The organism is Kribbella sp. NPDC023855, from assembly GCF_040639475.1.
In the GTDB taxonomy this organism is placed as follows: Bacteria; Actinomycetota; Actinomycetes; order Propionibacteriales; family Kribbellaceae; genus Kribbella.
This window is the reverse complement of record NZ_JBFAAA010000009.1, coordinates 279,511-328,970: the sequence shown is the minus strand read 5'-3', so window position 1 is coordinate 328,970 and position 49,460 is coordinate 279,511. Positions and strand designations below refer to the sequence as shown.

The following is a 49,460-nucleotide window of genomic DNA, read 5'->3' as shown; positions in this document are numbered from 1 at the left end:
CCGGCGGCGGGTGGGGGGTTCGTCGTGGGGGGGCGCCCGCCCCGCCCGGGGGGGGCGGGGGGGGGGGGGCGGCGCGGGGCCCCCCCCCCCCGCGACGACATCGTCCAGGAAGCCCTCACCCGCGCCTGGCTGAAACGCGACCAGTACGACGGCAGCCGCGGTACCGCGTCGGCGTGGTTGCTGGCGATCACCGCGGACCAGGCCCGCAAGGCGGTCCGCCGGTTGCGGCCGGTCGCCGAGCTGACCGACCACGACCAGCCGGTACGCCGTGCCGATGTCGAGGCGCGGGTCGATGTCGACCAGGCCCTCGCCGAACTGTCGCCCCGGCAGCGCCTGGCCGTCGACTGCTACTACTTCGCGGACCTGTCGATCGCCGACACCGCCGCGGTGATGGATTGCTCCGAAGGCACCGTCAAGTCCACTCTTTCCGATGCGCGGGCCCGCCTGCGCTCTCTGCTGGAGGTCAGCGAATGAAACCGACCGACAAGGTCGACGACCTGCTGACGAAGGCCGGCGCCCAGTGGCGCGCGAGCCAGCCGTCCGCGCCCGAACCAGACCTCGACCGCATCACCGGCACGCAGCCAAAGCGCCGCTGGCTGGTCCCCACCCTGGCGGCCGCGAGTGTCGCGGCGATCGCCACCGCCGCGCTGATCGTCCTTCCGGGCGGTACCGAGCCGGCCGTCGCCCCACCGCCGAGCGCTCCGAAGGTGATGGAAGGTGAGCCGCGGTCGGTTCAGCCCACGGCCGGGCAACCCGGTGCCGACGGTCTCCTGGTCCGCGACGGCGACAAGGTGGAGATCAACGGCCGGATCGTCGCCGCCCCTGGCAAGGATCCGGTCTTCTGCCCCGAGGTCATCCAGACCCTGCCCGGGTACTTTCCAGGTAAAGAACCGCCGCCAGTGTGTGGGGAGGACCAGTCGGTCAAGCTGATCGGTGTCCAGTTGGACAAGCTCGGCGACCCGACGGTCACCCAAGGGGTCCGCAGTGGCTACGCCTACGTGGTCGGGACCTGGCGCGACCGGACCATCACGGTCGAGGAACAGTCGGCGTACCGGAGGATTCCTGAGGTGGTCGAGGAACCGTACTGCCCGGCACCGCCCGGCGGCTGGCGGTCGCGCCCGAGCAACCTGGACTCGAAGCCGGTGCAGGACTTTCTCGCGGCCAAGGCCGACGTGATCTCCGGTCAGCGCGTCAGCTATCCCAACGGTCACAGCCGGAAGGCGCCGGTGGTCTTCGCGGTCGGCGTCGCCAAAGGTGACCTGGCGGCGTTCCGCAAGAGCCTCGAGACGGTCTACCACGGCAACCTCTGCGTGTTCCAGGGCAAGATCAGCCTCGCCGAGAACAACCGGATCACCGAGCAGCTCTCCACCCTGATGGATGAGCGCAGGGACCTGAGCATCTACTACGGCGGCGGCAGCCGGGGTGACGACGGCCTGGTGCCGATTTCCTTGCTGGTGTTCGACGACAAGGCCAAGGCGGCCCTGACCCCGCTCGGCCTGGAGAAGCTGGACATCACCCCGTCGGTGCGGCCGATCCGCTGACGGAGTTTGCTGAGAGCAACTAAGAACCCGGCGGTGACCTCACCGCTGGGTATCTTTCCAACCGGGCTGAACAGCCCTGGCGAGACCATCGCCGGGCCTGTTGCACCAGGCCGGCGATTCGAGACGCGCCGGGCAGCAGCTCCCATTCTGCCCGGCGCGTCACCTCAGCCCGACCCGAACAGCTCAGCTCAAGAGGTCGACGAGTGCGTCGCCGCGTGGGGTCCGCTTGATGCGGACCTCGCGGCCGGCCCGCTGGCGTAGTACCAGGCCTGCTTCCGCCAGTTGGCTGCAGTGGTACGTCGCAGTACTGGGCCCGGCGGACAGATGATCGGCGAGGCCGCCCATGCTGTTCGGGCGGTCCAGTGCGCGCAGGATCGCGGCCCGGATCGGCCCGATCAGCAGCGTGAGGCTGTCGGTCGTTGCTTGCGGTGGCCGGCCGCCGAGCCGGCCGAGACCCGGTACGGGATAGCCGAGCCACGCCTGGTCGGGCTCGTCGAGGTCGAACACGGACGCCGCCGACCCGGAGACGAGCGGCACCAGCACGATCGGCCGGTCGTCCAACTCAACCCGGTACGGGTGCCGATCCGACAAGTACAGCGTTTCGTCCTGGTACTGGACCCGGTTGCTCAAGCCCGCGAACAGTACGTCGAGTCCGTTCGACACCACGGCGGCGCCGATCCGCTCGGTCTCGCGGTTCCGCAGTGCAGTGGACTGCTGCCAGATCGGCGCGTACGCCCGCCAGGCCGCGGCCAGCAGCGCAACGTACAGGTTCAGCCACTTCCGCGGATGACGCAGTGCGTTTCGCCAGGGCGGGGGAGGATCGCTGGGCGACATCACCTCGACCCCTTGCTGCAGGTCGTCCGGCGACAGGTCCGCGACCCGGGAGAGTTGCTCCGGGACAGGTGCGCCGTCGATGCCCAGCGGTGTGAGGCAGGCCGGCAGCAAGGCGCCGGTCCGGTCGAACATCGGGATCACCGCCCGCGCAGCATCGCCCGGGAGGCCCCTGCGGATGCTCTTGATCCAGTCCGGCGCGATGCCCTGCCGTGGGCCGCCGAGAGCGTCCACCACCAGCGACAGCAGGCTGGCCATGGGGGCCGGGGCCACCGAGACCCGCACCCGGTCCAGTGGGCCCAGCACCAGTTCGGTGTGTTGAGGACTTCGCGTCGGCCGTTCGATCACCTCCGCGGTCATAGGGTGAACCTCGAACAGCTCCGCTCGGGCATGAATTTGTCCCTCCGCTAGCCAGACCTGACTAGACCAGATTAGGTCGGCCGGAGGGCAGCAGGAGGGGGATTTCGTCCTGATGGAAACGGTTGCCAGGGGCGCTCGGACCTCAGTGGTGGTGGAAGAAGTCGACCAGCAGACGAGCTGTCGCGGCCGGCTGATCGATCGCAGGCGAGTGACCGGCGTCAGGGATGACCTGAGCCGGTACGCCGAGCTTCTCCGCCATCGCGTCCTGGACCTCCAACGGCCAGCCGTCGTCGGACTCGCCGTACAGGACCTGGACGCGCACGCCCGACTCCGCCAGCAGCTCGGTCCGGTCGTCGGTGTCGATCAATCGCCGGGTGACGGCGGCCAGCCCGGCCGGGGTGTTGCCGGTGAACCGCTTGCGCAGGAAGGCGGCGATGTCCGCGGCCGGCTTGATGTAGCGCGCTTCCTTGCTGTCGTGCTCCAGCTTGAGGTCGTACACCTGCTCGATGGGCAGGTTCTCCAGCCCGTACGCGAGCATCTGCAGGCCCTGCACCTTCGGCTCGTCGCTGAAGGCGGCCGGCCCCGAGCACAGCAGCGTGATCGTCGAGAACACGCTCGGGTCGGTCAGCACCGCCTCCCGGGCGACCAGCCCGCCGAACGAGTGCCCGACCAGCTGGCTGTAGCCGCCGAGCGCCTTGCTCATCGCCACCACGTCAGCCCCGAGCTCCGCCAGCGTGTACGCCGAGGGGTCGTCCGGCCCCGGCGTCTCGAACTGGCCACGCTGGTCCACCGCCACCGCGATCCATCCGTAGCGGGCCAAGTGGTCTACGAGCGGGGTGAAGTCTTCCTTGCTGCCGGTCCAGCCGGGGACGAGCAGGACCGTGCCCAGCGGCGTACCGATGTCGGGCCTGGCCTGCAAAGTGGCGAAGCTGCCACGGTCGGTCTCCAGGGTCGCGGGGCGAACCCCGTCGGGCAGTCTCAACGTACGCGGCGTACTCACGGGTCCACGGTATCCGGTGCCGCCGGGCTGGGCGTTTCATGGTGCGGCACAATGGCCGGGTGCCTCGCACACTTGCGGTTGCGAACCAGAAGGGCGGCGTGGCCAAGACGACCACGGTTGCCTCGCTCGGCGCTGCGCTGGCCGGGCTCGGGCAGCGGGTCCTGCTGGTGGACCTGGACCCCCAAGCCTGCTTGACGTTCTCGGTCGGTCTCGACCCTGAGGACCTCGACAAGTCGATCTACCAGGTGCTGCTCGGCGGGGTGAAGGCGCGCGACGTGATCGTGCCGTCCGACGAGGGTCCTGACCTGCTGCCGGCCACGATCGAGCTGGCTTCCGCGGAAGTGAAGCTGGCCGGCGAGAGCGATCCCGAGCATGTCGTCCGATCCGCGCTGCGGCCGGTCGTCGCGGCATACGACTGGATCCTGATCGACTGCCCGCCCACTCTCGGACTGCTGACCGTGAACGGGCTCACGGCGGCGACAGACGTCCTGATTCCCTTGCAGTGCGAGACTTTGGCGCATCGCGGCGTCGGCCAGTTGCTGGACACCATCCACGATGTCCAGCGCCTGACCAACCCCGGCCTCGAAGTACTGGGCGTTCTGCCGACCCTGTACGACGGTCGTACGACGCATGCGCGGGCTGTCCTCGACACCATCGCCGAGACCTACGCGCTGACCGTGCTCGCCCCGGCGATCCCGAAGTCCATCCGCTTCGCCGAAGCCCCCGCGATCGGCCAGACCATCCTCACCACCGCACCCCGCTCGGCAGGCGCCAAGGCCTACCGAGACGTGGCAGCCTCCTTGCTCTAAGGGGTCAGTGCCGGTCCGGGTGCTGGGGGAGAGGCGGGTTGCTGTTCGGCGTACCGGCTGTTGCTGTTGCCGTCGCCACGGCAGGTGCCGCTGGGCGGCGGAAGCGGTGGCGGAAGCGCCAGATCGGGTAGCCGATCAGGGCGATGGCGATCAGGAACGGCAGCACCGCGCCGAAGGCTGTCGCGAGTGCGGAGAACGTTGCGGTGAAGGCATCCCAGCCGCCGCGCAGGCCGGAGAGGAAGCCGGGGTCTTCGGCCTTCTCCACCACGGGTTCCTTGCCCTTCTCGGCCAGCGTCAGGGTCAGAGTCGCGAGCTCGGTCTGCAGGGACAGGTTCTTCTGCTTGGCCAGCAGGGCCTCGAGGTCGGCCTCGCGCCGGGTCAGTTCGCTTTCCACCGAGACGATCTCGCCGATCGTGGTCGCCTTCGCGAGCAGCGCGCGCATCCGTTCCAGGCTGGCCCGCTGGGTGGCGATCCGGCTGTCCACATCGACGACCTGCTCGGTCACGTCGCTGGACTCCTGGTGGATCGAGGTCCGCTTGCCGAGCCCGGACAGCCGGTCGATCGCGGTCTCGTACGACGCTGTCGGCACCTTCAGTACGACGTTGGCGCGGGTGATCCGGCCGTCGTCGTCGCTGGTGGTGTCCTCGGAGGCGACCTGGCCGCGCAGGCCGGTGACGATGCCGATCGCCTTCTGCCGCTGGTCGCTGACCTTGTCGTGCTCGATCTCCACGGACAGCGAGCCGGTCTTGATGATGGCCCGGCTGATCGTCGGCTGTGCGGCCGGCGCGCCTTTGCTGTCCGTGCCGGGCTGGCCCTGACCAGGCTGGCCCTGACCGGGCTGGCCTTGGCCGGCCTTGCTCTCGGGAGCGGCCGCGCTGCCCTCATCCGCGGCGGTTCCGCTGGCACTGTCGCTGCCGCCGCTCGCACCGCAGCCGGACAACAGCACGGCCGCGGCCAGGAACACTCCTGCAACCGCGGCCGACGTACGCATCCTCGTCATCGCCACACCCTTCCTCCCACGATGGTCCCCGTCGTGGTTAGGACGGGGTGGGGAGGCCGGGTGTTGCGGCCGGCGGTCACCGTTCAGGCACAGAGCGGCGACGAACTGGTCTCGCCGCTCACGGTGACGCGCCGGTTACTCGTTCACTCAGGCGAGGTGAAGGTGGGCACGACGACACCCGCCGCGCTCTTCTTCACCGCAGCCTTCTTCACGGCCTTCTTGGCGGTCGTCTTCTTCGCAGCCGTCTTCTTCGGCGCCTGCTCGGCCGCCTCGTCCGAGCTCCCGGCGGTCTTCTTCGCGGCAGTCTTCTTGGCGACGGTCTTCTTCGCCTCAGGCTTCTTCTCAGCAGCCTTCTTCTCAGCGGTCTTCTTGACGGCCGCCTTCTTCGCCGCCGCCTTCTTCTTGGCCGCCGGCCGCTCAGCAGCCGACGCCTCAGCGGCCGGCGCCTCAGCAGCAGCCTCGGCGACCGGTACTTCGGCCGCCGCCGCGAGATCCTCAGCCGGCTTCTCAGCCGTCTTCTTGGCCGTCCGCTTCCGCGTCGCCTTCTTGGCCGGCACAGCCTCGGCAACTGCCTCGACCGCAGCAGGAGTCTCAGCCGCGGCTGTTACCTGCTCCGCCGTCGCTTCGCCCGCCGCGGCGTTCGCTTCTGAAGCTGCCTCGGTCACGCGGCGACGAGTACGCGTACGCCGGGCCGGAGCCTGCTCACCCTCAGCCGGTGCACTCACCGACGGCTCGGAGCTGACCTCAGCCTGGACCGTGCTGGTCTCGGTGACCTCAGCCTGCGCCTCGGCAGCCGACTCGCGGCGACGGCGGCTGCGCTGGCGGGGCTTGCGCTCGGCCGGAGCCTCGGTAGAGGCCTCGACATTCGGCGGTACGGCGGTCTTCGCGGTGACGTCGGCCTCGGACTTCTGCTCGGTCGTCTCGCCACCCTCGACCGGCTGGCCGGCGCGCAGCCGGCGCCGGTTGCGGTTCGGCCGCTTCCGCGCCGGACGGTCGCCACCGGCGGCGGCAGCATCGGTCTTCTCGCCGTCGTGGCTGCGAACGCGATCGCGATCGCGATCGCGATCACCGTCGTGGCTGCGGACCCGGTCACGGTCCCGCTCGCCACGCCGCCCGGACGGCTTGTCGTGGCTGCGCTCCTGCCGCTCGACGGCCTCGCGCGGCGGCTTGATCCGGCCCTTGGCCTCGGTGGGGATACCGAGGTCGTGGTAGAGCTCGGGCGACGTCGAGTAGATCTCCTGCGGTTCGTCGTACGGAAGGTCGAGCGCCTTGTTGATCGTCTTCCAGCGGACCAGGTCCGGCCAGTCGACGAAGGTGACGGCGATGCCGCTCGCGCCGGCCCGGCCGGTGCGGCCGATCCGGTGCACGTAGGCCTTCTCGTCCTCCGGGCAGGTGTTGTTGATGACGTGCGTGACGCCTTCGACGTCGATCCCGCGGGCGGCCACGTCGGTACAGATCAGGACGTCGATCTTGTCGCCGCGGAACCGGGTCAGCGCCCGCTCGCGGGCCTGCTGGTTCAGGTCACCGTGGATCGCGGCGGCCCGGAAGCCGCGGTCGATCAGGTCGTCGGTGAGCCGGGACGCCTCGCGCTTGGTCCGGCAAAAAATCATCACCCGGCCGCGGTCGTCGGCCTGCAGGATCCGGGCCACCACCTCGGGCTTGTCCAGATCGTGCGCCCGGTAGACGAACTGCGCCGTGGTCGGCACCATCTGGGAGTCGTCGTGCGACTCCGCCCGGATGTTCAGCGGGTGCCGCATGTGGGTGCGGGCCAGGCCGATCACGGCCGACGGCATGGTCGCCGAGAACAGCATGGTCTGGCGCAGCTCGGGGGTCTTGCGCAGGATCCGCTCGACGTCGGGCAGGAAGCCGAGGTCCAGCATCTCGTCGGCCTCGTCGAGGACGAGCACCTTGATGTGGCTCAGGTCGAGCACGCCCCGGTTGGCCAGGTCGAGCAGCCGGCCCGGCGTACCGACGACGACGTCGACACCGGCCTTCAGCTGGTCGAGCTGCGGGTCGTAGGCGACCCCGCCGTAGATGGTGAGAATCCGGACGGAACGCACGGTGGAGGCCGTCGTGAGGTCCTTGGCCACCTGGATGGTCAGCTCACGGGTCGGGGTGACGACCAGGGCCTGCGGCTTGCCGGGCGCGGCCAGCTCCTCGTAGTCGGCTTCGCCGGGGGAGATGGTGCGCTGCAGCAGCGGGATACCGAACCCGAGGGTCTTACCGGTACCGGTACGGGCCTGACCGATCAGGTCGGTCCCCATCAACGCGACGGGGAGCGTCATCTCCTGGATCGGGAAAGGCTCGGTGATGTTGACGCGGTCGAGCGCGTCGCAGATCTCGGGCAGAACCCCGAGCTCTCGGAAGGTGGTCAGGCTGATCGCCTCTCACATGCTTGGTACGGACAGGTTGCAACAGTGGCCGGGTGGGCGTGGTCTGCCCTACTTTTCACGGCGCGGGACACTGTGCAAGCGGCTCGCACCAGCTGCCCATCTGGGCGCGTCACCGGCGAAACACCGTCCAGTGTAGCGGGAATACCCGTGACGGCCGCTTCGCCGCATTTCCACCTCTGGCGCGTCCAGGCCGATAAGGTGCGCAGCATGACCGAGATGACGGCCTTTGATGATCCCGCCTACCGGGCCGCGGCGGTGGATCTGCTGGGTGTGCTGGCGTACGGCGAACTGACCGCGTTCGAGCGGATCGCCGAGGACGCCAAACTCGCTCCGACCCTGGACGACAAGGCCCAGCTGGCCCAGCTGGCGACCACCGAGTTCGGCCATTTCGTCCAGTTGCGGGACCGGCTGGTCGCGCTCGGGGTGGACCCGATGGAGGCGATGCAGCCGTTCGTCACGCCGCTGGACGCCTTCCACGACCACACCGCGCCGTCGGACTGGCTGGAGGGCCTGGTCAAGGCGTACGTGGGCGACGGCCTGGCGAACGACTTCTACCGCGAGGTCGCGGCGTACGTGGATGCCGAGACGCGGGCGCTGGTGCTGGAGGTGTTCGCCGACTCCGGTCAGGCGGAGTTCGTGGTGGACCGCGTGCGCGCCGCGATCGACGAGGACCCGAAGGTGGGCGGCCGGCTCGCGCTGTGGGGACGCCGCCTGGTGGGCGAGGCGCTCAGCCAGGCCCAGCGGATCGCCGCCGACCGTGACCCGCTCGCCGCCCTGCTGGCCGGCAGCGTCGACCGTCCCGGTCTCGACCTGGCCGCGATCGGCCGGATGTTCACCCGCCTCACCGAGGCCCACACCGCCCGGATGACCGCCCTCGGTCTGCAGGCCTAGCTCGTCCTGAGAGCAGAGCGGCCGCCTGCCCCGGATCGGGGTGGCGGCCGCTGTGAGGGTCTTGGTCAGACTCTTGCTTTGCTGCTGTTGCGCGACGAGATGACGGCCACGACGACCGCGCGGCACAGATGATCTGGATCATCGTCCTCCGCGCCCGGCCCGCCCGGGCGACTCGCCGTGCGTGACCGGATGTTCACCGGGTGCACAGCGGAACGGCCGCCGCCCCAGGGGACGACGGCCGAATCCGGGTTACCGGTTTGCTGAGTGGTGGTTGAGCCGCGGGTCAGATCGTGCGGCTCTTGGAACGGCCGGTCACCATCGCGGCGACCACGACCAGCACGGCAGCGACGACGATGCTGATGATCCAGCGGACCCAGTCGATGCCCTTGGTGGCCTCGACGCCGAGGGCGGCGGCCAGGTAGTACCCGATCAGTACGCCGCCGATGCCGCACAGCACGGTCAGCCAGATCGGGATGTTGTCCCGGTCGCCTGGGGCCACGAACTTGCCGAGCAGCCCGATGATGATGCCGGCGACGATCACTCCGATGATTTCCATGACGCTGGTTCCTCCTAGTGACGACCACGTCCGCACGGCGTGACGTTTGTCCCGTCGTAGTGGAACCGGTTACCGGCGCCGGGCCCGGGTAAACGTGCCCGGGGTCAACCGTTGTCGTGCCGTGCCGCGGCCGTCACCAGGATCAGTTCAGATCGCGCCGAAACCGACCTTGCGGATCGAGACCTCGCCGATCTCCACGTAGGCCAGCTTCTCGGCCGGGACGAGCACCTTGCGACCCTTCTCGTCGGTCAGCTGCAACAGACCGGACTTGCCGCCGAGCGCGTCCGCGACGGCCTGCTCGACCTCTTCGGGGCTCTGCTCGCTCTCGAGCACCAACTCGCGATTGGCGTGCTGTACGCCGATCTTGACCTCCACGAAACCCTCCCGGGCACGTTCCGACCGGCGGCTCTCGCCGGTACCCGATTCGAGCCTATCCGCTACCGACTCCGCGTTCTCACCCGTCCGCCCAGAGCAGAACCTGCGAGCAGGACGGCCCAGAGCAGGCCAAGCCCGCAGAGCAGGGTCGGCCCGTCGAGCCGGGAGCAGCCGTCGGGGCGGAGTACTAGCTCTCGGAGCGGGGGAAGGCGCGGATGCCTCGCCAGGCCAGGCTGGCAACCAGGTCGGCGGCCTGCTCCTGGGCGAGCGTCGGGTTCTCCGAGGCGAGCCAGTACCGCGCGCTCACCTGGGCCATGCCGACCAGGCTGACCGCGAGCACCATCGACTGTTCCTTGTTCAGGCCGGCGTCCGCGCTGATCACCTCGGAACACGCCTCGGCGCAGGCGTGGGTGACCCGGTCGACCCGCTCGCGGACGGCGGGCTCGTTGGTCAGGTCGGACTCGAAGACCAGCCGGAAGGCGCCCTGCGCGTTCGCGACGTAGTCGTAGAAGGCGTGGATCGTCGCACCGACCCGCTCCTTGTTGTCGTCCGTGGAGCGCAGCGCCTCCCGGACCGAGGCCACGATCGCCTCGCAGGAGGTGTCCAGCAACGCCAGGTACAGCTCCAGCTTGCCGGGGAAGTGCTGGTAGAGCACCGGCTTGGAGACGCCGGCGCGGTCGGCGATGTCGTCCATCGCGGCGGCGTGGTAGCCGTTCGCGACGAAGACTTCCTGGGCCGCCTCGAGCAGTTGAGCGCGGCGCGCCAACCGCGGCAGACGGCTGCCGCGCTTGGGCGCGGTCTCCGGTGTCGTCGACACGTCGGGCTCCTTCGGTGGTGCGGCACCCGAGCACGACCCCCGGGTAGTTGAACTGAATCCTACCCAGCGGTGTGTCCGGCCAGTAGCTTCGCCCGCCGGGCGTCCCGTCGGCTGTTGGTCCGGGCCGGAGTCACTGGCGGTAGTCGCCGTCGTCGTCCTCACCGGCGAGCCGGTGCTGGTCGGCCACGTCGGCAGGGTCCGCCTCAGCCGGTACTTCGAAGTCCTCGAGCGGCTCCTCGTCGTCGAGGGGGCCCAGTAGTTGCTCCAGGACGTCGGCCTCGGGCGCGTCGTCACGGCGTTCGGTGTCGAGGATGGGCCGGTCAAGCGGTTCGTACGGATCGCTGGTCATCGAGCTCTCCTCTCCTAGTGCGCTCACGCCCCTGTACCCAGAGTGCTCCTGGTTATGAGGGCAACGGCTGCGGGTCGTCGTACAGGCCTTCGAGGATGTCGCCGTACTCGTCGATCCGGGCCAGGACGTCGGCCGGCAGGAAGGTCAGGTCGGCCGGGTCGGTGGCGGCCGCCACTTCGTCCCAGTCGATCGGAGTGGAGACGCGCGGCTCCTCGGCGCCCCGGAGCGAGTACGGCGCCAGCGTGGTCTTGGCGCTGGCGTTCTGGCTCCAGTCGATGAAGACCTTGCCTGGGCGGAGCGCCTTGGTCATGTTCGCGGTCACGTTCTCCGGTAGCGCTTCGGCGAGTTGCTCGGCGAGCTGCTTGGCGAAGGCGCTGGTGGCGCGCGAGGGGGCGGGGTCGATCGGCACGTAGAGGTGCATGCCCTTGTTGCCGGAGGTCTTGGGCCAGCCTTCGAGACCGAAGTGGTTCAGCAGCTCGCGCAGGGCCAGCGCGACGTCGCAGCACTCGACGATCGTCGTACCGGGGCCCGGGTCGAGGTCGAAGACGATCAGGTCGGCCATCGGGTTCTTGCCGGTGTCCGACAGGCCGATCCGCCACTGCGGGACGTGCAGTTCGAGGGCGGCCAGGTTGGCCAGCCAGACGATCGTCTGGATGTCGTCGGCGATGACGAAGTCGGCCTCGTCCCGCCCGGTGGAACTCCCGGGGGTGGGCAGGGTCACGGTGCGGACCCAGGTCGGCGTACCGCGGGGTGCGTTCTTCTCGAAGAAGTACGCCGCTCCGGTGCCGTCCGGCCAGCGTTTGCGGGTCAGCGGCCGGTCCGTCAGGTGCGGCAGCAGCAGCGGCGCGACCTGGAGATAGAAGTCGATCACCTCGGCCTTGGTGAACCCCGTCTGCGGGTACAGCACCTTGTCGAGGTTGGTGAGCCTCATCGCTTGCCCGTCCACCTCAGTGGTCAATTGCTTCGATGCAGCTGCCATGCGTCCTACCATGCATGATGTGGACAGTTACGGGTCAGTAACCGGCACTTCGGTGTCGCTGGGCGCGCAGGAATGGCCGGCACGCACCGTGCCGGTCGCCGGAGTGGACCTGCTGGTCCGGGACACGCCGGGGGCGGCGAAGGACCTTCCGCCGGCGTTGTTCGTGCACGGCCTCGGCGGCTCGTCGATGAACTGGACCGCCCTCGGTCTGCTCCTGAACGACACCGTCCGCGGACTCGCGCCCGACCTTCCCGGCTTCGGCCGTACGCCGGCTGTGCCGGGGCTCGGCGGCATCCGGCAGCAGGCCGAGTTGCTCGACCACCTGATCGACTCGGAGTTCGACCAGCCCGTCCACTTGTTCGGCAACTCGATGGGCGGTGCGGCCGCGGTGGCTCTGGCGGCCCGGAGTCCGGAGAAGGTCGCCTCCCTCACGCTGATTTCGCCGGCCCTGCCGCATCCGCGGGCTTCGGCCTCGGCGGTCTGGTTCACCGCGGTGTCGACGCCGCGACTGGGGAAGGCCGTGCTGGAGCGGACCGCCCGGTTGCCGTTCGAGCGGCGGCTCAAGGCCTCGCTCGCGATCATCTTCGGTGACCCGAAGGCGCTGCCGCCCGAAGTGCTGGCGGCGTACGAGGAGGAGTTGCGCCGCCGCGACGCGCAGCCCTGGGGATACCAGGCGACGCTCGAGGGAGCGCGCAGCGTGTTGCTGTCCACGTTGGCGCCGCCGCGCCGGTCGCTCTGGGCGGACGCGGCCAAGGTGCGCTGTCCCGTGCTGCTGGTCTACGGCGGCAAGGACCGGCTCGTCGACGCGAAGATCCGCACGAAGGCGCACCGCAGCTTCGCCGACGCCCGGCTGCTCTACCTGCCGAAGTCCGGCCACGTCGCCCAGATGGAACACCCGCAGGAAGTCGAGCGCGCCTTCCGGCAACTGATCGGCAGCCGGCCCGCCGCGCGCTGATCCCGCGAGAATTTTTGTGGCCCTCGACAACCATTGCCCCGGCTCCGGAGTCAGCAGGGTGATCTGTCTGCTGACGAAAGGACCGCTGTGCGGGTATTCGGAAGAGCGGGGCTGGTGATCGCACTGCTCGGTGCGGCACTGCTTGCCCCGGTGGGCCAGGCGCAGGCCGCGCCCCCGGACCAACCGGTTGCCAAAGGCAAGAATTGGGAGATCCACCCGGAGGCCGGCGGCTACCGGATCACGCTGCACCTCGACGCGCCGGCGCCGATGCGCGACGCGCTGCCGCTGATCGCGGTGGACGGCGTACCGGTCGGGGTGGCGAAACAGTCGCCGGACCGGCGTACCGTCTCGGTGGTCACCCCGAACCCGTCGGTGCCGGCGGCGAAGAACGTTCAGCTGGTCTGGTCGGGAGATCTGCGGCGGACCAAGGGCAAGAGTCTGGTCGGTGGAGTCACCACGGACAAGGAGTGGCTGAAGGCGCCGCTGGGCCCGCCGCTGGCGGTCGATCCCGGTGCCATGGGCAACTATGCGGTCGACACGGCGGAGTACAACCTCGGTGACCAAGCGGTGTTCCTGCCCGGTCTCGGTCAGAAGGCCGAGGTCGTCGGTAAGGTCTACTCGCCACGCGGCGCGCCCGGCCGGCGGCCGCTGGTGCTCTTCCTGCATGGCCGCCACTCGGTCTGCTACGGCGATCCGACCGAGGAGCCGACCGCTCCCTGGCCGTGCGCCAAGGGCGAGAAACCGATCCCGAGCTATCGCGGCTACGACGGTCCGGCGAAGGCGCTCGCGAGCAACGGCTACCAGGTCGTCTCGATCAGCGCGAACGCCGTGAACGCCTTCGACGGTGGCGTCTACGACCAGGGCGCGCAGGCCCGCGCCGAGCTGGTCCTCGACCACCTGGCGCTGTGGAAGAAGTGGTCGACGGTCGGCGGCGGCCCGTTCGGCAGCAAGTTCGTCGGCAAGCTGGACCTGCGGAACATCGGCCTGATGGGTCACTCGCGCGGTGGCGAGGGTGTCGCCCGCGCCGCGGTGGTGAACGCCGACCGCGGTGGTCAGTACGGCATCCGTGCGGTCCTCCCGCTGGCACCCACCGACTTCGCCCGAGCCACCGTGCCCGGTGTCGCGATGAGCGTGATCCTGCCGTACTGCGACGGCGACGTGTCCGACCTGCAGGGCCAGAAGTTCTACGACGACACCCGGTACGCCGTCACCCGCGACGCCGCGGCCCGCTCGACCGTGACGATCCTCGGCGCGAACCACAACTTCTTCAACACCGAGTGGACGCCAGGTCAGTCCGTCGCCCCGTCGAACGACGACTGGTGGGCCGAGAACGAGAAGGCCGCGCCGTGCGGAGCGAAGTACGCGGGCCGGTTGACGGCCAAGGAGCAGCAGGCGGTCGGTACGGCGTACGTGGCCGGCTTCTTCCGGTTGCAGCTCGGCCAGGAGACCAAGCTGCTGCCGCTGCTCGACGGGTCCAACGCGCATCCGGCCTCGGCCGGGCGGGCCGTAGTACGGGTCGTGTCGCAGGCTCCGGAGGCGTCGCGGCGAGATGTGAACCGCCTGGACAAGCCACTGCCGGCCGGAGCGGTCACGGGCAGTGCCAAGGCGACAGTGTGTGCTGGGACCGACGAAGCCGCACGTGCCCAGGCGGCTACGTGTGTGAAGACGGCCAGCAACTCCGACTCGCCGCACTGGGTGGAGGCGATGTTCACCCCGCACACGCCGACCACGGCAGTCACCAAGCTCACGTGGACCGGCAAGAGTGGCGTCGTACGGATCGACCTCGGTGCCACGCAGCGGGATGTCCGCCGGTACTCCGTACTGTCGTTCCGGGCGGCTCCGGACCCGTCTGGCGCGCCCAGGACCGACCTGACCGTGCGAGTGGTGGACGGCAAGGGCCGTGCCGCCGCAGTACCGGTGTCGGCTGTGAGTGATGCGCTGCTCCGGATGCCGGGGGCGCCCGCGTGGGGGCTGCCGAAGAACCTGCTGCGCACTGTGCGTGTCCCGGTCAGCTCGCTGAAGGGGATCAACCTGCGTGACGTCCGCGCGGTCGAGTTGGTGACCGACAAGGTCGCTGCTGGGTCGGTGTTCGTGAGCGACTTGGCCTTCTCCACTCCGGGGCTGGGGAAGTCGGCGCCGTCGCGGTTGGTGCGCGTGTCGACGTCCAACGTCGGCAAGGTGCAGGAGGGGGACAAGGGCACCAAGAACCACGACTTCTGGGTGACGCTGTCCCGGCCGAGCCCGCGGCCGGTCACTGTTTATGCCGAATCGGCCGGTGACCTCGGCGTGACGATCGGTCAGGTGGCGAAGCAGCTGGTCTTCAAGCCGGGTCAGGTCAGGCAGAAGGTCACCGTACCGGTCGCTTCCAATACCCGGGACAGCTACGACCTCGCCTTCAGCCTGGTGCTGTCGGTGCCGCACGAGGCGTTGCTGGGGCAGTCGTTCGGCAATGCCGAGGTGATCGACGACGACCCGACACCGACCCTGACGATCGGGTCGCCGAAGGCGGCGGAGAACGCGGGGACGCTGAAGTTCCCGCTGAAGCTGTCGGCGCCGAGCGACAAGTACGTCGGGCTGTTCGGTGAGCTGAAGGACGGCACCGCCGTGATCCGCAAGGACTTCACCTCCCCGGAAGACGACGGCACCGAGAACCCACCCAGCCGAGTCGTCTACGGCCAGCTCCAAGCCGGCCAGACCACCGGCCAGGTCGAGGTCAAACTCATCGACGACAAACTCGAAGAACCCACCGAAACCTTCACCCTGACCCTCACCGAAGCAGAAAACGTCACCTACAAACTCCCCACCACCCTCACCGCCACCATCACCGACGACGACTGACCTGTACTCCGCTGGACGGCGCTCCCCACCGGAGCGCCGTCTTTTGATTTTGAGACTGGGGGTCCGGGATGCGGACCGGGCGAGGGTGGGGTGGGGTGGTGCGGGAACATGGGGGAGGGACTGGTGGTTGAAACCCGGAGTCCCGCGAAGTTTCCCGCTGACGAGGAGTGTCACGTGCCACAGCTGCCACCGCTGGTCGAACCGGCCGACGAGCTGACCATCGACGAGGTCCGCCGCTATTCCCGGCATCTGATCATTCCCGAGGTCGGGATGGCCGGTCAGAAGCGGCTGAAGAACGCCAAGGTGCTGGTGATCGGCGCCGGCGGTCTCGGCAGTCCGGCGCTGCTCTACCTGGCCGCGGCCGGTGTCGGCACGCTCGGCATCGTCGAGTTCGACACCGTCGACGAGTCGAACCTGCAGCGCCAGATCATCCACGGCCAGTCCGACGTCGGCAAGTCCAAGGCGCAGTCGGCCAAGGAGTCGATCCTCGAGACCAACCCGAACACCAACGTCGTGCTGCACGAGGTCCGCCTCGACAACGACAACGTGTTCGAGATCTTCGAGCAGTACGACCTGATCGTCGACGGCACCGACAACTTCGCCACCCGGTACCTGGTGAACGACGCGGCGGTCCTGCTCGGCAAGCCGTACGTCTGGGGCTCGATCTTCCGCTTCGACGGCCAGATCAGTGTGTTCTGGGCCGAGCACGGCCCGTGCTACCGCTGCCTGTACCCCGAGCCGCCGCCGCCCGGCATGGTCCCGTCCTGCGCCGAAGGTGGCGTGCTCGGCGTGCTGTGCGCATCGGTCGGCGCCGCCCAGGTGACCGAGGCGATCAAGCTGCTCACCGGCATCGGCGACCCCTCGCTCGGCCGGCTGAACATCTACGAGGCGCTCGACCTCAACTGGCGGTCGCTGAAGGTCCGCAAGGACCCGAACTGCGCGATCTGCGGTGAGAACCCGACCGTCACCGAGCTGGTCGACTACGACGCGTTCTGCGGCGCGATCACCGAGGAGGCGGCCGACGCGGCCGTCGGCTCGACGATCTCGGTGAAGACGCTGAACGAGTGGATCAAGCTGAAGGACAACGGTGAGAAGGACTTCCTGCTGATCGACGTCCGGGAGCCCAACGAGTACGAGATCAACCGGATCCCCGGTTCGGTGCTGATCCCGAAGGCCGACTTCCAGACCGGTGTGGCGCTGGAGAAGCTGCCGCAGGACAAGCAGCTGGTCTTCCACTGTAAGTCGGGCGTCCGCTCGGCCGAGGTGCTCGCCATCGCCAAGGGCGCGGGCTTCTCCGACGCCGTCCACGTGGGCGGCGGCGTGGTCGCCTGGGTCGACCAGATCGACCCGTCCCAGCCCGCCTACTGAGTTACTGAGCCGGTCCCGCCGTCGTGCGGGGCCGGCCTCTTCAGAGCGGAAGCTCCCAAAGATCGGCCGTCTGTACCGGCCGCATGCCGACCGACTCGTACAGCTTGAGGGCCGCCGTCGGGTTGTTCGTGTCGACGTGCAGCAACGTGCCGTCGAGCCCCGCCGCGGCATCGACCGCAAACGCGTGCCGCAGCAAGTACTTCGCCAGCCCACGCCCGCGCGCCTCAGGGATCACACCGAGCCTGCCGACGTACCCACAGTTCTCCAGCTCGACGAACATCTGGTTGCAGTCGCTCGCCGCCGCGGGCCGGCCGTCGAGTTCCACCAGCGTCACCTGCGACCAGTCGGCAGTCGCACGCTTCTCGTGCACATCCACCCAGTCGTCGTACGGCCGGACCGCCTCGCTCTCCTGATCAGCGAATGCCGCCGTCATCACCGCGTGGATCGCTCGCCGCGCCTCCTCACCATCGGCGGCGGTGCGCAGCGCAGTACCGGCAGGAGGCTCCGGTACTGCGACCGGGCCGGTATGGTCGATCCGCATCCGGTAGTACGTAGTACTGAGCGTGAACCCAGCTGCTGTCACCAGCTCGGCCAGCAGCTTGTCCGCCCGATGCGAGCCGATCTCGACCACGCCTCCCGCACCTAGCTGCTTGCGGGCCTGCTGCACGCCCTTGTCGAGCAACCAGGCAGAGCCGGGGGAGTCCACACTGGCAATCGCCACCTGTGCGTGCCTGCCGCTACCGCCGAACCGCAGGTGCGAGTAGTTGACCGGGGTCCCCGCGTCGTCGAGTACCAGCCAGCCGTGCTCCTCCGGCTCGAAGGTGCTCAGACTGAGCGCTTCGGCCACCTCCGCCAGCGTGGCATCCGGCCTGCCGATCACCCTGGTGTGGTAGGCAGCCATCAGCCGGTAGATCGCCTCTGCGTCATCCGGCCGCGGCGCGCGGACGGTGAGGCCGGCGGGGAGTTCACTCATCCGGCCATAGTGGCGCAAGCCTGGTTCAGAAGGGCATCCGGCAGTTGGCGACAGCCTCAGCGCCGGCCGGGTCTCCCTCGACCAGTACTACGGCCGGCTGGTCGTCGCGGCCGGACACCGTGCGCATGTAGCCCACTGCATCGGTGCTGACGGTGGCGACCGGTTCGCCTTGGCCGAGGCGGTAGGTGCCGCCGCCTTGACCGGTGAGGGTCAGCGTGACCGGCGTACCGGACCAGAACGAGTAGTCCTCGAGATCCAGGATCACCTGGGCCACGATCTCGGCGGCGTACGGGCCTGCGTCGAACTCGCGGCCGAACGCCTGGCAGACGTCGTCGCGATGCATCCAGAGGTCGCGGGCGAGCAGGATGTCCTGGACGTAGCCGACGCCGACCTTCTCGAAACCCGGCATGCCTTCTACTTTCAGCTGCATCCTGCGCAGGAGGGCGGGGTTGCGGCTGATCATCCGCGTGGCCTTGGGCCACACGCTGCCGAAGCGTTCCCGGAGGACAGCCGGCGGCGTCCCGCGATGATCGTCGGCCTGCACCATCATGTGCGCGTCCAGCAACGGAACCGTCGGGTAGACCCGGCGGGCCCGACGGTCGCGGAGCGGGAACAACCACGGCTTGTTGACCTCCTCGGCCTGCCCGCACAGATGCCCGACGATGTCGGCGACATCCCACGCGGTGCAGACCGTCCGGCGCTTCCATTCGGTGTCGTCGAGGGTCGCCAGCAGCTCGTGCCAGGCCTCGATCTCGGCGTCGCGGTGCCGCCGGGCGGCGGCCCGGTCGGCGCGGGCGATCTCCCGCGCGGTCGTCGCTGTGATGCTCATGTCGCTGTCCCCCTGGTTGGTGCGTAGTGATGGAAGAACATTTCGAGGACGACCGGAATCAGCTTCATGTACCGGCCGTCCTCGAAGCTCGCTTGTGGTTCGTTCGCCAGCTGCTGCGACAGCAGGCCGGCCGTCATCGAGGTGAGTAGCGCCAGGCCGTCCTCGCTCGCGGCGCCCTCCCGCAGTCGTCCGCTCTCGACGGCCTCCTGGAGGTGGGACTGCACGTCCGCCATCACCTCCAGGGCCGGGGCGAACGCCTCGGGCGACGGCTCGAACCCCGGAACCGTGCGCCAGAAGAGCAGCTGGCTCAGCACCTGGTTCGCCATGCACCAGCGGCCGAACGCCGCTATCCCGTGGGCGAGCTGCTGCTCCACGGGCACGTCGGCCACCGCCTTGCGCTGCGCGTCGCGGAACTGCTCGGCTCCGCGCTGGAACAGCGCGTCGTAGATCGCGAGCTTGGACGGGAAGTACTGGTAGAGCGACGGGGGCTGCATCCCGAGCTGCCGGGCCACCGCGGACAGGCTCAGCGCGGCGACGCCCTCGGTCTCCATCAGCGCGATGGAGACGTCGAGGATCTCGTCGATGGTCTGCTGACGGCGCCGGGTCCGGCGATCGACACTTGCTGTGCTCATGCTTTGAGGAAAACCTAATGGTCGTAGGTAAGTCAATAGCTCGTAGATCTTCGGCCGGAATGTCCCCGGCGGCACGTACTGTCGTGTCATGTGCAGAAACATCACTGTTCTTCGTGGACTTGAGCCGGCCGCGACCTCCGAGGAGATCTACGCGGCCGCCCTGCAGTACGTGCGCAAGGTGACCGGCGTCGGCTCGCTCAGCGCGACCACCCGCGGCCCGATCGAGCGGGCGGCGGCCGAGGTCGCCAAGATCACCGAGGCGCTGCTGGAAGAGATGCCGGAGCGTCGCGTCCCGCCGCAGACCGTGCCGCCGCTGCGCAGACCCGAAGTACGGGCCCGCCTCGGCCTGGACTGACACAGCCTCGACACACAGCCACAGACTGACGCAGCCTGGACTGGAACAGCCGGGGCCGAGGCCGGCCGGCTGCGGTAGTTTGCGCGGTGGAAAACCCTTACCGAGGAGGCTGTGGATGCGGTTCGCCATCAAGACCAGGCCTGAGCACACGACGTGGCAGCAGCTGCGGGACGTGTGGATCGCGGCCGACGAGTTCGAGGTCTTCGAGTCAGCCTGGCACTGGGACCACTTCTACCCGCTGAGCGGTGACACCACCGGGCCGAACCTGGAGGCCTGGACGACGCTGGCCGCGCTGGCCCAGGCGACCAAGCGGATCCGCGTCGGCTGCCAGGTCACCGGGATGATCTACCGTCACCCGGCAGTGCTCGCCAACATGGCCGCGACCACCGACATCATCTCCGGCGGCCGCCTCGAGCTCGGCATCGGCGCCGGCTGGAACCAGCAGGAGTGCGATGCGTACGGCATCGAGCTGCCCCCGCTGAAGGAACGCTTCGACCGCTTCGACGAGGGCACCCAGGCGCTGATCAGCCTGCTCACCGAGAAGGTCTCGAACTTCGACGGCCAGTACGTCAAGCTCACCGACGCGTACTGCGAACCGAAGCCGGTCCAGACCCCGCATCCCCCGATCACCATCGGCGGCAAGGGCCCGAAGCGGACCCTGCGCGCGGTGGCCCGCTGGGCCCAGCACTGGAACGTCATCGTCACGAGTCCCGAGGAGTGGAAGCCGCTCAAGGACATCCTGGTCGCCCACTGCGAGGACATCGGCCGCGACGTCTCCGAGATCACCTGCTCGGTCAACGTCCGCATCGAGGCGGACAAGCCGCTCGACCAGGCGATCGACGCGGCGGTCACCAGCGCAGCGGCGTACGGGGAAGCCGGGGTCGACCTGGTCGCCCTCAACCTTCCGCTCGACGCCCCGCCCTCGGTGCTGGAGCCGCTCGCCAAAGCGGTCAGCTGACGGAGTACCGGCTTGTCGGCGGGGACGGTTAGCGTAGAGCCGTGGATCGGGAGGAGTACGTGGAGGCCGTGCTGGTCGCGGTCGAGTCGATTCCGCCGGGCCGCGTAGCGACGTACGGAGACATCGCCGCGTACGTCGGCCAAGGGGGCCCGCGACAGGTCGGCGCCATCATGCGCGAGTACGGCGGAGGCGTGCCCTGGTGGCGAGTCATCCGGGCCAGCGGCATCCCGGCCGACGAGGTCGTCGACGACCAGCTCCAACTCCTCCGCGGCGACGGAGTCCGGGTAACCAACGGCAAGGTCAACCTCAACCAGGTCCGCTGGCACCCGGACGACTGAACCCTGCGCTCAGCCGCGGACCAGATAGCCGCGGATGAACGTCTGCGTCACCCCGTTCCCGTTCGCGTCCGACGCCTTGGCGCGTAGCGACACCGCGCCGCCGGGCGGGTTGGTCACGATCGTCTGCCAGCCGTCACCCTTCCGGACCACCTTCGGAGTACGCCACGTCTTCCCGTCGTCGGTGGAGACCTCGACCTCGAGCGCCTGAACCTGACTCGCCGGCGCGCCGGGCTGACGCTGCACCGTGATCGGCAGGACGAAACGCCCTGCCCGGGCACGGTTGTGGTCATCGAGGGCGGGCTGGAAATGCACCGCCATGAACGGCAGCGAACCGGTGCCCTCGACATGTCCCGACCGGAACGTCCACGAGCTCTCCAGAATCGGCGACACATCCGTTCCCGCCGTCTCCACCCGGCTGTCGAGCCGGTACGTCGCCTCGTCGGCCGGCACCTCCGCCGCGAAGTAGGCGGCACGCGGCAGGTCCTTGATCAGTTCGCCGTTGCGATACAGCTTGGCCGAACCCGCCGGCAGTTTCGGCTCGTTCATGTGCAGGGGATTGCTGTCCGAGCGCAGACTGAGTCCGAAGAGCAGCCGGTCGCCGGAGCGTTGTGCGCCGCGGGCCAGCCCGTTCGGCGTCACCGGGCCGAGCGTGAGGCGTGGGCCCAGCACCCCCTTGTTCCACTCCTGCTGGTACGTCCGCCCACGGCGGTAGACCAAACGCTCCGAGTTGAACAGCCACGTCCCGATCGTCCGGCCGTCCTCCGACAGAGTCGCCAGAGTCGATGACCACTTGAAGCCATCCGCCAAGTAGTACTCGGTCCGCCGCACCGGCAATGCGCTGGTCAGCTGCCGTGCATCGGTGGGCGGTAGCGAGTAGTCGAGCGTCGTACCGATCGGCCGCACACCGTGACTCGTGAGAGCTGTCCGCGGCTCATGCGTGTCGGCCGCATAGCCCGCCTTCACAGTGGCGTACTGGTCCTGCCGCGTTCGCAGCCGTACGCCGTCCAGCGCCCGGCCCTTCCGGTAGTCGGCCAGGTTGTAGTCGTACGGGCTGTTCGCGAAGTCCCCGGCCGGCCCTGGTTCCGCGAACCGGCCGTAGGCGACGCTGACCACCTCTTCGGGGTCGGCCACGGCCTCGCCGAGCTCGGTGATGTAGACCGGGCTCTCCGCATCGCCCGGCTGGAAGTACGTGAGCACGGAGTCCGGGCCGCGGCGCACGTCGCGAGCGACCAGCACATTCAGCTCCATCAGCCGAGCTGTTGCCTTCGGCACCGACATCTCGACCGGCTTCGCCTTCCGGGCGTCCAGCACGAGACTGCGATCGGCTCGGTGGTCGAGGGTCGAGTACGCGAGCATCGTCCAGTCCGTGCCGGTCGTGGTACTGAAGTCCACGACCGTGTACTCGCCCGGTGGCAGGCGGAGCGCGGCCGTTCCGGTGCCCGCGCCGTAGACGTAGTCCCCGCAGTACGGGTCGGAGCCGCAGTCGCCGATGCGGTCGAAGAAGGTGATGTGCTCCAGCGGTGCCTTGCCGTCACGGCCGATGTTCGTCAGCTGGACGCCATAGCGCTCGGGCTCCTTCTCCACGCCGAACGGCGTACTGACCCTCGTGCCGTCGCCCGTCGCGAGGAGTTGCCCACTGAACTTCCCGACCGGCACGACGGCAGACCTGGTGTCGGCAGCGAGGGTCGCGTCGGCAGTCCCACCGGCCGGTACAACGAGCCGGCGCGGCGTCACTGTGAAGAGACCGGCCGGCTGGTCCACCACCTGCGGATCCAGCTCCAGCGTGACCGGAGTACTGCCGGAGTTGCGATAGGTGATCGTCTTGGTCTGAACGGGATCGTCCTCGTGCGGCCAGGTCGCCAGCCCGAAGCTGATGCCGGCAGGTGAGGCGACCACGTGCTGCTTGATCGCCTGGGCGACGTCGACGCGTCCTGCCCCTTGGTCGAACCCGCTTACTCCCGCTGTCGGCTTTGCCGAGGCCATCAACGCCGCCTTGACCTGAGCGCCGGTCCAGTCCGGGTGCTGCTGCAGCAGGATCGCCGCGGCGCCTGCGACATGGGGAGCCGCCATCGAAGTACCCGACAACTCGACGTACTGCTCGCCGACCGGACGACCCGGCTCGGTCCCCGCCGCCTTAGCCGCCACGATCTGTACGCCGGGAGCGGTCAGGTCCGGCTTCGTCTGACTCTCGCCGACCGTCGGACCACGGCTGCTGAACTCGGCGAGCGTGTCCTCCCTGTCGACCGCGCCGACCGTCAGTGCCGCGGCAGCGCTCCCGGGAGACCCGATCGTCCCGGACCCACCGGCTCCACTGTTGCCGGCCGAGACGACGAAGAGCGTCCCGTACTGCGCCGACAGCGTGTTGACCGCCTGCTCGAGTGGGTCCTCGCCCGGTGAGTCAGCTCCGCCGAGACTCAGGTTGACCACCGTCGCGTGCTGCTCGACCACGGCCCAGTCGATACCGGCCAGAATCGCGCTCTCCGGGCAACCGTCCGGGCCGCAGGCCTTGGCATCGAGCAGCGTCACGTCCGGCGCGACACCACGGTAGGAACCGTTCGAGGCGGCGCCCGTACCGGTCACTGTCGAGGCAACGTGCGTTCCGTGGCCGACCTCGTCGCCGGCGATCTGGTCGACGAAGTTCCTGGCCGCGGCGACCTTGCCGGTGAGGTCGGGGTGCTGCGCGTCGATCCCCGTGTCGACCAGAGCCACCTTGACGCCGCGTCCGGTCAGCCCCGCGGACCAGGCCGACGGCGCGCCGATCCGCGGCACGCTGTGATCGAGATTGGTTCGGCGGATGCCGTCCAGCCAGACCTTGGTGACCCCTGCGCGCAGCGAGTCCTTGTCTTGCCGCAGCGAGTTCCAGAAGGCCGTGGCGTCCCGCTTCGATTCGAGGACGGAGAAGCCGGCGATGCTGGGCAGCTCTCGACGGCTGCTCGTGCCGGCGAGCCCGGCGCCTGCGGTCCGGCTCGATGCGGTGCGTTGCACGATCAACGGGAGCTGTGCGCGCTTGGCGTCGTCGTACCCGGACTCCAACAGGGTGGTCACGTCGAAGAGTCGTGGGTCGAGTCTGCCGGAAGCCAGGAGAGCGACGGCGTCGGTGGGGATCACTCGCACCCCGCGACCGGCCTCTGCCGAGATGCGGAAGCCGATGGACTTGCGGCCCTCGGCAGGGATGACCCGGGGCGGTGCGCCGGGGGTGAGCTCGACCTTGTCACCGGTGATCAACGTCACCGTTCCGCTCGGCTCTTGGCTCGTCGGCTCCGGCTGTGCGGCGACGGCGACGGCGGTGGTGTGGGACGGGGCTGTCAACAGGCTGCCGAGTAGGCCGGCAATGGCCAACGTGGGCAAGGCTCTTCGCATTCGGGTGGGCTCCTCGAGGTCTGCGGGGGCCCCGGGTTGGGTCGGACGGGAGGCCCTCATCGTTAACTAGGGGCCAACGCCTGAAGGCGGTTGCATCACCTGACGGAGTGGTCGTGCCGCGGATTGTCGGCGGCGTCTGATGGGATGGGGGGCATGGTCAGCAGAACTGGTTCCAGGTATCGCTTGGTGCGAGGTGACGGGCACGAGGTCCGGGTCACCGAGGCGCCGGTGCTGGATGCTGACCAGCAGTCCGTCGTCGATCATCCAGGTGGGCCGTTGCTCGTGCTTGCCGGGCCGGGGACGGGGAAGACGACGACGCTGGTCGAGGCCGTCGTCGATCGGGTGGGCAACCGTGGGTTGAGTCCCGACCAGGTGCTGGTGCTGACCTTCGGCCGGAAGGCCGCGACCGAGTTGCGCGACCGGATCACCGCGCGCCTGGGCCGGACGACGCGCGTGATGCCGTCGATGACGTTTCATGCTTTCTGTTACGCGTTGCTGCGCAGGTTCACGCCCGCGGACGCCTTCGACATCCCGCTGCGCCTGCCGTCCGGTCCCGAGCAGACCCTGCGGCTGAGCGAGTCGCTCGCCGGGAGCCGCGAGGTCGGGGTGACCAAGTGGCCGAGCAGTCTGCATCCGGCGCTGAAGACGCGCGGGTTCACCGACGAGGTCCAAGCCGTCATCGGCAAGGCGCGCCAGCTCGGTCTGGACCCGGAGGACCTGTCCGAGATCGGCCGGTCGGCGGGCCGGCCGGAGTGGGTGGCGGTCGGCGACTTCTTCGAGGAGTACCTGCAGATCCTCGACCACGAACAGGTCCTGGACTACTCCGAGCTCATCCATCGTGCGGTCATCCTGGCGAGCCAGCCGCACGTCAAGGCCAGGCTGCGCGAAGAGTTCAAAGCCGTCTTCGTCGACGAGTACCAGGACACCGATCCCGGTCAGACCAAGCTGCTCCAGGCCATCGCCGGTGACGGTCGCGACCTGGTCGTCGTCGGCGACCCGGACCAGTCCATCTACACGTTTCGCGGCGCCGACGTCCGCGGCCTGCTCCGCTTCACCGACGAGTTCCGTACCGCGGACGGTGCCGAGGCCGCCCAGATCGCGCTGGCGACGACCCGCCGCTTCGGTACGACGCTGCAACGCGTCTCCCGCAACGTGGTCAACCGTCTCGGCGTTCCCGGCACGCTCGACCGCGACACCTTCGACCGGTTTCGCAATCCCGACGCGAGCTCGTGCGTCTACGGGCCCGGCAAGGTCGAGGCCAACCTGTACTCGACCAGCGGTGCCGAGCTCGAACACATCGCCGACCTGCTCCGTCGCGCGCACGTGCAAGACGGTGTGGGTTGGCACGAGATGGCCGTCCTGGTGCGGTCCGGCACCCGCTCGATCCCACCGTTGCGTCGGGCCCTCGCCGCCGCGGGCATCCCGGTCGACGTCGCGGGTGACGAGTTGCCGCTGTCGCGTGAGCCCGCAGTACGGCCGATGTTGCTGGCGTTGCGGGCTGTGGCTGATCCGGCGACGTTGACCGTGGACGTCGTACGGGCATTGGCGTTGTCGCCGCTGGGTGCGATGGATGCGGGGCAGTTGCGCAGGTTGGCTCGGGTGTTGCGCAAGCGGGATCGTGAGGCGGCGGGTGGTCAGCGGTTGCCGCGGCCGTCCGACGAACTGCTCCGCGAAGCGTTGATGAACCCGTTGCTGCTCGACGAGCAGGCGTCCCCGGCCGAGGCGCGCTTCGTGGCGCTCGGCGAAAGGTTGCTCAAGGCAAGAAACATTGTGAACGCCGGAGCGGCGCCCGACGAGGTGATGTGGTCGCTGTGGTCGGAGTCGCCCTGGTTACGCCGACTCCGCGGCCAGGCGAACAGCGGCGGCGAGGTCGCCCGTACTGCGAACCGCGATCTCGACTCGCTCTGCGCCCTGTTCGACGCGGCCAGCCGGGCCGAGGAGCAGGTCGGCTTCAAGGGCGTGGCGACGTTCCTCGCCGAGCTGGAGGCGCTCGACATCGCCGGCGACAACCGGTACGACGCGACGTACCGGGAGGCCGGGGTGCAGTTGATGACCGCGCACCGGTCCAAGGGCCTGCAGTGGCGACTGGTCGTGGTGGCGAGCGTGCAGGAAGGGCAATGGCCGGATCTACGCCGGCGAGGCTCACTGCTCGAGCCTGACCGGCTCGGACCTGACGGTCTGGTGGATCCGCTGTCGGCGGGCGCGATCCTGGCCGAGGAGAGACGGCTTTTCTACGTGGCGATCACGCGAGCCCGGGAGCGGTTGATCGTGACGGCCGTGCAGGCTCCCGAGGCCGACGGTGATCAGCCGTCGCGATTGCTTGCCGAGCTGGACATTCCTTTGAAGTTGGTGGCCGGAAGGCCGCGTCGCCCGCTATCGCTGCCTGGTCTGGTCGCTGACCTTCGCTGTGTGCTGAGCGATCCGGCGACGTCGCCCGCGCTGAAGCGGGTCGCGGCCGACCGGCTGGCGCAGCTCGCCGACGCTGTCGACGATCGTGAGTACCCGCTGGTCCCGACGGCCGATCCGCAACGCTGGTGGGGTGTGCGCGAGCGGACCAAGTCGGAGCGGCCGATCACGAATCCCGAGCTGCCGGTGCCGTTGACCGGGAGCGCGCTCACCACGATCGTCGACTGTCCGTTGCGCTGGTTCCTGCAGCGTCGCGCGGGCGGCGAAACACCCAGCAACTCGGCGATCGGGTTCGGCATGGTGCTGCACACGCTCGCCGACGCCGTCGCGACCGGGACGCTGCCGCCCGACATCGACGAGTTGAACGGCTGGCTCGACAAGGTGTGGACGCAACTGGAGTTCGAGTCGTCATGGATCTCCGACCGGGAGCGGGTCGAGGCGGAGCAGGCACTGCGCCGGTTCGTCGCCTGGCACCAGGGACGGCCGGACCGGACGTTGCTCGGGACCGAGGTCGAGTTCGACGTCCTGCTGCCCGACGAGGACAAGCCTGCGGTCCGGGTGAAGGGCCGGATGGACCGGCTGGAGCAGGATGGCGACGGGGCTATCCGGGTGGTCGATCTCAAGACCGGGCGCACCGTGCCGACCAAGCCGGCGCTGGAGCGGCATGTCCAGCTGGCGATCTACCAGCGCGCGATCGAGTCCCGCCAGATGAAGAAGCTCGGCGAGGAGCCGCGCAGTGGTGGGGCCGAGCTGGTCCAGTTGCGTCATGACGACGTCGGCCTGCCGAAGGTCCAGGGCCAGGCACCGCTGGAGCCGGACGAGGAAGGCCGCACCTGGCTGGACGATGCGGTGGAGGACGCCGAGGCGATGGTCCGCTCCGAGGAGTTCATCGCCAAACGCAACTCCGGCTGCGACCGCTGCGAGGTCCGCTCCCTGTGTCCCATTCAGCCCGAAGGCCGGGAGATCGTCTGATGCGCGCCAAGTTGGAGACGACGGCCGACCTGGTCGATCTGCTCGGGATCCCGTTCAGCGATCAGCAACTGGAGGCGATCACGGCGCCGTTGGCGCCTGCCGTGATCGTGGCGGGTGCGGGGTCGGGCAAGACGACCGCGATGGCGGCGCGCGTGGTGTGGCTGATCTGCACCGGGCAGGTCAAGCCGGAGGAGGTGCTCGGCCTGACCTTCACCAAGAAGGCGGCCAACGAGCTCGACGTACGGATCCGCGAGGACCTGACCAAGGCCGGGGTGCTCGGTTCCACCCTGCCGCGCGACCAGCACCCGATCCTCGCCGCGCACCTGCGCAGCAACATCCCCAACTGGGAGCCCGAGGAGCCAGGCGAACCGGTCGTCTCGACGTACCACGCGTTCGCCGGCACGCTGATCGCCGAGCACGGTCTGCGGCTGGGGTTGGAGCCCGATGTCCGGGTGCTCGCCGACGCGACCAGGTTCCAGCTCGCCGGGCGGGTCGTACGCCGGTCCAACGGGCCGATCCGGTTCGCGTCCCATCACGTGCCGACGCTGGTCAACAGTCTGCTCGCGCTCGACGGTGAGCTGGCCGACCACCTGCTGGATCCTTCCGAAGTACGGGCTCATGACGAGGCTGTCCGGGCCGAAGTCGCGGCTGCGCGCAAGCAGACGGTCGAGGTGAAGAAGCTCGCCGAGACCGCGTTGAAGCGGGGCGAGATTTTGCAGCTCGTCGAGGAATACCAGACGTACAAGGGCGAGCGGGGTGTTGTGGACTTCGCCGATCAGATGGCACTGGGTGCTCGGTTGGCTGAGCAGGCGCCTGAGGTCCCGCTGATCGAGCGCTCGCGGTACAAGGTCGTGCTGCTGGACGAGTATCAGGACACGTCGGTTTCGCAGCGGCGGATGCTGACCGCGTTGTTCGGTGTGGCCGGCCATCCGGTCACCGCGGTGGGCGACCCGTGTCAGGCCATCTACGGGTGGCGCGGCGCCTCGGTCGCCAACCTGGACGAGTTCCCCGAACACTTCCCGAACGCCGACGGATCGCCGGCTCGTCGGTACGTGTTGAGCGTCAACCGGCGGTGCGGCAGCAGGATTCTCGCGGCGGCGAACCAGCACGCGGCCGAGCTGTACGAGCAGCACCCTGGCGTGATCCCGCTGGAGGCGCCGCCGGAAGCACCTGAGGGTGCGATCACGGTCGGCCTGTTCGAGACCCGCTCGAAGGAGATCGAGTGGGTCGCGGACGCGATCGTCGCCGCGCACAAGACGCCGAACCGCCGATGGAAGGACATCGGCATCCTGATGCGGACGAACGTCGACCTCAGTGCGGTGCACGAGGCGCTGATCGCCCGCAAGGTGCCGGTCGAGGTGGTCGGCCTCGGCGGTCTGCTGGCACTGCCCGAGGTCGTCGACGTCGTCGCCACGCTGCAGGCGGTCAACGACCTGACCGCGAACGCCGCGATGCTGCGCATCCTGACCGGCCCGCGGTACCGGATCGGTCACCGCGACCTCGCGCTGCTGGCCAATCGCGCCCGTTTGCTGGCCGACTCGGGCGACCGCCCGGCCACGGATGACTTGGTCGCGGCCCTCGATGCGGCGGTGGCCGGCATGGACTCGACCGAGGTCATCTCCCTGGCCGAAGCGGTCGACGATCCTGGGCCGGACGGCTGGGGTTATTCGGCGGAGGCGCTCGAGCGGTTCAGGGAGCTGTCGACCGAGTTGCGTGAGCTGCGCGCGCACGCGGGTGAGCCGTTGCTCGACCTGGTCCGCCGGGTGATCAGCACGATCGGGCTCGATGTCGAACTGACCGCGACCCCCGACCACGTCGATGCCGGCCGTCGCGATCACCTCGCCGCGTTTTTGGATGCCGTGGGCAACTTTGCGTCCACCGAGTCGACTGGCTCGTTGGACGGGTTGCTCGCTTATCTGGCGGCCGAAGAGGAGTACGCGGCCGGTCTCGACCTCGCAGTACCGAGTGAGGCGGACTCGGTGAAGTTGCTGACCACGCACCGGTCGAAGGGTCTGGAGTGGCCGATCGTGTTCGTGCCGACCCTGGTGAACAAGGTGTTCCCGTCGGACCGCGGTCGCGACAAGTGGACCACCAACGCGAAGGTGCTGCCCTGGCCGTTGCGGGGCGATGCCGACACGTTGCCCGACTTCCATGACTTGTCGAATGCTGGGTTGAAGGCCTTCGCGGACGAGTGCAAGGAGGTCAACGCGCTGGAGGAGCGGCGACTCGGGTACGTCGCTTTCACGCGCGCCAAGGAGATCTTGGTTGCGACCGGGCACTGGTGGGGGCCGACGCAGAAACGCCCGCGCGGACCTTCGTCGTACCTGGAGACGCTGAAGAAGCACGCGGGGGAGCGCGTCATCGAGTGGGCGCCGCAACCCGAGCTGAACGAGGAGAACCCGGAGCTCGCCGAGCAGACCCTCGCCCCGTGGCCGGCGCCGTACGACGAAGGCGGTTATCAACGCCGGCTCGAAGCGGTCGCGCTGGTCGAGCAGTCGCGTGCGGAGGGGCCGTCGCAGGAAGCCGAGGACTCCCTGCTGCTGGACGAGCAGGCGACAGTCGCGCGCTGGGACTCCGAGCTGGAACGATTGTTGTCAGAGGCAAGGGAAAGCCGCAGCCGGAAGGCGTACGACGTCGAGCTGCCCGCCTCGTTGTCGGCGACCCAGCTGATGCGCCTGGCCAAGGACCCGGACGGCCTGGCCGCCGACCTGGCCCGACCGATGCCGCGCAAACCCAACCGGGCGGCGCGGTTCGGCACCCGGTTCCACGCCTGGGTGGAGAGCTACTTCGGGCAGCAGTTCCTGCTCGACCCCGACGACCTGCCCGGCGCGGCCGACGAGGGCATCGTCGACGACACCGACCTGACCGAACTGATGGACGCGTTCCGCGACGGCCCGTACGGCGAACAGATGCCGTACGAAATCGAGGCCCCGTTCGCGTTGGCGATCGGCGGCCGCATGGTCCGCGGCCGCATCGACGCCGTCTACCAGGTCATCCGCCCCGACGGCTCCCGCGGCTACGACGTAGTCGACTGGAAAACCAGCCGCACCGAAGCAGCCGACCCCCTCCAACTAGCCATCTACCGAGTCGCCTGGGCCGAACTCGTAGGCATCCCCGTCGACCACGTAGGAGCCGCCTTCTACTACGTCCGCACCGGCGACGTAGTCCGCCCCGACAACCTCCCCACCCGCCCCCAACTAATAACCCTCCTCAACGGCTAACCCGCCGCACCAACTCACCAGGCACCACCCGCACCGAGAACGGAAGCTGCGCGTCGAACGCATCGTCCCCCTTCACCACAGCCCGCTCCACATACCGCCCGCCCTCCAACTCGAGCACGGTCAAGGCTTCCTGGTCGGGATCGATCAGCCAGTACGATCCGACGCCGGCCTCCTCGTAGATCGCCCGCTTGAGCAACAGGTCGGTCATCCGTGTCGAGGAGGAGAGCACCTCCACGGCCAGCAGGAGCGGCCGAAGCTCGACCCCTTTCGGACCGACATCCTCGCAGCGGCACACCAGTACGTCCGGCTGCAGCGACCGCCCACTGGCGGGCCGAAAGTCGAAAGGCGCGACGAACACCTCGAACTCCTCAGGGCAATTCGCCTCGAGCCGCACGGTCAGCTGCACCACCACCCGCTGATGAACCGGCAGCGGCGCCGGCGTCACCAGCAACTGCCCGTCGACCAGCTCGTACCGCATCCCGTCGTCCGGAAGATCATCAAGATCAGCCACGGTGAACTGCCCGGGCTGCGGCTGGGTGAGTTTGCGTGCGTCCTCCGAGGTCAGCTGATCAGCTGACTCATCACCGTGCCTGATGACCGGTCCGCCGTAGCACCTCACTCGGCACCACCCGCACCGCAAACGGCAGCTGCGCGACGAACGCGTCATCGCCCTTTACCACAGCCCGCTCGACGTACCGGCCGTCCGCCAACTCCAGAACGGTGAGGATCTCGGCGTCCGGATCGAAGATCCAGTACGACGCCACGCCGGCCTCTTCGTACAGGCTCCGCTTGAGAATCAGATCCTTCGAGCGAGTCGCGGGAGAGAGGACCTCGACCGCCAGCAAGAGGGGGAGGCGAAGCGCGTCCGGCCCGGGATCGTTGCGGCTCGCCACGAGCACATCAGGCTGGAGTGACCGGCCCGATGTCGGGCGGTAGTCCATCGGCGCCTGAATAACCCAGTACTCCGGCGGGCATTTCTGCCGCAGCACATAGCTGAGCTCGGCCGCCGCCACCTGGTGCAACAGAGTCGGCGACGGCGTCACCAGGTAGATCCCGTCAACCAGCTCGTACTGACTGCCGTCGTCGGGCAGCGCGTCGAGATCCGCCACAGTGAACTGCCCCGGCTCAGTTGTCCGCATGAGCAACCTGGTGCCTTCCTCCGCTCTCACCCGACCAGCATGGCGGTGGCCGCCACAGCGCGTGGCTGGTTTCTAGTCGACGAGGTCGGCAGGAACAAAGTGGACGGGGAACGGCAGTTTGGTCTCGAAGGGCTGTTGATCGCGAACGATGGTCTGCCGGACGTAGTGCCCGTCCAATAACTCCAGGACGGTCAGCTCCACCTTCGCCGGGTCGAAGATCCAGTACGACGTGACGCCTGCCTCCTGGTACAGCCCACGCTTGAGCAAGAGATCCGTCATCCGCGTCGAGGGTGAGAGGATCTCGACGGCCAGCAGGAGGGGCTGTTCGATCGACTTCACGCCGACATCTTCCTTGCGGCAGACCAGCACATCCGGCTGCAGCGACCGCTGCGCGGTGGGCCGGTAGTCCAGCGGCGCCACGAAAACCTTCAACTCTGGAGGGCAGGCGGTGAGCAGGCGACTCCCAAGCTGCAGGACAGCTGTTTGATGGATCGGGCGCGGAGCAGGCGTCACCAGCAGCATTCCGTCCACGAGCTCGTACCGCATCCCGTCGTCCGGTAGGGCGTCGAGATCGGCCATCGTGAACTCGCCGGGCTCAAGTGTCTGCACGATCCCCATGGTGCCTCCTTTGGTGTCACCTGACCAGGATGGTGGTGGTTGATCGGCTGGCTGGGTGGTTCTGGTGATCTGCCCTGGGGGTGCCCGGAATCTGCCCGGGTGGTGGCCCGTGGGTGCCTGGCTATCTGGTCAAGGTGGCGGGGGAGAGGGTGATGGGGAAGGGGGTGGTGAGGTTGGTGGATTCCTCGGCTTGGAGGACTGCTTGGCAGGTGTAGTGGGGGCCGGTGAGTTCGAGGATGGTGAGTTCCTCGGTGTCGGGGTCGAGCAGCCAGTACGCCGGTACGCCGTACTGGGCGTAGAGCTCGCGTTTTGTCACGACGTCCATGACGCGGGTTGGCGGTGAGAGCACCTCGACGGCGAGCAGGATCTGATGGACGTACTGCGCGACGGTTGCCGGGCTGGGGCCGATGGCGTCGGTGCGGCGGCAGACGAGTAGGTCTGGGCGGAGCGACATGCGTGGGGCCGGGCGGAAGTCGAGGGAGCCGACGGCAACTAGTTGGTCCGGCGGGCAAGCCTGTTTGAGTTGGACCATCAATCCGACCACGGCCGCCTGGTGTGCCGGCGGTTGAAGGCCTGTCACCACCAGCCGCCCGTCAATCACCTCGTACCGCCGGCTGTCCGGCACCCGCCGACGCGCCCCCGCCACCACTCGCTCAATCACCCAACCAGCATCCCGGAACCCCAGCTCCCACCGCAGAAGTTATCCACAGCCACCCGCCATTCCGGATGGTTGCTGGTCCTGGTCAAATCGAGATGTTTTGCGACTCGGTCGCAGTTAGCATGGTGGCGGGATCTACTTGAGGGAGTTGAGATGAAGCTGGCCACGTACGTCGGTGTCGATGCCCTGCGGGTTGCTGATGAGGTTGAGGCGGTCTACCGCGAGGTGTTCAGCGCTCCACCCTGGAATGAAAAGCCGGCCGAGTTGGACACCTTCCGGCCGCGGTTTGAGGAGAACGTTTCTCAGACTGGGTTCCGGCTTGTCGCCGCCGTTGTCGACGGCGAAGTACGCGCATTCGGCGCCGGGTGGACGACTTCGCCGCCGTTTCGCCGGGATCGGTCGTACGGCGTGGTGTTCGACGAGTTCGGCGCGGTTCAGGTGGAGCGCGAGCTGGTCGGTGCGTTCGAGGTCGATGAGCTGGCGGTCCATCCAGAAAGCCAGGGGCTCGGTCTGGGGCGGGCCGTGTTGAATTCGCTTTCGGCGGGTGAGCCGTCCTGGTTGCTGACGGCGCACCGGGCGGTCGACACGGTCGCGTTCTATCGGCGGATCGGATGGCGGGAGTTGCGGCCGCAGGTGGCGGAGCCGCGGCTGGCGGTGTTCGTCAGCGTCTAAGGCTGGCGGGGGAGACGGCGGCTAAGCCGCGCGGCTGATGCCCCGGTACTCCGTGCCCGCCTAGCGTTAGCAACATGTTGATCGCGGAAGACCTCTTGTTGCTCCTGTACGACGACGAGAGCGGGAAGCCGATCGCCGGTTCGCCCGGGCTCGACTACGCGCTCGGTGGAGCCGTGCTGATCGAGTTGACGCTGCTCGGCAAGGTGGACATCGCCGAAGCTGGTGACCAGGTCAAGGCCGGTCGGCTGAAGGTACTGGACACCACGCCCACCGGAGACGTCGTACTCGACGAACGGCTGGCCATCCTCGCGGGCAAGCCGGGTGCCAAGCCGAAGGACCTGATGGGCAAGCTCTCGAAGAAGCTGCGCGACCAGGTGCTGGCCAAGCTGGCTGAGCGCGGTGTGCTCGAGGCTGAGAAGGGCAAGGTGCTGGGCCTGTTCCCGGTCACTCGCTGGCCGGCCAAGGACGCGCGGCACGAGGCGGAGGTCCGCAGCCAACTGGAGAACGTACTCAAGCTAGGTACCCAGCCTGACGAGCGCACCGCCGCCCTGGTCGCCTTGCTGAACGCCCTGAACGTCGTCCCGAAGGTAGTCACCGACGCGGTCGACAAGAAGGCGCTGAAGCAGCGGGCCAAGGAGATCTCGGAATCCGACTGGGCCGCGTCGGCAGTCCGCAAGGCAGTCCAGGAGATGCAGGCCGCCGTCACCGCCGCCATCGTCGTAGCCAGCACAGCAGGCTCCACCGGCAGCTCCTGACGCCCGGTATCGGGTCGGAGTGACCGGGTGGGGACTTATGGTCGGCGGTTGTGGTGACTGTCAAGCGGGTGCGGTCGGAGCCGGGTGGGTTGGTTGACCTGATGTTCACCGAGCAGGGCTGGACTGCTCGGCAGATTCAGGGGTCGCGGCCTGACCCGGCGCAGTGGTGCGCCATCGGCATGGGTGCAGCGCTTCTGCTCGCGTGGCTGGCGAGCGTGGCCGGTCTCGACTCACTGGTCAAGGTCCTGCTGATCGTCGCCGGCGTCCTGCTCGCCGCTGCCGCGATCCTGGTCGGGATCGACTTCCTCGGCACGTTGTTCGGGGTGGCGTGGATGGCCGGGTCGGCCCTCACCCGCGGTGGGCGCAGGCAGTTGCGGGCACAGGCGAAGGGGATCGCGGACGACCTCATGGAGATCACCAAGGGTCCCGAGTTCGTCGCCGCGGAACGGGTGCTGGCCGCGCGCGTAGTACCCGACATCAGAGGAACCGCCGTCGAGCTGAGGCTCGACGACGGTTCCACTCGTCGCTATCTCCGCAAGCGGGCCGGGCTGGTCGAGCCCTTCCAGCAGCTACTCGGGGAGCGGCTGAGTCACTCCGCCTGACAGTTCACCTTGCACAGCTTGTCCACCAGCGTCAGGTGCGCGCCCGGCTCGTCGGTGTCGGCCTCGGCCGACCAGTCCGCTTGCCAGTCACCTGCGGTCAGCTGGTCGGTGGGCTTGCCGCCCAGCTTGCCGAACCAGTCGATGATCGGCGTGCGCGGGTTGATGTGCGCCAGCTCGAGCGCCCGCGGCAGCTTCGCACTGATGTCCGCCGCGGCCTTCTCGATCGGGCCGTTCGCGTGCAGCGACACGACCGGCGGCCGGTTGTGGCTGCCGGTGAGTACCCAGACCGACACCGTGTCCGCAGTACAGATCGCGTACGGAGCGTCCACGCCGCACTTGTACCCGGCGCCGGTCAGCCCGCTGACCACCTCCGCCGGGGTGGCGTCCGGCAGCACCGGGTCAAGGGGCGCGCTGGACGACTGACCCGACTCGGGCGCGGCCGCCTTCTTGTCGGAACCGGAGCAGGCCGTAGTACCGATCAGCAGAGCAGTGATTGCCAGGGCGGTGGCGACCCGCTTCAGACCGGTACCTCGATCGCCGCGTCGAGGGCGATCGTGATCATCTCGGAGAAGGTGGTCTGCCGCTCCGCGGCGGTCGTCTCCTCCTTGGTGACGAGGTGGTCCGACACGGTCATGATGCCGAGCGCCCGGCGACCGAACTTGGCGGCCAGCGTGTAGAGCGCCGCGGCCTCCATCTCGATCCCCAGTACGCCGTACTCCGCCGTGCGCGACACCAGGTCCGGCCGGTCGTTGTAGAACAGGTCGCCGGAGAACACCTGGCCGACGTGCACGTTCAGCCCGGCAGCCTCGGCGGCGTCCACCGCGGCGCGCAGCAGTTGGTAGTCGGCGGTCGGCGCGTAGTCGATGCCGTGGAAGCGCAGCCGGTTCATCTGCGAGTCGGTGCTCGCGGACATCGCCACGATCACGTCGCGGACCCGCACCGCCTCGGTGAGGGCGCCACAGGTTCCGACCCGGATCAGGGTCTGGACGTCGTACTCGGCGAACAGCTCGTTGGCGTAGATCGAGGCCGACGCCTGACCCATGCCCGAGCCCTGCACGGAGATCCGCTCACCCTTGTAGGTGCCGGTGAATCCGAACATGTTCCGGATCTCGGTGTAGCAGGTGACGTCGGACAGGTAGGTCTCGGCGATCCACTTGGCCCTCAGCGGATCCCCGGGGAACAGCACGCGGGGCGCGATCTGTCCCTTCTCGGCGGCGATGTGAATACTCATGCCGGGATGCTCTCATGGTGGGCAGGCGAGATACGTTGAAGCCGTGGCTTACTCGATCGTTCCCGGTTCCCTGTCGCTGTCCCGTTCCGTGCTCGACCGAGCCGCTGACCGGCGGCGAGACGTGGAGTGGCTGGAGAAGGCCTGGGCCGCTGATGACACCCAGGTGATGCTCGTAGCCGGTGACCAGATGGCAGTGGAGGCCGACCGCAAGTCCCTGCACCTCGTGCCGCCGGCTGCCGCGCCGGACGGCACCCGGATCTTCCTGGGGATCGACCGGGTGGAGGGGGCCGGGCAGACCGCCGACGGGCGCGCAGTGTTCGCAGTACTGGTCGACGCTGAGCCGGATGAGTCGTACGCCGGGCTGCGGGAGATCGGTGGCGTACTGAACGACCGGGAGGCCGGGATGGCCGTCAACGTGGTCGGCCTGTCCAACTGGCACGCGATACACACCCACTGCGCCAACTGCGGCGCGCACACGGAGGTGGTGGACGCAGGCCACGTACGGCGCTGCCCGTCCTGCGGGCTCAGCCACTTCCCGCGCAGCGACCCGGCGATCATCGTGCTCGTCACGGACGATCAGGACCGCGCTCTGCTCGGCCGCAACGAGGCCTGGCCGGAGGGGCGCTACTCGACGCTCGCCGGCTTCGTGGAGCCGGGGGAGTCGCTGGAGGCCGCAGTACGGCGGGAGGTGTTCGAGGAGACGGGGGTGGTGATCGGCGAGGACATCCAGTACGCCGGCAGCCAGCCCTGGCCCCTCCCGTCGAGTCTCATGCTCGGCTTCTACGCCAAGGCCACCGGCTACACGATCGACGTCGACGGCGACGAGATCGCCGAAGCCAAGTGGTTCAGCCGAGCAGACCTGAAGACGCTCGTCGAGGCAGGCACCATGGCCCTCCCCGGCAACATCTCCATCTCCCGCCGCCTCATCGAAGGCTGGTACGGCGAAGAACTAACCGGCAGCTGGTAACCGGCGTGCGGGAGCGTACGTAGTACTGGGAGTTAAGCGGCGAGCTTCTCCGCGATCTGGGCGATGGACGGGTTCGTCATCGCGCTGCCGTCGGGGAAGACCACCGTCGGGACCGTCTGGTTGCCGTTGTTGACCTTCTCGACGATCTTCGCCGCGTCCGGCACCTGCTCGATGTCGACCTCGGCGAACTCGATCCCGGCCCGCTTCAGCTGGCCCTTCAGGCGGTGGCAGTAACCGCACCAAGGTGTCGAGTACATCGTGAATGCCGCCATCGTGGCTGACTCCGTCTCTGGCTGGGGGCGGGCGCGCGGAAACTGTCCGGCGTCCCGTCTAGGGTGGCTCTACCTTGTATCTGAACCCCGTCGGTCGGAGTGCTGTTCCCGCATGTCCCAGTCCGTGAGTGACATCACACAGGCCGTCGCCGGCCGCTCCGCCGACGCCTTGCTCGAGGCGCTCGACCCCGAGCAGCGCGCCGTCGCGACCGCCCTGCACGGGCCGGTCGTCGTGATGGCCGGCGCCGGCACCGGCAAGACGCGCGCGATCACCCACCGGATCGCGTACGGCGTGCGCACCGGCACCTACGACCCCGCTCGGGTGCTCGCCGTCACGTTCACCCAGCGCGCCGCGGGGGAGATGCGCGGCCGGCTCGCCCAGCTCGGCACCAACGGCGTCCAGGCCCGCACCTTCCACTCGGCCGCGCTGCGCCAGGCGCGGTACTTCTGGCCGAAGGTGTACGGCGGTGAGCTCCCGCCGATCATCGACCGGAAGTTCCCGCTCCTGACCGAGGCGGCCTCGCGCTGCCGCGTCCGCGTCGACACGCCCGCCCTGCGCGACCTGGCCGGTGAGGTCGAGTGGGCCAAGGTGAGCAACGTCCGCCCCGACGACTACGCGAAGATCGCTCCCCAGTCGGCCAGGGCGCTCGCCGCGTTCGATCCGCCCACGATCGCGCGCGTGTTCGCGGCGTACGAGGACGTGAAGCTCGAGCGCGGCCGGATCGACCTGGAAGACGTGCTGCTCTGCGCGGTCGCGCTGCTCGCCGAGGACGAGCGGGTGGCGGCTGAGATCCGCCGGCAGTACCGGACCTTCGTCGTCGACGAGTACCAGGACGTCAGCCCGCTGCAGCAGAGCCTGCTCGACCTGTGGCTCGGCGGCCGCGAGGACGTCTGTGTGGTCGGTGACCCGGCCCAGACCATCTACTCGTGGGCAGGCGCCGACCCGGAAAACCTGGTCCGCTTCGCCCAGCGCCATCCGGCCGCCCAGGTCATCAAGCTGGTCCGGGACTACCGCTCGACCCCGCAGATCGTCGAGGTCGCCAACAAGGTGCTCGACGCGGCCGGCCCGAGCGGACTGCCCGGCCGAGTCACCCTCCGTTCGCAGCGCGACCCCGGCCCAGCGCCGACCTACCGCGAGTACTCCGACGAGGTCGCGGAGGCAGACGCGGTCGCCCGAGCCATCTCCCGCCTCCAGGACTCCGGTACTGCGCTGCGCGACATCGCCGTGCTCTTCCGGACCAACGCCCAGTCGGAGAACTTCGAGCAGGCGCTGGCCGAGCGGAAGATCCCCGCGATGCTGAAGGGCGCCGAGCGGTTCTTCGAGCGCGCCGAGATCCGGCAGGCCGCAGTACTGCTGCGTGGCCAGGCCAAGGCGGGGGACTCCGGCGGGAATCTGCTCGAGACGGTGCGAGCCGTTCTCGGTGGCGCCGGCTGGACTGCCGAGCCGCCGGCCGGGACAGGAGCTGTCCGGGACCGCTGGGAGTCCCTGAGCGCGCTGGTGACGATGGCGTCCGACTTCGCGGCCGCCCACCCGGACGCTGGGATCGTGGAGCTGATGGCCGAGCTCGACCGGCGGGCCTCGATCCAGCACGCGCCGCTGGCCGAGGGCGTCACGCTCGCGACGCTGCACGCGGCGAAGGGTCTGGAGTGGAAGTGCGTCTTCATCGTCGGCGCCCATGAGGGCACGCTGCCGATCAGCTACGCCCAGACGCCGGCCCAGGTGGAGGAGGAGCGGCGGTTGTTCTATGTCGGCGTGACCCGGGCCAAGGACCAGCTCTCGATCAGCTGGTCGACCTCCCGCTCACCTGGCGGCCGAGCGTCGCGTGGGCCGACCCGCTTCCTGGACCCGATCGGCGTCCGTACTCCGCGCAGCGGTGAGCGGGAGCCGTCGCCGCGCGCCCGCAGCCAGCGGTCCGAGCGCTCGGACCTGCCGATCCCGAAGTGCCGGGTCTGCGGCCGCGGCCTCACCGAGCCGGCCGCCCGCAAACTCGGCCGCTGCGAGGACTGCCCGTCCACGATGGACCAGGCCCTGTACGACGCCCTGTTCGAGTGGCGCGCCGAGAAGGCGGCCGAGGAGTCGATGCCGGCCTTCGTGATCTTCACCGACGCGACCCTGACCGCGATCGCCGAAGCCCGCCCGACCGACGAACGCGAGCTGCTCCGGATCACCGGCATCGGCCGCACCAAGCTCGCGAAGTACGGCGAGTCCGTGCTGAACATCTGCACTCGCTGACCGTTCAGCCGTTTGATCGCCACAGCCGGCCTGCCCGATCGGGCAGAGCTGCGGCGAGCCGGTGGAAAACCCGTTGCGGGGTGGGGCAAACGGGCGCGACACTCGATGGGCAGGTTTTCTGCTGGTGGCAGACAACGGGCCTTGCCGTGGCAACTAGATGTCAAAGGCAACGGTTCCGGAGGGTGTCACCGGTGCGCCGGAGCGTGCTGGACCGGTGGATCGGCAGCAAGTTTCGGCCTCCTGGGCGGCAACTTCCGGCCAACTTCGCCAACCTGCGATAAATAGTTTGCGGCCTCCGGCGAGGTCAGCGTACTGTTCTTTCTGCGGTCGAAGGCTGGCCGAAAACTTCAAACCATAGCGATGAGCTTGCCGCTCACTTCGCCACAACGAGAGGAGGTGCCTTGGAAATGGTCAACACCACGATGAAGCCGAACAGCATCAGCGCGCTGCCGTGCGCCCCGATCCAGGGTGCCGCCCTGTCGCGTCAGCACGTCGAGACGGTTGTGGTGCTCGCTGATGGCTTTGCCCAGATCAAGGGCGGAGCTGTGGGCGATGCGAAGTACGGCGGTCAGGGTTCTCGAGCATGGAGTCCACCGGTCTGACACCCAAGTCAGCCGGCACCTCCAAGGCCGCGGAACCCTCACCAAGGGTCCCGCGGCCCTTTTGTTTGTCCCAAAGTTTGTCGGCCATCAACCGGTGGTCGTCGAAGACAGCAAGAGAACACAGCAAGACAGTCACTAGGAGGTGACCGGAATGAGCGTTAGCTTCCTCGATGCCTTCACCGAGGTTGCAACGTCGCAGGACCTGCCCTGTCGGTCCTACGCGCCAGAACTCTTCTTCGCCGAATCCCCGGCGGACGTCGAGTATGCAAAGTCTCTGTGCACCACCTGCCCACTCAAGGCCGAGTGCCTTGCCGGAGCGCTCGAGCGTTCCGAGCCGTGGGGAGTGTGGGGAGGCGAACTGTTCGTCCAGGGTGTTGTGGTTCCGCGCAAGCGGCCCCGTGGGCGTCCACGCAAGTGCGACACCGTGACCGCAGCCTGACGACCAATCCCGAATCGAGACTCCAGAACCATGACTACCCAGACTTCACCCAGGAGAGTTGAAATGCATTTACTTCAAGAAGATCTCGCACGTGCTCATTGTCGTAACATCCTGATCGACGCCGAGCAGAACCGGCGCTTCCGCCTCGCGAACCAGTTCGCCAGGGCGCAGAAGCAGGCCGAACGGGCCACGCGGCGCGCGGAGAGGGCCAGTGCAAAGGCACGCCTCACCCTCGCCCGCCTGGTCTGATCCACCCCGGCTCTCAGCCACCGGCCGGACCGTCACGGTCCGGCCGGCCTGAGCCGAAATCCAGGCTGACGCGGTCGGAGCCGATCTCCACAGACCGCTGAAGCCGCAAACCCCGGGCAGCGCAGCCCCGGAGTACTGGTAGGCGCCACCTGGTTCCGCGGGGAACCAGGTCGCCACAGACTCCGGCAGCGCCACCCGGGACACCAGCCTGACCCGCAGCGCGGACTCGTGCCGCCGCTGCCGGCCGGCAGCTGACCACCCCGAGAGGCGGCATCTAGCGGATGCCGCCTCTCGGCACGTTCACCGCGCTGGCGAGTCCGCAGCTCTGCGAGGTGAGGTCGCGGAGTACTTGGCCCGGTTGCTCGCCTGGAGCGCTGTGGCCATGAAACCCGCCGCCACGTTCCCGCTCTCCGGTGGTGCCTCGATCAGCCCGTGTTCGGCGACAAGCAGCGCAGTACGGGCGTCGAACAGGTCGGCCGGGAGCATCCGCGACGCCGCGCCGCCGACCTCGACATCCACCTGCGCGTCACCCTTGCGGCAGCTGACCCGATACCCGAGGTACTGCCGGTCGTCGCTGACCTGCACCTCGCCGTGCACCTCGTCCGCCCACGCCCGCAAGTCATCCATCGCCTGAGGGGTCCGCGCCACTCGCCCGAGGCAGCCGACGTACACGTCTCCCTCGAGCGGATTGCCCGCCGCGTCGCGCAGAATCCGCCCCTTGTCGTCGAGCATCCGTACGACGCCTCGACCGTCCTCGGTCGTGGCCGTGGCCACCATCCCGAGCCGCTTGCCCGGGACGGTCCGCAGTCGGCCCGTCGCGTTCGGATTGGCCTCGCGGTCGTGCAGCCGCCGGAGTTCGGAGTACTGCGCGTCGTTGTGCAGGACCCATGGCGCCTCGGTGCCCACCATGGTGACGGTGGAGTGCGGGTTGCCGGCCAGGATGATCTCCGTGTTCGCGATCGCGCCACCACCGATCCCCGCGATCAGCCAGTGCTGCCCGGCGGCGGGGTCGTAGCGGCCGTCGCCGATCTCGTCCCCGATCAGCACCCGCCCCGGAAGCTCCTGCCGCGCACGATCCCACGCGTCAGTGGCCTCCAACGTCGTCATCGCCCCTTCCAGGGGCGCGCCCGGAATCCCGCTGGCGCGCAGAGCCGCACACGTCTCAGCGATCTCCGGTACTCCGCTCAGAGTGGCCAAGGCGACCCCTGCCGCGCCTGGCTCGTCGCGCAGCCACCCCAATGCCTCGCGGGCCGCCTCGGCTTGCGGAGTCCGCACACCGGCCAGGTGCTCGTCGACGACCGCCAGCGCCTCGGGGATCGTCGGCACCCACCGGGATGCGCCCGGCACGATCTCGGGCGGTACACCGGTCGCGACCAACGGCGTATCGTCGACCTCCACTCGGAGTGGCGGTGAGTCGTCCAGTGGCTGGATGTCCGCGACCAGTCGGCCTGCGTCGTCGACAGAGAGCCGGGCCAGCCCGTCGATCAGGGGTCCTCGTACTGCGGCCTGGTCCTCCCAGAGCTGGATCGCCGTCAGCGGTACGCGCTCCCGCGGGCCGGCGACCTGGTACGGGTCGCCCATCCCGCTCTCGGCCAGGTGCCGCACCTGATCCACCGACTGCACGATCCCCGGGATCGGGTCGACGTGCCACCGCCCACGCCCGTCGACGACCAGGACGTCCGGGTCCCTCCCGGCCAACGCGGCGCCGCCACCGATCATCAACCGCACCTTCGGCAGGTCACCCGGGGCAAGTCCGCCCGCGAACTCCCGCAAGGACCTCAGGGTCTGGGCACTGCGCTCGTCTCGAGCCTTTGCAGCCGCCAGTGCGGCTGCTGCCAGCTCCTCGGCACCAAGCCGACCAACCGGTACTACGGCTGGCCCCCGCTCACTCGCCGGGCTCTCGCGACGCGGCTCAGCGCTCTGCGGCAGCGCGCTCTGCGCCTGGAGCAGCCGGAGTGAAGCCGCACTCAACCGAGGCTCGACCACCAGCAGCCGCTGGAAGCGCGACCTGCGCCGTTGCTCGTCCTCTCCGGTGGTCGGCCGGAGCCCGAGGTGATCCAGCTCGGCCGTGAACGCATCCCGGGCGGCCTGCTGAGCCTGCTCATCCAGAGCCGGATCCGCCGCCTGTGCCGCCAGCCAGTCCAGCTGTGCGAGTCGCCCGAAGTCGCGGTCTGAAAGCAGGCCCGGAGCCGACACACCAACCGCAGTACTGTCGAGCAGGTCCCGCCGGACCGCAGGTGCTCCGACATCGGCTCGCCACCGCACGGCTAGCAACTCCGACACACCCGCGGCCAGCATCGGCCCCTCTTGCTCGGGAGTCAGTTGGTCGGACAGCTGGATCACGTGGTTGTCCGAAGTCGTGTTGGCGAACACCCGCATTAGCTGCCCGGCCGGAAGCGGTACTGCGTCCAGCCGGACCGTCAGCTCGCGGCCGTACTCGTCGACTGCCCCGAAGGTGTAGTTCCCGACCTCGTCCGGGCCGGTCGGGCGCAACGACTCAGCGACCCGCAGCGCTGCCAGTACGGCCGGCCAGCGGCGCACCGCCCGAGCGCGGATGCGTTCCGCCTGCTCGGTCCGGATCATCAGGTCGTCCACCGGCGAAATAGTAAGCCGAAAGAGTAGGCTCGGCCGGGTGTTGACGGCGCGTTCGGTCCAGGAGGCCGGTCTCTATGTCGAGCTTCACCCGTGTGACTGCGGCGCGGCAGGCGAGCTGACCTTCAGCATGATCGAGCGGGACGGCATCCCGGTGGCGCGGTACGAAGGCGTCTGCCCGGCCTGTGGACGGACCCGGCGATTCGAGTTCGCGATTCCGGCGGAGCCGGTGCCCGGCCGGGCGTATGGCGGTGAGCAGCCGTCCGCGATCATCGATGCGGGCGAATTCCTCTGGTACAGCGACCGCGCCGCGGAACGGGCTGCCTCCACCAATCCGGCCGATGCGCGGGGCCGGTCGGCCTTGGATGGCGCGATCGCGGCGCTGGACGAAGTACTGAAATTCATCCCGGCCGGTGCCGATGCGGTTCCCCGGGAGGTCATCGGCTCGGAGCTGGGGCAGGCCGTTTACGACGCCAATCCCGATCGCTTCACGCGTGAGCGGCTGAACTACCGCCGGGGACTCCTGCAGGACGCTCGCGCGCAGGGGTGAAGGTTGCCTGCAGCAGCGTTTGTTGCAGGCCCAGCAGGGTGATTCCGCTGACGATCTCCTGCCGCGCGATCAGGCCCGGTACGTCGGCCAGCGGCAGCCACTCGATCCGGTCCGACTCGTTCTGTTCGACCGGTTCGCCGACGTACGCCGCGCTGGTCGCCCGGTACACGTGATGCGTGCAGTCCATGATCCCGGCACCCGGTTGGGAACGGATCAGTTCGGTGAGCGGACCTGGCCGCCAGCCGGTCTCCTCCTCGACCTCCCGTGCCCCTGCCTCGGCCGGAGTCTCGCCCGGCTCCACGATTCCCATCGGCAGTTCCCACGCCCAGGTGTCGGTCAGGAACCGGTGCCGCCACAGCAGCAGTACCCGCTCCTCGGCGTCGGTGACGACCACTGCGGCGACATCGCTCAGCCGAACAGCGTCGTACCCGACCCGCTTTCCATCCGGCTGCTCGACGTCCAGCCGGCTCACCCTCAGCCAGGGACTGCTCCACACCGTCTGCTCACCATGTACCAGCCACCGCATGCCCGGGAGCCTAGCTGTGGTCCGTGATCTGCTCGGAGCACACTGGGGATATGTCCAATGCCATCTGCTCCCTCTGCGGCCAGGAAGCCGACACCGAAGAGCCGCCGCTGACCTGGGTGACCTCACTCGAGAACGGCCGCAAGCTGCTGTACTGCGACCGCTGCGCCCGCGAGAACGTCCGCAGTATCGAGGGGAAGCTCGACAGCGCTTGGTGGTGACCGGCTGAGTCAGTCGGTGAAGCCCGGCAGGAACTCCTCGAGCACCGACCGGAACGGTGCTTCGGCCTCCAGCTGGGACAGGACGGCGATGCCACCGATCCAGACCCGATGGATCAGCAGGTACGACGGGGGCAGGTTGATCTTGAGTGCCATCGAGGCGTTGGGGGAGCGGAAGTCGCTGGTCCGGTTCGCCTGGGCGCGCATCCACGCCCGGCTGAACTGGAACGTCTCGGCCCGCGCGGGTTCCGCGAACGGCGACAGGTAGTCCATCAGCTGCTCGGGGTCGATCTCCATCCGCGGCTTGATGAAGCCCTCCGCGCGCAACCCCTCCAGTACTGCGTCGCCGTCGCCCTCCAGCGAGATCCGCAACAGCCGGCCGATCGCAGGCGGCAACCCGTCCGGTAGCCGGGCGCAGAGCCCGAAGTCGACCACGCCGAGCCGTCCGTCCGGCATCACCCGGAAGTTGCCGGGATGCGGGTCGGAGTGCAGCAGTCCGGCCAGCAGCGGCCCGCTGAACATGAACCGGACGTACTTCAGCCCGATCTCGTCCCGCTCCTCCTTGCTGCCCTCGGTGATCACCTTCGACAGCGGCGTGCCCTCGATCCACTCGGACACGATGACGGTGGGGGAGTGCTTGATGACCCGCGGTACGACGAACTCGGGGTGGTCCTTGAACGCATCGGCGTACTGCTGCTGGGCCTGTGCCTCGCGGTCGTAGTCGAGCTCCTCGCCGATGCGCTCCTGCAGCTCCGCGACCAGCGGCTTCATGTCGACGCCGGGGACCAGCGCGCCGAAGGTCCGGGCGAAGCGCCCGAGCTGTTTGAGGTCGGCCCGCAACGCCTCGGCGGCGCCCGGGTACTGGAGTTTCACCGCGACCTCGCGGCCGTCCTTGAGGATGCCGCGATGCACCTGGCCGATCGACGCGGCCGCTGCGGGCAGGTCGTCGAACTCCTCGAACCGGTCGCGCCAGCGTTTGCCCAGCTCACGGGACAGGATGGTGTGCACGGTCGAGGCCGGCATCGGGGGCGCGGAGTCCTGCAACTTGGTCAGCGTGGCCCGGTACGGCGCCGCGAGTTCCTCGGGCATCGCCGATTCCATCAGGCTCAGCATCTGGCCGAACTTCATCGCGCCGCCCTTGAGCTCACCCAGGACGGAGAACAGCTGGTCCGCGGTACGGCGCTGGAACTCGGCCATCACCGTCTCGGCCGGTGCACCGCCGATCCGGCGGCCCAGTCCGACTGTCGCGCGGCCCGCGGCACCCAGCGGCAGACTGGCCAGCTTCGCGGTACGGCTGAGGGCCTTGCGGGGGAGGTCGGACACGCTCCCCATTCTGTCGGGTCGGCCAAGCGGCAGACCCCTCGGGGCACCGCGAGTCTTGTCACAACCGGCTGCGTCACATCCGGCGGTGAACGACGGAGGGGCGGTGGTGGACCCGAAGGTCGCACCACCGCCCCCACGACTTGGTGCGTCAGGCCTTGCCGAGGATCCGGTTCAGGTTCGTACCGCACTCGGGGCACTTGGCCTTGGCCATGCGCGTGCCCTTGTCGTTGACCTTGACCTCGCCGTCGGCGGTGCGCTTGGCCTTGCACTTGACGCAGTAGAACTCGCCGCTCCAGGTCTCTGCCATGAGGGCCCTCTCCTTGCTTCGAATACCAGCCGGGGCATTGACCCCGGCCGTCGTGGATGCTAACGGCAGATCGTCCTGCCGTAGGCCGTTCGGCCCAGTCGGGATTCACCCTACGGCAGGCTGGCAGTCGCTCAAGTCCACCTCGGGCTCCGCGTGCCGCGTGGAAATCGCTTTCCGTGGTCCTGGCTGACGCGGAACAGGCTCCCGGGTGTCCGCCTTCGGAACCGCTCGGCTTCCCCTCCGAGCGGCCCCGGAGGCGGTCCGGGAGCCTGCTGAATCCGACGCTAGGAGGTGGTGGGCATGCTGGCAAGCCCCGGTTGTCCACCCCTGTGGATAAACCTGTGGGCAAGCTGTGGGGCGCGCCGGGCGACACTGTGGACGAACGGGGGAACAGGGTGTGAACAACCGGCGTCCACGGATTCGACAATTGGGGTCTGACCTGCGCAAACGTCAATTCACAGGATGTGGACAGAAGAAAGTTGGTGGATTCAGGCGGTACGGTCTGACTCATGGCCGACTCTCCACCGCGCCCGATCCCGCCCTATGTGGACATCCGCCGCAGCAAGCGGCGCAAGCGGACCGTCAGCGCCTACCGGGACGGCGAGCGGGTGATCGTGCTGATGCCCGATCGGCTGTCCGCCACCGAGGAGGCGCGGTGGGTGGAAACCATGCTGCAACGGCTGGAGAAGCAGCGCAGCCGATCCCGCGTGTCGGACGAAAAATTGTTGGCCAGAGCACACGATCTCGCGTGTCGCCACCTGCCCGAAGTGCCCGAACCTGCGTCAGTCAGGTGGGTTTCGAACCAGAATCGACGCTGGGGCTCCTGCACCCCCGCCGACCGCTCGATCCGCCTGTCGACCCGTTTGCAGTCCATGCCGTCCTGGGTGGTCGACTACGTCCTGGTCCATGAATTGGCCCACCTGATCGAGCCATCCCACAACGCCAACTTCTGGAACCTGGTCCACCGCTACCCCAAGGCCGAACGAGCCGAGGGCTACCTAGAAGGCATCTCAGCCGCCACCACCCAACCCCCCGAAGACTTCTAACCCCACCCCCTCCACCCACCCAAGTCGCCCGCCCCACCCCCGGCTCCTGGAGCACCCCCGCGCCCTCGCCCCCCGGCCCACCACTGCACGCGCCGGGCACCCTTCCCGTACACCCGCTGGGCACCCCACCGGGCACCCCCGTACCCCCGCCGGGCCGCCGCGTCTCGCCCGCTCGCCCCGCCCCTCGGGCATCCCGCACCCCCTCCCGGGCACACCCGCCCCGGGCAGCCTCTGCCCCCGCCGGCCGGCCCGCCCGCTCGCCTCCGCGCTCGCTCGCCTGCCCGCTCGCTCGCCTGCCCGCTCGCCTGCCCGCTCGCCTGCCCGCTCGCCTGCCCGCTCGCCTGCCCGCTCGCTCGCCCGCTCGACCATCATCCCCATCGAGTCGTCACTCGACGCCCACCGCGCCGCATTGCGGCATCGCGGCGCCACGCACTTTGCGCGCCGCGGCGCGCTGCCACGCCGGCTTTCTGCGCCGCCTCGCGGCGGCACTCGCGCTGGCTCTCCACGGCGCATCTCGTCGCCTGGCCGCGCGCGGAGCGCGCTTTCGGGGCCTGTCTCGACGCGCTGCCCTCAACGCTCTTCTGTGCGACCCCTCGGGGATACCCCGGAGGGGTCGGCCGGGGTGTCTGGCGTGCCCGCGCGGCTAGCTGAGCGGGGAGGCGCACTCTGGGTGGTGGTTACCGCCACGTTGCGTCAGGTGGTACGGCGTACTGGGCGGTTTGTACTGCGGTTTTCCCCAGGGTGGGGTGGGGTCAGCCCCAGGGTGAAGTCGGTGGCTTCCTGCATGGTGGCAGGTGCCTGACTTAACGAAAGCTGAGACCCGTAGCCAGCAGCGGCGTCGGGCCGGGGCTGGGAGGGTGCGTCCAGAGGCGGGCGCTGAGGGGTAGGAGTCACCATGTCCAGGTCCACATACAGGGGACAACTCACGGTCCGGGCCGCACGATGGAGTGCCACCCATCCGTGGCGCGCGATCGCCATGTGGGTGGCCGTCGTCGTGGCGTGTTTCGCGCTCGGCTCGGTCACGGGCACCAAGGAGTCGACCAACGAGGGCGACATCGGCGAGGTGACCCGGGCCGACAACATCGTCAAGTCCGGCAACTTCCCCGACCACGACGTGGAGAGCGTGCTGATCACGCCGAAGTCGGGAGCTCTCGACCAGGCCGAAGCCGGCAAGGTCGCCGGCGTGGTGACTGAGCGGATGCGCGCCCTCGGTGGGGTCGCGGAGGTCGCCAAGCCCATCCTGTCGCCGAAGAAGGACGCACTGATCGTCCGCGTCACGCTGAAGGACGGCGAGGACGACAACCGGGTCCAGCCGCTGCTCGACGCCACCGCCAAGGTGCAGCAAGAGAATCCAGGGA

48 protein-coding genes (1 of these 48 running past the window's edge) are annotated in these 49,460 nt (G+C 68.8%); 24 read left to right on the top strand and 24 right to left on the bottom strand.

The genetic code is table 11. From position 1 onward, the window contains the following. Positions 1–24 precede the first annotated feature (24 nt). Complete coding sequence (locus AB0F51_RS28805) at positions 25–474, top strand: RNA polymerase sigma factor (protein WP_360284936.1); 450 nt, start codon at positions 25–27, stop codon at positions 472–474. Then, positions 471–1,541 (top strand): hypothetical protein, encoded by a 1,071-nt coding sequence (locus AB0F51_RS28800; protein WP_360284923.1) that lies wholly within the window; start codon positions 471–473, stop codon positions 1,539–1,541. The genes AB0F51_RS28805 and AB0F51_RS28800 overlap by 4 nt, the downstream gene beginning before the upstream one ends. Positions 1,542–1,724: 183 nt before the next feature. Here the strand turns inward: AB0F51_RS28800 and AB0F51_RS28795 are convergent, their stop codons facing one another. Both AB0F51_RS28795 and AB0F51_RS28790 read right to left on the bottom strand, forming a co-directional pair. Beyond that, entirely contained in the window at positions 1,725–2,732 is a 1,008-nt protein-coding gene (locus AB0F51_RS28795; RefSeq protein ID WP_360284921.1) for a winged helix-turn-helix domain-containing protein, read from the bottom strand. Positions 2,733–2,874: 142 nt separating this feature from the next. Beyond that, positions 2,875–3,732 (bottom strand): alpha/beta hydrolase, encoded by an 858-nt coding sequence (locus AB0F51_RS28790; protein WP_360284919.1) that lies wholly within the window; start codon positions 3,730–3,732, stop codon positions 2,875–2,877. Positions 3,733–3,791: 59 nt separating this feature from the next. Between AB0F51_RS28790 and AB0F51_RS28785 the strand changes: the two genes are divergently transcribed. Further along, positions 3,792–4,541: an AAA family ATPase gene (locus AB0F51_RS28785; RefSeq protein ID WP_360284917.1), complete on the top strand. Its 750-nt coding sequence runs from the start codon at positions 3,792–3,794 to the stop codon at positions 4,539–4,541. A 4-nt stretch (positions 4,542–4,545) separates the two neighbouring features. On the opposite strand, the gene AB0F51_RS28780 is transcribed toward AB0F51_RS28785, so the two are convergent. Both AB0F51_RS28780 and AB0F51_RS28775 read right to left on the bottom strand, forming a co-directional pair. Then, the gene (locus AB0F51_RS28780; protein WP_360284915.1) at positions 4,546–5,541 is read right to left on the bottom strand and encodes a DUF4349 domain-containing protein; all 996 of its coding nucleotides are present in this window, start codon (positions 5,539–5,541) and stop codon (positions 4,546–4,548) included. A gap of 143 nt (positions 5,542–5,684) precedes the next feature. Next, the gene (locus AB0F51_RS28775; protein ID WP_360284913.1) at positions 5,685–7,826 is read right to left on the bottom strand and encodes a DEAD/DEAH box helicase; all 2,142 of its coding nucleotides are present in this window, start codon (positions 7,824–7,826) and stop codon (positions 5,685–5,687) included. A 324-nt stretch (positions 7,827–8,150) separates the two neighbouring features. On the opposite strand from AB0F51_RS28775, the gene AB0F51_RS28770 reads away from it, so the two are divergent. Next, positions 8,151–8,825, top strand: a complete 675-nt coding sequence (locus tag AB0F51_RS28770; RefSeq protein ID WP_360284934.1) for a ferritin-like fold-containing protein — start codon at positions 8,151–8,153, stop codon at positions 8,823–8,825. A 283-nt stretch (positions 8,826–9,108) separates the two neighbouring features. On the opposite strand, the gene AB0F51_RS28765 is transcribed toward AB0F51_RS28770, so the two are convergent. From AB0F51_RS28765 to ligD, 5 genes are all read right to left on the bottom strand, one after another. Next, on the bottom strand, positions 9,109–9,381 hold the full coding sequence (locus tag AB0F51_RS28765; protein ID WP_360284911.1) for a GlsB/YeaQ/YmgE family stress response membrane protein: 273 nt from the start codon (positions 9,379–9,381) through the stop codon (positions 9,109–9,111). Positions 9,382–9,528: 147 nt separating this feature from the next. After that, complete coding sequence (locus tag AB0F51_RS28760) at positions 9,529–9,756, bottom strand: DUF3107 domain-containing protein (RefSeq protein WP_360284909.1); 228 nt, start codon at positions 9,754–9,756, stop codon at positions 9,529–9,531. A gap of 187 nt (positions 9,757–9,943) precedes the next feature. Beyond that, positions 9,944–10,573: a TetR/AcrR family transcriptional regulator gene (locus tag AB0F51_RS28755; protein ID WP_360284908.1), complete on the bottom strand. Its 630-nt coding sequence runs from the start codon at positions 10,571–10,573 to the stop codon at positions 9,944–9,946. A gap of 130 nt (positions 10,574–10,703) precedes the next feature. Next, positions 10,704–10,922 (bottom strand): hypothetical protein, encoded by a 219-nt coding sequence (locus tag AB0F51_RS28750; protein ID WP_360284907.1) that lies wholly within the window; start codon positions 10,920–10,922, stop codon positions 10,704–10,706. A gap of 52 nt (positions 10,923–10,974) precedes the next feature. Further along, positions 10,975–11,901: a non-homologous end-joining DNA ligase gene (gene ligD, locus AB0F51_RS28745; RefSeq protein WP_360284906.1), complete on the bottom strand. Its 927-nt coding sequence runs from the start codon at positions 11,899–11,901 to the stop codon at positions 10,975–10,977. 19 nt (positions 11,902–11,920) lie between these two features. On the opposite strand from ligD, the gene AB0F51_RS28740 reads away from it, so the two are divergent. From AB0F51_RS28740 to moeZ, 3 genes are all read left to right on the top strand, one after another. Further along, positions 11,921–12,856, top strand: coding sequence for an alpha/beta hydrolase (locus tag AB0F51_RS28740; RefSeq protein ID WP_360284904.1), 936 nt, complete (start codon positions 11,921–11,923; stop codon positions 12,854–12,856). 114 nt (positions 12,857–12,970) lie between these two features. Further along, positions 12,971–15,694, top strand: coding sequence for a Calx-beta domain-containing protein (locus tag AB0F51_RS28735; RefSeq protein ID WP_360284902.1), 2,724 nt, complete (start codon positions 12,971–12,973; stop codon positions 15,692–15,694). Between the two features lie 192 nt (positions 15,695–15,886). Further along, complete coding sequence (gene moeZ, locus AB0F51_RS28730; protein ID WP_360284932.1) at positions 15,887–17,062, top strand: adenylyltransferase/sulfurtransferase MoeZ; 1,176 nt, start codon at positions 15,887–15,889, stop codon at positions 17,060–17,062. A 40-nt stretch (positions 17,063–17,102) separates the two neighbouring features. Here moeZ and AB0F51_RS28725 read toward each other — a convergent pair whose 3' ends face one another. Genes AB0F51_RS28725 through AB0F51_RS28715 form a run of 3 tightly spaced genes read right to left on the bottom strand, consistent with a single transcriptional unit; the run spans position 17,103 to position 19,496 of the window. Then, positions 17,103–18,035 (bottom strand): GNAT family N-acetyltransferase, encoded by a 933-nt coding sequence (locus tag AB0F51_RS28725; protein WP_360284901.1) that lies wholly within the window; start codon positions 18,033–18,035, stop codon positions 17,103–17,105. Between the two features lie 25 nt (positions 18,036–18,060). Then, positions 18,061–18,864, bottom strand: coding sequence for a maleylpyruvate isomerase family mycothiol-dependent enzyme (locus AB0F51_RS28720; protein ID WP_360284900.1), 804 nt, complete (start codon positions 18,862–18,864; stop codon positions 18,061–18,063). Further along, positions 18,861–19,496 (bottom strand): TetR/AcrR family transcriptional regulator, encoded by a 636-nt coding sequence (locus AB0F51_RS28715; protein ID WP_360284898.1) that lies wholly within the window; start codon positions 19,494–19,496, stop codon positions 18,861–18,863. Before AB0F51_RS28715 ends, AB0F51_RS28720 begins: the two co-directional genes overlap by 4 nt. A gap of 88 nt (positions 19,497–19,584) precedes the next feature. Here AB0F51_RS28715 and AB0F51_RS28710 point away from each other — a divergent pair, with 88 nt between their 5' ends. From AB0F51_RS28710 to AB0F51_RS28700, 3 genes are all read left to right on the top strand, one after another. Beyond that, positions 19,585–19,851, top strand: coding sequence for a DUF2277 domain-containing protein (locus AB0F51_RS28710; protein WP_020385754.1), 267 nt, complete (start codon positions 19,585–19,587; stop codon positions 19,849–19,851). 115 nt (positions 19,852–19,966) lie between these two features. Beyond that, entirely contained in the window at positions 19,967–20,809 is an 843-nt protein-coding gene (locus tag AB0F51_RS28705) for an LLM class F420-dependent oxidoreductase (RefSeq protein WP_360284896.1), read from the top strand. 41 nt (positions 20,810–20,850) lie between these two features. After that, entirely contained in the window at positions 20,851–21,147 is a 297-nt protein-coding gene (locus tag AB0F51_RS28700) for an MGMT family protein (protein WP_360284894.1), read from the top strand. Between the two features lie 9 nt (positions 21,148–21,156). On the opposite strand, the gene AB0F51_RS28695 is transcribed toward AB0F51_RS28700, so the two are convergent. Next, positions 21,157–24,507, bottom strand: a complete 3,351-nt coding sequence (locus AB0F51_RS28695; RefSeq protein ID WP_360284893.1) for a S8 family serine peptidase — start codon at positions 24,505–24,507, stop codon at positions 21,157–21,159. Positions 24,508–24,693: 186 nt separating this feature from the next. Here AB0F51_RS28695 and AB0F51_RS28690 point away from each other — a divergent pair, with 186 nt between their 5' ends. Next, the gene (locus AB0F51_RS28690; protein ID WP_360284891.1) at positions 24,694–27,885 is read left to right on the top strand and encodes an ATP-dependent DNA helicase; all 3,192 of its coding nucleotides are present in this window, start codon (positions 24,694–24,696) and stop codon (positions 27,883–27,885) included. Beyond that, complete coding sequence (locus AB0F51_RS28685) at positions 27,885–31,106, top strand: ATP-dependent DNA helicase (RefSeq protein ID WP_360284890.1); 3,222 nt, start codon at positions 27,885–27,887, stop codon at positions 31,104–31,106. The genes AB0F51_RS28690 and AB0F51_RS28685 overlap by 1 nt, the downstream gene beginning before the upstream one ends. On the opposite strand, the gene AB0F51_RS28680 is transcribed toward AB0F51_RS28685, so the two are convergent. From AB0F51_RS28680 to AB0F51_RS28665, 4 genes are all read right to left on the bottom strand, one after another. Next, positions 31,096–31,617, bottom strand: a complete 522-nt coding sequence (locus AB0F51_RS28680; protein ID WP_360284888.1) for a Uma2 family endonuclease — start codon at positions 31,615–31,617, stop codon at positions 31,096–31,098. The genes AB0F51_RS28685 and AB0F51_RS28680 overlap by 11 nt on opposite strands. Positions 31,618–31,687: 70 nt before the next feature. After that, on the bottom strand, positions 31,688–32,245 hold the full coding sequence (locus tag AB0F51_RS28675) for a Uma2 family endonuclease (RefSeq protein ID WP_360284886.1): 558 nt from the start codon (positions 32,243–32,245) through the stop codon (positions 31,688–31,690). 72 nt (positions 32,246–32,317) lie between these two features. After that, entirely contained in the window at positions 32,318–32,863 is a 546-nt protein-coding gene (locus tag AB0F51_RS28670) for a Uma2 family endonuclease (protein WP_360284884.1), read from the bottom strand. A 121-nt stretch (positions 32,864–32,984) separates the two neighbouring features. After that, the gene (locus AB0F51_RS28665; RefSeq protein ID WP_360284882.1) at positions 32,985–33,524 is read right to left on the bottom strand and encodes a Uma2 family endonuclease; all 540 of its coding nucleotides are present in this window, start codon (positions 33,522–33,524) and stop codon (positions 32,985–32,987) included. A 150-nt stretch (positions 33,525–33,674) separates the two neighbouring features. On the opposite strand from AB0F51_RS28665, the gene AB0F51_RS28660 reads away from it, so the two are divergent. The 3 genes from AB0F51_RS28660 (at position 33,675) to AB0F51_RS28650 (ending at position 35,550) form a co-directional block, all read left to right on the top strand. Continuing rightward, a complete protein-coding gene (locus AB0F51_RS28660) occupies positions 33,675–34,193 on the top strand; it encodes a GNAT family N-acetyltransferase (RefSeq protein ID WP_360284880.1) in 519 nt (172 codons plus the stop codon). Positions 34,194–34,267: 74 nt separating this feature from the next. Next, complete coding sequence (locus AB0F51_RS28655; RefSeq protein ID WP_360284878.1) at positions 34,268–34,948, top strand: GPP34 family phosphoprotein; 681 nt, start codon at positions 34,268–34,270, stop codon at positions 34,946–34,948. Between the two features lie 50 nt (positions 34,949–34,998). Continuing rightward, positions 34,999–35,550 (top strand): hypothetical protein, encoded by a 552-nt coding sequence (locus AB0F51_RS28650; protein WP_360284877.1) that lies wholly within the window; start codon positions 34,999–35,001, stop codon positions 35,548–35,550. Here AB0F51_RS28650 and AB0F51_RS28645 read toward each other — a convergent pair. Beyond that, a complete protein-coding gene (locus AB0F51_RS28645) occupies positions 35,538–35,945 on the bottom strand; it encodes a hypothetical protein (protein WP_360284875.1) in 408 nt (135 codons plus the stop codon). The genes AB0F51_RS28650 and AB0F51_RS28645 overlap by 13 nt on opposite strands. A 122-nt stretch (positions 35,946–36,067) precedes the next feature. After that, complete coding sequence (gene deoD / locus AB0F51_RS28640) at positions 36,068–36,781, bottom strand: purine-nucleoside phosphorylase (protein ID WP_360284874.1); 714 nt, start codon at positions 36,779–36,781, stop codon at positions 36,068–36,070. Positions 36,782–36,824: 43 nt separating this feature from the next. Here deoD and nudC point away from each other — a divergent pair, with 43 nt between their 5' ends. Continuing rightward, positions 36,825–37,748, top strand: a complete 924-nt coding sequence (nudC, locus tag AB0F51_RS28635; protein WP_360284873.1) for an NAD(+) diphosphatase — start codon at positions 36,825–36,827, stop codon at positions 37,746–37,748. Positions 37,749–37,780: 32 nt separating this feature from the next. On the opposite strand, the gene AB0F51_RS28630 is transcribed toward nudC, so the two are convergent. Beyond that, positions 37,781–38,020: a mycoredoxin gene (locus tag AB0F51_RS28630; RefSeq protein ID WP_020391228.1), complete on the bottom strand. Its 240-nt coding sequence runs from the start codon at positions 38,018–38,020 to the stop codon at positions 37,781–37,783. Between the two features lie 112 nt (positions 38,021–38,132). Here AB0F51_RS28630 and AB0F51_RS28625 point away from each other — a divergent pair, with 112 nt between their 5' ends. From AB0F51_RS28625 to AB0F51_RS28610, 4 genes are all read left to right on the top strand, one after another. Continuing rightward, positions 38,133–40,253 carry an ATP-dependent DNA helicase UvrD2 gene (locus AB0F51_RS28625; RefSeq protein ID WP_360284871.1) on the top strand — a complete coding sequence of 707 codons (2,121 nt, stop codon included), beginning with the start codon at positions 38,133–38,135 and terminating at the stop codon, positions 40,251–40,253. A gap of 407 nt (positions 40,254–40,660) precedes the next feature. Then, positions 40,661–40,855 (top strand): hypothetical protein, encoded by a 195-nt coding sequence (locus AB0F51_RS28620; RefSeq protein WP_360284869.1) that lies wholly within the window; start codon positions 40,661–40,663, stop codon positions 40,853–40,855. 151 nt (positions 40,856–41,006) lie between these two features. After that, entirely contained in the window at positions 41,007–41,294 is a 288-nt protein-coding gene (locus AB0F51_RS28615; RefSeq protein WP_360284867.1) for a WhiB family transcriptional regulator, read from the top strand. A 63-nt stretch (positions 41,295–41,357) separates the two neighbouring features. After that, positions 41,358–41,543 carry a hypothetical protein gene (locus AB0F51_RS28610; protein ID WP_360284866.1) on the top strand — a complete coding sequence of 62 codons (186 nt, stop codon included), beginning with the start codon at positions 41,358–41,360 and terminating at the stop codon, positions 41,541–41,543. Positions 41,544–41,843: 300 nt separating this feature from the next. On the opposite strand, the gene AB0F51_RS28605 is transcribed toward AB0F51_RS28610, so the two are convergent. Next, positions 41,844–44,138 carry a hypothetical protein gene (locus AB0F51_RS28605; protein ID WP_360284865.1) on the bottom strand — a complete coding sequence of 765 codons (2,295 nt, stop codon included), beginning with the start codon at positions 44,136–44,138 and terminating at the stop codon, positions 41,844–41,846. A 37-nt stretch (positions 44,139–44,175) separates the two neighbouring features. On the opposite strand from AB0F51_RS28605, the gene AB0F51_RS28600 reads away from it, so the two are divergent. After that, the gene (locus tag AB0F51_RS28600; protein WP_360284864.1) at positions 44,176–44,685 is read left to right on the top strand and encodes a hypothetical protein; all 510 of its coding nucleotides are present in this window, start codon (positions 44,176–44,178) and stop codon (positions 44,683–44,685) included. Here the strand turns inward: AB0F51_RS28600 and AB0F51_RS28595 are convergent. Beyond that, positions 44,624–45,211, bottom strand: coding sequence for an NUDIX hydrolase (locus tag AB0F51_RS28595; RefSeq protein WP_360284863.1), 588 nt, complete (start codon positions 45,209–45,211; stop codon positions 44,624–44,626). The two genes, AB0F51_RS28600 and AB0F51_RS28595, sit on opposite strands and share 62 nt — an antisense overlap. Before the next feature lie 50 nt (positions 45,212–45,261). On the opposite strand from AB0F51_RS28595, the gene AB0F51_RS28590 reads away from it, so the two are divergent. Then, a complete protein-coding gene (locus AB0F51_RS28590) occupies positions 45,262–45,429 on the top strand; it encodes a hypothetical protein (RefSeq protein WP_360284861.1) in 168 nt (55 codons plus the stop codon). A gap of 9 nt (positions 45,430–45,438) precedes the next feature. On the opposite strand, the gene AB0F51_RS28585 is transcribed toward AB0F51_RS28590, so the two are convergent. Together AB0F51_RS28585 and AB0F51_RS28580 are read right to left on the bottom strand one after the other, a co-directional pair. Beyond that, entirely contained in the window at positions 45,439–46,758 is a 1,320-nt protein-coding gene (locus tag AB0F51_RS28585; RefSeq protein ID WP_360284860.1) for an AarF/ABC1/UbiB kinase family protein, read from the bottom strand. A gap of 139 nt (positions 46,759–46,897) precedes the next feature. Further along, positions 46,898–47,056 carry a DUF5679 domain-containing protein gene (locus tag AB0F51_RS28580; protein WP_012922897.1) on the bottom strand — a complete coding sequence of 53 codons (159 nt, stop codon included), beginning with the start codon at positions 47,054–47,056 and terminating at the stop codon, positions 46,898–46,900. 509 nt (positions 47,057–47,565) lie between these two features. Here AB0F51_RS28580 and AB0F51_RS28575 point away from each other — a divergent pair. Then, positions 47,566–48,102 (top strand): YgjP-like metallopeptidase domain-containing protein, encoded by a 537-nt coding sequence (locus tag AB0F51_RS28575; RefSeq protein WP_360284858.1) that lies wholly within the window; start codon positions 47,566–47,568, stop codon positions 48,100–48,102. An 895-nt stretch (positions 48,103–48,997) separates the two neighbouring features. Continuing rightward, positions 48,998–49,460 carry the start of an MMPL family transporter gene (locus AB0F51_RS28570; RefSeq protein ID WP_360284857.1) on the top strand. 1,739 nt of this gene lie beyond the right edge of the window, so the window shows 463 of its 2,202 coding nt (coding positions 1–463); its start codon is at positions 48,998–49,000; its stop codon lies off the right edge, out of view.

Bases quoted from the DNA above. Each gene is read 5' to 3' on its own strand.
- AB0F51_RS28660 (WP_360284880.1), top strand. From the start codon at position 33,675: ATGAAGCTGGCCACGTACGTCGGTGTCGATGCCCTGCGGGTTGCTGAT.
- AB0F51_RS28610 (WP_360284866.1), top strand. From the start codon at position 41,358: ATGCATTTACTTCAAGAAGATCTCGCACGTGCTCATTGTCGTAACATC.
- AB0F51_RS28765 (WP_360284911.1), bottom strand. From the start codon at position 9,381: ATGGAAATCATCGGAGTGATCGTCGCCGGCATCATCATCGGGCTGCTC.
- AB0F51_RS28775 (WP_360284913.1), bottom strand. From the start codon at position 7,826: ATGACGCTCCCCGTCGCGTTGATGGGGACCGACCTGATCGGTCAGGCC.
- AB0F51_RS28575 (WP_360284858.1), top strand. From the start codon at position 47,566: ATGGCCGACTCTCCACCGCGCCCGATCCCGCCCTATGTGGACATCCGC.
- AB0F51_RS28580 (WP_012922897.1), bottom strand. From the start codon at position 47,056: ATGGCAGAGACCTGGAGCGGCGAGTTCTACTGCGTCAAGTGCAAGGCC.
- AB0F51_RS28685 (WP_360284890.1), top strand. From the start codon at position 27,885: ATGCGCGCCAAGTTGGAGACGACGGCCGACCTGGTCGATCTGCTCGGG.
- ligD (WP_360284906.1), bottom strand. From the start codon at position 11,901: ATGGCAGCTGCATCGAAGCAATTGACCACTGAGGTGGACGGGCAAGCG.
- AB0F51_RS28770 (WP_360284934.1), top strand. From the start codon at position 8,151: ATGACGGCCTTTGATGATCCCGCCTACCGGGCCGCGGCGGTGGATCTG.
- AB0F51_RS28630 (WP_020391228.1), bottom strand. From the start codon at position 38,020: ATGGCGGCATTCACGATGTACTCGACACCTTGGTGCGGTTACTGCCAC.
- AB0F51_RS28705 (WP_360284896.1), top strand. From the start codon at position 19,967: ATGCGGTTCGCCATCAAGACCAGGCCTGAGCACACGACGTGGCAGCAG.
- AB0F51_RS28625 (WP_360284871.1), top strand. From the start codon at position 38,133: ATGTCCCAGTCCGTGAGTGACATCACACAGGCCGTCGCCGGCCGCTCC.
- AB0F51_RS28615 (WP_360284867.1), top strand. From the start codon at position 41,007: ATGAGCGTTAGCTTCCTCGATGCCTTCACCGAGGTTGCAACGTCGCAG.
- AB0F51_RS28725 (WP_360284901.1), bottom strand. From the start codon at position 18,035: ATGAGTGAACTCCCCGCCGGCCTCACCGTCCGCGCGCCGCGGCCGGAT.
- AB0F51_RS28620 (WP_360284869.1), top strand. From the start codon at position 40,661: ATGGTCAACACCACGATGAAGCCGAACAGCATCAGCGCGCTGCCGTGC.
- deoD (WP_360284874.1), bottom strand. From the start codon at position 36,781: ATGAGTATTCACATCGCCGCCGAGAAGGGACAGATCGCGCCCCGCGTG.
- AB0F51_RS28590 (WP_360284861.1), top strand. From the start codon at position 45,262: ATGTCCAATGCCATCTGCTCCCTCTGCGGCCAGGAAGCCGACACCGAA.
- AB0F51_RS28715 (WP_360284898.1), bottom strand. From the start codon at position 19,496: ATGAGCACAGCAAGTGTCGATCGCCGGACCCGGCGCCGTCAGCAGACC.
- AB0F51_RS28780 (WP_360284915.1), bottom strand. From the start codon at position 5,541: ATGACGAGGATGCGTACGTCGGCCGCGGTTGCAGGAGTGTTCCTGGCC.
- AB0F51_RS28675 (WP_360284886.1), bottom strand. From the start codon at position 32,245: ATGCGGACAACTGAGCCGGGGCAGTTCACTGTGGCGGATCTCGACGCG.
- AB0F51_RS28795 (WP_360284921.1), bottom strand. From the start codon at position 2,732: ATGACCGCGGAGGTGATCGAACGGCCGACGCGAAGTCCTCAACACACC.
- AB0F51_RS28710 (WP_020385754.1), top strand. From the start codon at position 19,585: ATGTGCAGAAACATCACTGTTCTTCGTGGACTTGAGCCGGCCGCGACC.
- AB0F51_RS28670 (WP_360284884.1), bottom strand. From the start codon at position 32,863: ATGGGGATCGTGCAGACACTTGAGCCCGGCGAGTTCACGATGGCCGAT.
- AB0F51_RS28655 (WP_360284878.1), top strand. From the start codon at position 34,268: ATGTTGATCGCGGAAGACCTCTTGTTGCTCCTGTACGACGACGAGAGC.
- AB0F51_RS28720 (WP_360284900.1), bottom strand. From the start codon at position 18,864: ATGAGCATCACAGCGACGACCGCGCGGGAGATCGCCCGCGCCGACCGG.
- AB0F51_RS28750 (WP_360284907.1), bottom strand. From the start codon at position 10,922: ATGACCAGCGATCCGTACGAACCGCTTGACCGGCCCATCCTCGACACC.
- AB0F51_RS28585 (WP_360284860.1), bottom strand. From the start codon at position 46,758: ATGGGGAGCGTGTCCGACCTCCCCCGCAAGGCCCTCAGCCGTACCGCG.
- AB0F51_RS28800 (WP_360284923.1), top strand. From the start codon at position 471: ATGAAACCGACCGACAAGGTCGACGACCTGCTGACGAAGGCCGGCGCC.
- AB0F51_RS28695 (WP_360284893.1), bottom strand. From the start codon at position 24,507: ATGCGAAGAGCCTTGCCCACGTTGGCCATTGCCGGCCTACTCGGCAGC.
- AB0F51_RS28595 (WP_360284863.1), bottom strand. From the start codon at position 45,211: ATGCGGTGGCTGGTACATGGTGAGCAGACGGTGTGGAGCAGTCCCTGG.